The organism is Streptomyces sp. ERV7 (genome assembly GCF_001653515.1).
In the GTDB taxonomy this organism is placed as follows: domain Bacteria; phylum Actinomycetota; class Actinomycetes; order Streptomycetales; family Streptomycetaceae; genus Streptomyces.
In genome coordinates this window covers 226,267-282,935 of sequence record NZ_LYOY01000029.1, presented here as the reverse complement: position 1 = coordinate 282,935, position 56,669 = coordinate 226,267, and the positions used below count along the sequence as shown (strand labels likewise).

Sequence of the window (56,669 nt, the reverse complement as noted above, 5' to 3'; positions counted from 1 at the left end):
TCCGCGACCTCCAGCCCTACGTGGGCAAGGAGCTCGAGGCGAAGATCATCGAGCTGGACAAGAACCGCAACAACGTGGTCCTGTCCCGCCGCGCCTGGCTCGAGCAGACCCAGTCCGAGGTTCGCCAGACGTTCCTCACCACCCTGCAGAAGGGTCAGGTCCGCTCCGGCGTCGTCTCCTCGATCGTCAACTTCGGTGCCTTCGTGGACCTGGGTGGCGTCGACGGTCTCGTCCACGTCTCCGAGCTTTCCTGGAAGCACATCGACCACCCGTCCGAGGTTGTCGAGGTCGGCCAGGAAGTCACCGTCGAGGTTCTCGACGTCGACATGGACCGCGAGCGTGTCTCCCTGTCGCTGAAGGCGACGCAGGAGGACCCGTGGCAGCAGTTCGCCCGTACGCACCAGATCGGTCAGGTCGTCCCGGGTAAGGTCACCAAGCTCGTTCCGTTCGGTGCGTTCGTGCGCGTCGACGAGGGCATCGAGGGCCTGGTCCACATCTCCGAGCTGGCCGAGCGCCACGTGGAGATCCCGGAGCAGGTCGTCCAGGTCAACGACGAGATCTTCGTCAAGGTCATCGACATCGACCTCGAGCGTCGCCGGATCTCGCTGTCCCTGAAGCAGGCCAACGAGTCCTTCGGTGCCGACCCGGCGTCGGTCGAGTTCGACCCGACCCTGTACGGCATGGCCGCGTCCTACGACGACCAGGGCAACTACATCTACCCCGAGGGCTTCGACCCCGAGACCAACGACTGGCTCGAGGGCTACGAGACCCAGCGCGAGGCGTGGGAGGGCCAGTACGCCGAGGCGCAGCAGCGCTTCGAGCAGCACCAGGCCCAGGTCATCAAGTCCCGCGAGGCCGACGAGGCCGCCGCTGCCGAGGGCGCTGCCGCCCCGGCCGCCGGTGGCAACGCCGGTGCCGGTATCTCGGGTGGTTCGTACTCCTCGGAGTCGGACGACAACTCCGGCGCCCTGGCGTCGGACGAGGCCCTGGCTGCCCTGCGCGAGAAGCTGGCGGGCGGCCAGAGCTGACGCTCTGACCCCGGTCGGTAGATAGCCGAATTGTAAGGCCCGCTCCCCAATGGGGGGCGGGCCTTACATCGTTCCCGCCCCGAGTCCCTCTCAGGGGCGGACCGCCGTCACGGGGTGACCGGGATGTTGGTCAGCCCCTTCCCGCCGGTGACGGTGTTGCTTCCGTAGACGGTCGTCGGGCAGCCGCTCGCGTGGAAGTTGGTCACGTTGACGGCCAGGCGCAGTGAGCCGGGGGAGTCGCTCAGGTCCGACTTGTTGGAGCGGAAGACGGTGCCGCAGCCCCAGCCGGACTGCTGGGTGTGCGTCTCGTAGCCGTTGTTGAGGGTATGGACGCCGGTGTTGCCCTCGACCACGACCTTGTTGCCCTTCACGTCGACCCATGAGTCGTCGTAGTTGGCGTTGGTCAGCCCGCTGCCGTCGAAGTGGTTGCCGGCGATCCGGGTGCCCGTGGTGCCCTCCTTGACGTCGACGTTCTCGCCGCCGACCCCCGGGCCGATGGTGTTGTCGAGTATCTGCACCTGGTCGCTCCTGTCGGCCAGGTCGCCCGCGGTGCCGACGTACACGCCCTCGCCCATGCCCGAGCCGTCCCGGCCGGTGTCGTAGACGCGCGAGTTCCTGATGACGCCGTTCTTGCTGGACTTGCGGAAGTGGACGCCCTCCATGGAGAGGCCGTGCACGGTCACGGAGTCGATGACGACGCCGCTCGCCGCGTCCATCATGATCCCCTTCTGGCCGCCGGTGACGGTGAGGCCCTGGACCGTCCAGTACGAGGCGCCGTTGAGGTGCAGGCCGTAGCCGCCACTCGCCTTGAGCACGGCCTTCGACGAGCCCGTGAGCGTGATCCGCGCGGACGAGGTGCCTGCGGAGGTCGTCTTGAAGTTGCCGGTGTACGTGCCGTCCGCGAGCCGGATGGTGTCGCCGGGATGGGCGGCGCCGAGCGCCGACTTCAGCTGGCTGGCCGTAGACACATCGATGACGGCGGCGGACGCGTCGGCGGACGCGGCGGCGAGACCGAGACCTCCGGTGGCGAGGGCGTCGGTGAGCAGGGAGACGAGCAGGGGGCGGTTACGCATGGGGGGTCCTCCGGGTCGAGGTGGGGTAACCGATCTCGTACACGGGAAGTTCTCTTACCTGAACGCTGAACGTGTTTCTGAACAAGGCGTCGTCAGGTGACGGTAGGGACGGCGCGTGGGCATGTCAAGGTCCGGACCAGCGGCCGGAAATCGCGGACGCGGCCCCGTAGCGGCCGTTGTGAGAACAGCATGTGAAACGGACGCGCGCGGGAATGCCGCTGTCTCATGGGGCGTTCTTCCCTACGAACACGAGGAGGAGCGGTAATCGTGCTTGATCCGCAGGGTTTGTACGAATGGGAGCCGAAGGGCCTCGCAGTCGTCGACATGGCGCTCGCGCAGGAGTCGGCAGGCCTGGTCATGCTGTACCACTTCGACGGATACATCGATGCGGGTGAGACCGGCGAGCAGATCGTCGGGAAGCTGCTGGACAGCCTTCCCCACCAGGTGGTGGCCCGCTTCGACCACGACAGACTCGTCGACTACCGCGCCCGCCGTCCGCTGCTGACCTTCAAGCGCGACCGCTGGACGGACTTCGAGACCCCCGCGATCGAGGTGCGCCTGGTGCAGGACGCCACGGGCGCGCCGTTCCTGCTGATGTCCGGCCCGGAGCCGGACGTGGAGTGGGAGCGATTCGCCGTCGCCGTACGGCAGATCGTCGAGCGCCTCGGCGTACGCCTTTCGGTCAACTTCCATGGCATCCCGATGGGTGTTCCGCACACCCGCCCCGTCGGCATCACGCCACACGGCAACCGCACGGACCTGATGCCGGGTCACCGCTCGCCCTTCGACGAGGCGCAAGTGCCAGGCAGCGCCGAGTCGTTGATCGAGTACCGGCTGATGGAAGCCGGACACGACGTCCTCGGCGTCGCCACGCACGTCCCGCACTACGTGGCGCGGTCGGCCTACCCGGACGCCGCGCTGACCGCCCTGGAGGCGATCACGGCGGCCACCGGCCTGGTGCTGCCGAGCGTCGCCCACGGCCTGCGGACCGAGGCGCAGCGCACTCAGACGGAGATCGAGCGTCAGATCGGCGAAGGCGACGAGGAACTCGTCACGCTGGTGCAGGGACTTGAGCACCAGTACGACGCGATCGCGGGCGCCGAGACCCGGGGCAACCTGGTGGCCGAACCGGCGGACCTGCCGTCGGCGGACGAACTGGGCCGGGAGTTCGAGCGGTTCCTCGCGGAGCGCGAGGGCGACCTGTGACGACGACCGGACGACGGCTTCTGTAGGAGGGCGAAGGCTTCCGTGCCGGGTCGACCGGGTCGACGGCTTCCGTAGGAGGTCGACGGGGTCCGGGGACCTGCGAACGGCGGACCTGTCACCGACGGCATGAGCGGCATCCCCTAGGCTGCCGCTCATGCTGAAGGTGGGCCTGACCGGCGGAATCGGCGCCGGCAAGAGCGAAGTGTCGCGCATGCTCGTCTCGTACGGGGCGGTGCTGATCGACGCCGACAAGATCGCCCGAGAGGTGGTCGAGCCCGGGACCGAGGGGCTGGCGGCGGTGGTCGAGGCGTTCGGTGCCGGGATCCTCGCGTCGGACGGCACCCTGGACCGCCCGGCGCTCGGCGCGATCGTCTTCGCCGACCCCGCGAGGCTCGCGGTCCTGAACGGCATCGTGCACCCGCTGGTGGGCGCGCGCTCGGCGGAGCTGGAGGCGGCCGCGGGCCCGGACTCGGTGGTGATCCACGACGTCCCGCTGCTGACCGAGAACGGCTTGGCCCCGCTGTACGACCTGGTGGTGGTCGTGGACGCCGCGCCCGCGACACAGCTGGACCGGCTGACGCGGCTGCGCGGCATGGCGGAGTCCGAGGCCGAGGCCCGGATGGCGGCCCAGGCGACCCGCGAGCAGCGGCTGGCCGTGGCGGACCTGGTCATCGACAACGACGGTCCGCTGGAGGCGCTGGAACCGCAGGTCACAAAGGTGTGGGCCGAGCTCCTGGAGCGGGCGGCCGCGAGCTAGGGCTTCCCGCTGGGGTGTCCGGCGGGAAGTCTGAAATCACCGCACCTTCCCGGGCCTCCCGGGATTACGATCCCGATGTGCTCTTCGTACTGGCGGGTTTCACGGTCTTCGGCGGGCTCGTGGCGCTGCTGGCCGGTGCGTACGGGCTGCGCGAGACCCGGCGCATCGAGGCGGCGGGTGACGCCGTCTGGGCGCTGGTCAAGCCTGCCCCGCCCGGGTCCGGGCGCCCGCTCCTTCAGTACGAGACGGCCGACGGCCGCGTCCTGGAGCTGCCGTCCCCCGTACCGCCCACGCGCCGCGAGCCGCTGACCCCGGGCGCGCGCGTTCACCTCTCCTACGACCCGGCGGATCCGCGCGAGGTCATTCTGCTCGGCCGGGAACGAACGGGCCTTGACCGTACGTTCGTAGCGGCAGGGGCCGCCGTGCTGGCCGTGGGCCTGGTGCTGGCGATGGCCGCGCTGTGAGCGCGCCTCGCACCCCGTGACGGGCGGAATGAATACGGAATACGGGAACTGGGCAGTGCGTTGTCAACGCGCAGCGAGGGAAAGGACTCGACCGTGGCCGAGAGCACCCCGGAAACTCACGTCATCGACTTCCGCGCGGCGGAGCAGCTGCTGGCTGCCCGCGACCCTCGTGGCGCGGTGAAGCTCCTCGACTCGGTCGTCGCGGCTCACCCCGAGAACACCGCTGCCCGCCTCCTGCGCGCCCGCGCGTTCTTCGCCTCGGCCCAACTGCGGGCAGCGGAACTGGAGTTCCAGCTGGTGCTTGAACGCGAACCGGACAACGCCTTCGCCCACTTCGCCCTGGCCCGCACCTACGAACGCACGGCCCGCCCCGACCAGGCGGTCCGCCACTTCCGCCTCGCGGCGGCACTGGACCCGAAGCCGGAGTACGTGGAGGCGGCGCGGTTCGACACGGACAACGCCTAGCGCTGTCGAGGCGGCTCATACGGGGGGATGTTCGGGCCCGGCTGATAGTGGGGGCCCTGGTGGATGTGGTGGATGATCATGGCGAGGTCGATCGTGATCACCAGGGCGAGTGCCGCGCACGCGGCAGTCCAGCCGGGGCGGCCCTCCAGGGCGAAGCCGGCCGTGCCGGCCAGGGCCCAGATCAGCCCCCACACACTCAGCCAGAACCGCATCCGCAGGGGACTGCGCGCAGTCGTGGGTTCACTCCCAGTGCGCATGGCTATCGCCTCTTCGAGGAAGATTTTACCCGCGGGATGGCTGGATCAGGCGGTTCGCTGAGGCCTGGTTGTACGGCAATTCCCGCCTCCCGCGCTCAGGCGCCCATAGGGTGACGCGCATGGTGGACGAGGACGCGCTGTTACCGGTGGGGGACGAGCTGCCCGAGGTGCTGCTGGACCTCGCCGTACCGCACGAGGACGTCAACGAACTGGTCGGGATCGCCCGGAAGGCGGTGGGTGATCCGGAGGTCGCCGGGCTGCTGGGGGAGTCCGTGAGGGCGCTCGTGCGGGATATCGGCAGCGTGGGATTTCAGCCGGAAATGCCCCCGGTTCCGGCGGGGTTGGGAGGATCGGCGGCCCTCCGGCGGCTCTTTCCCTTCCTCGTCCTGCTCGCCGCACTGCCGCATACGCGCGCGTACCACCACGAACACGCCGTGCCCGCCGACATCTCCCGCCGCACCCTCGCCGACCTCGGCCGCCATCTGGCCGTGCACCGCAGGTGCCACGGCAACGCCGGTCTGGTGGATCCGCACTGGTTCTGGCCGCACTTCCGCGGTGAGCTCTACCAGTTGGGACGGTTGCAGTTCCAGCGGGATCGGCTCGGCAGGCGCACCGGTGAGGCGGTACGGGCCGCCGGGCTGCCGCTCGGGCCCGGTGACCCCTGCCTCAGCATCCACATCCCCGACTTCCGCGGACCGCTGACCCCGCAGGCGTGCGACGCCTCGCTCGCGCTGGCCAGGGACTTCTTCGCGCTCCACTACCCCGGGGAGACCTACCGCGTCGCCGTCTGCCACTCATGGCTGCTCGACGCGCAACTGGCGAAGTATCTGCCCGAGGAGTCGAACATCGTCCGCTTCCAGCGACGGTTCCGCACCCCCTATCGGGAGACCGAACCGGCGGACGGGCCTCCGGTCTTCTTCGTCTTCGGGGACCCGGACCTGCCCGTGGAGGCGCTGCTCCAGCGGACCGGCGTGGAGCGCGCCGTCGCGGCCCATCTGCTCGCGGGCGAGCACTGGTACCGCGGTCACGGGTGGTTCGCGCTGTGATCCGGACGCCCGGTAAGTGCCCCGCCCGCTGTCAGTGCACGAACGCGTAGCTGCGCCAGGGCAGGGTGTTGGGTGCGATGTTGTCCCCGAGACGGCTCGGGATGTACGCCATCTCCTTGCCGCGGCAGTCCAGCGTCCGGTACACGCGGACGTCCGCGAGCGTGTTGTTGAGGACCGCCGTGGCCCCCGTCGGCGCCATCCGGTGGCAGCCCTTGATCGGCGGGCTGCTGATCTTGACGATCCGCTCCGCCGCCGTCGCGTACGAGAAGGTGCCGACCGCCGTACGGCCGAGGCCGGAGCAGGCCGCGGTGGCCAGCGTCAGCAGTGCCGCCCCGGCGGCGAACCCGAGCCGCCTCCGGGCGGACGCCGACCGCCCCCAGGGGGACGACGCGGACGGCGACGGCTCGGACGGGCGCGGCGCGAGCTGGGACACAGGCACGGACATGAGCGGTCCTCGTCTGTACGGTGTACGGCGGTGGTACGGCGGTCAGTACCGTCACCCTGCCCGCTGATCGCCACCCGGGCATCCCGTGCGCGGCCGGCCGGGCGACACCACTCCCGCGAGCCCTCAGCCGGTGACTCGCACACGATCGTCCCCACATCCACCAGCGCGCTTATGTGGCGCGCACACATCCCCCACCCGTGCACCGCCTGCCTAGCGTCTTGGTCGCAGCCAGATCAGCCTAGGCAAGGGGGCCCGGACGTGCGTAGCAGACACCGTGGGGGATGGAGAGCGGCGCTGGCCGTGACAGCGGCACTCGGTGCGCTCCTGTCAGCAGGAGGCACGGCCACCGCCCAGAACACCACCACAGAGGGCAGCACCGCCGCCCCGCCCCCGTACCTCACCCAGGAAGCCGCCTACGGCTCCGGCACCGTCACCAACGGCTGGGAGAAGGTCGAGCGCTACCGCGACACCACCCCGGGCTTCCAGGCGGCCGCCGCCGAGGGCTACGCGCCGGACGGGCGGGGCAACCAGGACGGCGTCCGCGTCACCTACTTCGGCGGCGTCGCCCGCCCCACCTCCGACCGCTTCCTGCTCTACTCGGCGCCCGGCTGGAACACCGGCGCCAAGGCCACCCCCGTCCTCCTGGTGCACGGCGCCAACGACACCGCCGACCGGGCCTGGGCCAACCCCGGCGAGTCCGGCGGCTACGGATGCGGCGCCCTTTCCTGTCCCTCGACCGGGATGATGCAGTACCTCGCGTCCCGTGGCCACCGCGTCTTCGCCATCGGCTTCGCCCACAAGCAGGGCGACAACCTGATGCAGGCGCAGGCCGTCGGCGACGCCGTCGCCCTCATCAAGGCGAAGCTGGGCGTCACCCAGGTGGACCTGGTCGGCTGGAGCAAGGGGGAGCTCTCCACGCGCGCGTACGTCTCGTCCCTCAAGCCCTCCTGGGGCCGCGCCTACGCCGGTGACGTGAGAAGGCTGATCACGCTCGGCGGCCCCAACGGCGGCTTCGACTACCCGTACGCCCACGGCTGGGCCCATGACTTCTCGATCTGGCCGGAGTGCGGCGGCAAGATCAACGCGCCCTCCCCGCACTCCCGGATGACCTGCTACGGGACGTACACGGCGCATCCCGAGTTCTCCATGACGCCGTCCGGGGGCTACGACGACTACCCGGGCCAGCGGCAGATGCTGGCTCGCTGGGACGGCGTGTACGGCGTCGACCAGACGGCCCAGGACTGGTACACGACGTACTACGGAGGCCAGGGCTTCTACACGGCCGGTGACGGCATCCAGCCGGCCATCGAGGCGGGTACCACGTACCTGCTGGCGGGCGGCTCGCCGGACGTCGTGGGCATCTTCAACGAGAACCGCGGCCCGAGCGACGGGGTCGTCTTCGTCTCCAGCGCGCTCGACTCGACCGGTGTCGCCACCGTCGGCGGCAAGGCCACCGTGACCGGCGCCAACCACCTCGAAGTCGGCTGGAACAGCGCCTCACAGGCCCAGGTCGCCTCCTGGCTGGCCTGAGCCCGCCGCACCACCTCGGCTCCGCCGACTCCGGCATCCCGGCGGAGCCGAGTCCCCGAAACAGTGCTCCCGAAGCCGAAGGACGGCCCGTATGCCCACGCTCACCGCACGCCGGGTACCGACCGCCCGGCTCACCCAGCACATCCTGGAGGACGCCTCCAGGGACGCGGGCGAACCGGTCGTCTTCGTGCACGGCAACGTCTCCTCCTCCGCCTTCTGGCAGGACGCGATGCTCGCCCTGCCCGAGCGCTACCGGCCGATCGCCGTCGACCTGCGCGGCTTCGGCGGCACCGACCCGCTGCCGGTGGACGCGACTCGTGGACTGCGCGACTACGCCGACGACTTGGCGGCGCTCCTCGATGCCTTGGGTGTGGAGCGCGCACACTTCGTGGGCTGGTCCATGGGCGGCGGTGTGGTGCTGCAACACATGCGGGACCGGCCCACCGTGGTGCGCTCGCTGACCCTGGTCAACCCGGTCTCCCCGTACGGCTTCGGTGGCACCAAGGGCGTGGACGGCCGGCTCAACTCGCCGGACGGAGCGGGCTCGGGGGGCGGCACCGCCAACCCCGACTTCGTACGGCTGCTGGCCGAGGGCGACCGCGGCGAGCGGTCCCCGCTCTCGCCCCGCAGCGTGCTCGCGGGTTGCTACGTGAAGCCGCCACTGCGACTGGAACGGGAGGACGAGTACGTCGAGTCGATGCTCAGCACCCGGCTCGGCGACGACCACTACCCCGGTGACAGCACGCCCTGCGAGGTCTGGCCGGGCACCGCCCCGGGCACGCGCGGGGTGCTCAACTGCCTCGCCCCGACCCACTTCCGCCTCGACGACCTGCACACCGCGGTCGCCGCGCTCCCCGTGAAGCCGCCGGTGACCTGGGTGCGCGGCGAGGACGACGTCATCGTCTCCGACACCTCGCTCTTCGACCTCGCCCACCTGGGCGCGATCGGCGCGGTCCCCGGCTGGGACGGCACCCCGGCGCAGCCGATGGTCGCCCAGACACGGCATGTTCTCGCCCTTTACGCGCGCGTGGGCGGCAGGGTACGAGAGGTGACGGTGCCCGGAGCAGGGCACGCGGTGCACGTCGAACGTCCGAAGGAGTTCGGCGATGCCCTGCTGGAGACGCTGGCCCAAGGAGTCTGAGGCGCAGATGGAACCGATCAAGCCGGTGGGACCGGTCAACCCTGCTGAACCGGGCGAGCGGTCGGAACAGTCCGCGACGCGCGTGTGCACGACCCGGCAGGGCGTGGTGCGCGGCCGTACCGGGAGCGACGCGGTGACGTCCTTCCTCGGCATCCCGTACGCGGCACCGCCGTTCGGCCCGCTGCGGTTTCGGGAACCGGCCCCGGCGGCCTCCTGGGAGGGCGTACGGGACGCCTTCGCGCACGGCCCGTCGGCGCCCCGGGCCCCGTACGCCCCGCCCATGGACGCCCTGATCCCGGACGCCGACGGCGGGCAGGGCGAGGACTGCCTCAACCTCAGCGTCTGGACCCCGCACCCCGGCCCGGGCGGCGGCCTGCCGGTGATGGTCTGGCTGCACGGCGGGGCCTTCTCCAACGGCTCGGGCGTCGGCCCGGCATACGACGGCGCCGCCTTCGCGCGCGACGGTGTCGTCTGCGTGAACGTCAACTACCGCCTCGGTACGGACGGTTACCTGCGGCTGCCGGGCCGGCCGGACAACCGCGGGCTGCTCGACCAGATCGCCGCCCTGGAGTGGGTCCGCGACAACATCGAGGGCTTCGGCGGCGACCCGGACCGGGTGACCGTGTTCGGCGAGTCGGCGGGCGGAATGAGTATCGGCGTCCTGCTCGCGCAGCCACGCGCGCGCGGGCTGTTCCGCCGGGCGATCCTGCAGAGCGGCGCCGCCCACCACTTCCTGCGGCCCGCCACGGCCGACCTGATCACCGCCCGCCTCGCGGCGGAGCTGGGCATCGAGGCGACCGGGACCGCGCTGACCGAGGCGTTCGCCCGCGTCCCGCTCACGGAGCTGCTGCCGGCCCAGGCCGGGCTGCGGGCCGAGATGGGCGCCCGCCCGGACCCGGAGCTGTGGGGTGAGGCGATGCTCAACATGATGCCCTTCGAGCCGGTCCTGGACGCGCTGCCGCTGCCCTCCGCCGACTGCGGGGTGGACCTGCTCGTCGGCAGCAACCGCGAGGAGTACCGCCTCTTCCTGGTCCCCACCGAGCGGCTGCACCTCCTGAGCGAGCGGAAGCTGCGCGGGACGGCCGAGGCGTACGGACTCGACCCCGACAAGGCGCTGCCCGTCTACGCCGGGGGCCGCCCCGGTGCGGCCCCCGGGGAGCTCTTCGACGCCGTCGCGACCGACTGGTTCTACCGGATCCCCGCCGTCCGCGTCGCCGAGTCCGTCCCCGGCACGCACGTGTACGAGTTCGCCTGGCGCTCGCCCCAGTACGGCGGTCTGCTCGGCGCCTGCCACGGCGCGGAGCTCGCCTTCGTCTTCGACAACCTGCGCGACCCCGTGTACGCCCCGATGCTCGGCGACGCTCCGCCGCAGGACCTCGCGGACGCGCTGCACGGCGCGTGGGTGGCCTTCGCGGCGACCGGCGACCCGGGCTGGGACGCCTACGACCGCGAGACCCGGACGACGATGGTCTTCGGCGCCTCCCCGGACGCCCCGACCGAACTGGTCCAGGACCCGCGGGCGGCGGAACGTGCCTTGTGGGAGGGGGTGCGCTGAGGCCGCGATGCCGGATTGTCAGACCCCGCCCGTAAGGTCGTAGGGCAGTCGCGGATCGCGTGCCGATCCGGGGCCCTACGCACACGAGGGGAGGTGACCTGACATGACGCAGGCCGAGCGGACGGCGCTCGCGTCGCTGCCCGGGGTGTCCGCGGCAGCGGTGTTCCTGCCCGCGGGGCTGCCCCGCGAGGGGAAGGTCGCCTTCTGGGACCCGGAGGGCGGCCCGCTGCCCGGCGGGCGGCACCAAGGGGGCGAAGGCGCGGGCGAGGTCACCGAGCTGACCGTGGTGCGGCGCCACGGCAGCGGTGCCGCACGGCGTACCGTCACGGCCCGCCTGCTGCCCGTCACCGAGGCCCTGCCCCTGCTCGTCCGGGCCCGGCAGCACCCCGGCGCACACCCGGCGGCCGCCTGCTGGGGCGCCGCCGCGCTGCACGCCCTGCACCTGGTCGCGCGCGGCAGGCTGCTTCCCGGCCTGACCGGGACCGACCACGACGCCTGGCGGGCCGGCCCGCTGGACGCCGACGACATCGCCCAGCTCCGGGCCATCGCCGCCGCCATGCCGTACGAGGCGTACGGAGTCCCGGTGCCGGGCCGCGGCCCGCTGCGGCTGCCCGACCCCGAGGCGCTGGTGCGGGCCTTCCTCGACGCGGTCGCGGACAGCCTGCCGCGCACCCCGGCGGCCGCCCACGCCGTGGGCCCGGCGTTCGCGGCGGCCGCGCCCCAGCACCTGCCCGGCGCGCGCGTGTGGGCGGCGGAGGCGGCGGCGGGCATGGACGCGGGCGTCCGGGTGTCCCTGCGCCTGGACCTGTCCGGGTACGGGATGTTCGACAGCGACGACGAGGAGGACGCGCGCCGCGCGGGCTCCGCGATCGTCCAGGTCCACAGCCTCGCCGACCCCACCCTGGTCGTCGACGCGGCGGGTCTGTGGGCGGGGGAGCGGTCCGACGCGTTCGGCCCGCGCGCGCGGATCGACGCCCTGCTCGCGCTGCGCCGGGCCGCCCGGGTCTGGCCACCCCTGGGCCTGCTGCTCGAACGGCCGGTGCCGGATGTGCTGGCGCTCACCGAGAGCGAGCTGTACGACCTGCTCGGTTCGGCCGCGACCCGCCTGGACGCGGCGGGGGTCGCGGTGCACTGGCCGCGCGAGCTGGCCCGCACCCTGAGCGCCACCGCCGTCGTTCGGCCGGCGCCGGGCTCGGCGACCGACGGCACGGCGTTCTTCGACGCCGGGGAACTGCTCGCCTTCAACTGGGAGCTGGCGCTCGGCGGCGAACCGCTCAGCCAGTCGGAGATGGACACACTGGCCGAGGCCCACCGCCCGATCGTGCGGCTGCGCGGGCAGTGGGTGGTGGCCGACCCCGAGCTCGTGCGCAAGGCGCGCAAGCGCGACCTGGGGCTGCTCGACCCCGTGGACGCGCTCTCCGTCGCGCTCACCGGCACCGCGGAGGTCGACGGTGAGACCGTCGAGGCGGTCCCCACCGGCGCGCTCGCCGTTCTGCGCGACCGCCTCACCGAGGGCCCGCAGGCCACCGTCCAGCCCCCGGGCCTGGACGCCACCCTCCGCGACTACCAGCTGCGCGGCCTCGGCTGGCTGGATCTGATGACCTCGCTCGGCCTCGGCGGCTGCCTCGCGGACGACATGGGTCTGGGAAAGACGATCACCGTGATCGCCCTCCATCTGCGCCGCGCGCGCCCCGAGCCGACCCTGGTGGTCTGCCCGGCCTCGCTGCTCGGCAACTGGCAGCGCGAGATCGCCCGCTTCGCGCCCGGCGTTCCCGTACGGCGCTTCCACGGCAGCGACCGCAGCCTGGCCGACACGGCGGGCGGCTTCGTCCTCACCACGTACGGCACGATGCGCGGCAGCGCCCCCCAACTGGCCGCGCACACCTGGGGGATGGTGGTCGCGGACGAGGCGCAGCACGTCAAGAACCCCTTCTCGGCGACGGCGAAGGCCCTGCGCACCGTCCCCGCGCCCGCGCGGATCGCGCTCACCGGCACCCCGGTCGAGAACAACCTCTCCGAGCTGTGGGCCCTGCTCGACTGGACGACGCCCGGTCTGCTGGGCCCGCTCAAGTCGTTCCGCGCCCGCCACGCGCGCGCGGTGGAGAACGGCGAGGACGCGCAGGCGGCCGAGCGCCTGGCCCGGCTGGTCCGCCCCTTCCTCCTGCGCAGGAAGAAGTCCGACCCGGGCATCGTGCCCGAGCTGCCGCCGAAGACGGAGACCGACCACCCCGTCCCGCTCACCCGCGAACAGGCCTCGCTCTACGAGGCGGTCGTCCGCGAGGCCATGGCCGGCGTCGAGGCCGCCGAGGGCATCGCCCGCCGCGCCCTGATCATGAAGCTGCTGACGGCCCTGAAGCAGATCTGCAACCACCCGGCGCAGTATCTGAAGGAGACCGCGCCCCGGCTGCACGCCCGCTCCGGCAAGCTCACCCTCCTCGACGAACTGCTCGACACGATCCTCGCCGAGGACGGCTCGGTCCTCGTCTTCACCCAGTACGTGTCGATGGCCCGGCTGCTCTCCGCGCACCTCACCGCGCGCGGGGTCCCCTCCCAACTCCTGCACGGCGGAACGCCGGTGGCGGAGCGGGACCGGCTGGTGGACGCGTTCCAGTCCGGTGAGGTCCCCGTCTCCCTCCTCTCCCTGAAGGCGGCCGGCACCGGTCTCAACCTCACCCGGGCGGGCCATGTCGTGCACTACGACCGCTGGTGGAACCCGGCCGTGGAGGAGCAGGCCACCGACCGCGCCTACCGCATCGGCCAGACCCAGCCGGTGCAGGTCCACCGTCTGATCGCCGAAGGCACCGTGGAGGACCGCATCGCCGAGATGCTCGCCGCCAAGCGCGCCCTGGCCGACGCGATCCTGGGCTCCGGCGAGAGCGCCCTGACCGAACTCACCGACCGCGAGCTGGCCGACCTCATCTCCCTGCGGAGGGGAGCATGAACGCGCCCGGAGGCCGTACGGCCGCGCCCACGACAGACCGTCCCGCCCCCGAGAGGAGGCCCGTATGAGTCCGCTCCCGACGACCCGGTACGACGACCGGCGCCGCACCTACCCGGCCCTGGGCGCCCGTTCGGAGCGGACCGGCACCTGGTGGGGCGGGGCCTGGGTCGAGGCGCTCGAGGACCTGGCCCTGGACCCGGCCCGACTGGCCCGCGGCCGGGCGTACGCACAGGCGGGCCATGTCGACGCGATCACCGTCACGCCCGGCCGGATCACCGCGTACGTCCACGGCTCCCGCCCCCGCCCGTACCGGACGGAACTGCGTCTGCGCACCCTGCCCGACCAGGCGTGGGAGGACTTCCTCGACACGGCGGCCCAGGACCCCTCCCACATCGCGGCGCTGCTCGACAAGGACCTGCCGCACACCCTCGCCGACCAGGTCGACCTGCTGCCCGCCTCCGGCGACCTGGTCCCCGACTGCTCCTGCCCCGACGACGGCTACCCGTGCAAGCACGCGGCGGCGCTCTGCTACCAGACGGCCCGCCTCCTCGACGAGGACCCGTTCGTCCTGCTGCTGATGCGCGGCCGGGGCGCGACGAGGACCCGTTCGTCCTGCTGCTGATGCGCGGCCGGGGCGAGCAGGAGACGCTCGCCGCGCTCACCCGCCGCAACACCGCCCGGATGGCGGTGGAGCGGGAGACGCCCGCGCCCGAACTGCCCACGGTCGCCGCCCGGGAGGCCGTCCGGGAGGCCGTGCGGCCCGAGCTGCCACCTCCGTTCCCGCCCCCGCCGCGCGCGGGCCATCCGCCGGCCTTTCCCACCCTCCAGGGCGCCCCCGACCCGCTGGCGCTCGATCTGCTGGCCACCGAGGCGGCGGCCCGGGCACACGCCCTGCTGGCCACCGGGGAGGACCCCGTCGCGTCCCTGACGACGTGGCAGGACGCGGTCCGCCTGGCGGCGGGGCACCCGGGTTCCGGCATGACCTCCACGACCAGGGCGCTGTACGCGACCCTGTCCCGGGCCACCGGCCGCACCACCACCGATCTGGCCCGCGCGGTGGCCGCCTGGCGCCAGGGCGGGCTCGCCGCGCTCTGCGTCCTGGAAGCCCCCTGGGACCCTCCGGCGGGCCCGTTCGACCGCGCCCGCCCCGCGCGACGGCCGCCGGCCACCCCGGCTTCCGCCCCTGGCGCAACCACCTCTCCACCCCCACCACCCAGCTCCGCTACGGTCGCGACGGCCTCTGGTACGGGTACGAGTCCGACCCGGGCCGGGAGGACTGGTGGCCTCGGGGGATACCGGCGCAGGACCCGGTGGAGGCGGTCACGCGGTGACCGCGCCGACGCGCCGGTGTCACCGTTCCCGCCCCCCGGCCCACACCGCGAGCACCGTCTCGATCCGCGCCGCCACCCGCGCCCGGGCCCGGTTGCGCGGCACCCTGGCCATCAGGAGCTCGTCGTAGGGCGTGTCGAGATGGCGTACGGAGGCGCGGACCGCCGCCGTCACGGCGTCCTCGTCCAGCGCGCGGCCCGCCGCGCTGCGGCCCACCCGCCCGCTGCCCCGCACGGAGGCGTGGACCGCGACCTCATGGGCGCGCTCGGGCGGGCAGCCGGGGAACAGACGCAGGATCTCGGCCTCCAGGGCCGCGGTGAAGCGGACGTCCTCGGCGGCCCGCCGCAGCGCGTCGCGGGCGCGGCGGCGCGCGCGGGCCTCCGCGTCGGCCAGACAGCGCTCCTCGGCGACGGTGAGCGCCGCCTCCTCGACGAGCACGCCTTGGCGTTCGTACCGGCGCCGTCGCCGGCTGAAGCGGATCACGACGGCCGAGAGCGTGCTCTCCTCGCGGGCGCGGCGCGTCAGGGCCGTGTCGCCGCGCGCCAGGAACACCAGGTGCCCGAGGTCGGCACAGTCCAGACAGCGCGGCGCGCCCGTGTCCAGGACCAGCCGGGGGAGCGGGCCCCGGTCGCAGTCGGCGCAGCGGTGCCGTCCTCTGGGCTCTATGACGAGAATGGGGCGCCTCCCTCTTCCGCGGCCTCCGCCCTCTTCCTGCCCTTTTCTCCGCGACCCCTCGGACGGCCCGGTGAGGGGCCGCGCCACTGCCGCGTGCTACTGCCGGTATCCGCTCAGAAAGCGCCCGATGCGGCTGATGGCCGCGTCCAGGTCGTCCGCGTGGGGCAGCGTCAGGATCCGGAAGTGGTCCGGTCGCGGCCAGTTGAAGCCCGTACCCTGCACCACCTGGATCTTCTCCCGTAGCAGCAGGTCAAGGACGAACTTCTCGTCGTCTTCGATCGGGTGAACCTTGGGGTCGATCCGGGGGAACGCGTACAGCGCGCCCTTCGGCTTCACACAGGACACCCCGGGGATCTCGTTCAGCTTCTCCCAGGCCCGGTTGCGCTGCTCGTGCAGCCGCCCGCCCGGCGCGGTCAGCTCCTTGATGGTCTGGCGTCCGCCGAGCGCGGCCTGGATGGCGTACTGGGCGGGCGCGTTGGGGCACAGCCGCATGGAGGCGAGCATGGTCAGCCCCTCCAGATAGCTCCTGGCGTGCTGCTGGGGGCCGCTGACGACCAGCCAGCCGGAGCGGAACCCTGCCACGCGGTACGTCTTCGACAGCCCGCTGAAGGTCAGGACGACCAGGTCGGGGGCGAGCGCGGCGGCGGTGTGGGCGACGGCGTCGTCGTAGACGATCTGGTCGTAGATCTCGTCCGCGAACACCATCAGCTGGTGGCGGCGGGCCAGATCGAGGATGCCCTCGATGACCTCCTTCGGATACACCGCGCCCGTGGGGTTGTTGGGGTTGATGATGACGACGGCCCTGGTGCGGTCGGTGATCTTCGACGCCATGTCGTCGAGGTCGGGGTACCACTCGGCCGACTCGTCGCAGATGTAGTGCACGGCCTTGCCGCCGGCGAGCGTGGTGACGGCCGTCCAGAGCGGGAAGTCGGGCGCGGGGATGAGGACTTCGTCGCCGTCCTCCAGCAGCGCCTGCACGGCCATGGAGACCAGCTCGGAGACGCCGTTGCCGAGGAAGACGTCGTCGACGGAGACGTCCGGAAGCCCCATCGCCTGGTAGCGCTGGGCGACGGCGCGGCGGGCCGAGAGGATGCCGCGCGAGTCCGTGTAGCCGTGCGCCTGCGGAAGCATCCGGATCATGTCCTGGAGGATCTCCTCCGGCGCCTCGAAGCCGAAGAGCGCCGGGTTGCCGGTGTTGAGGCGCAGCACGCTGTGGCCCGCCTCCTCCAGCGCGTTGGCGTGCTCGATGACCGGGCCGCGGATCTCGTAACAGACCTCGCTCAGCTTGCTCGACTGCCGGAACTCCATGCCGTGGCCCTCCCGCGGTGCCCAGATCCCTCTGGTGTGACTCGTCTGTCCTGCGTCACTCGATGTGCTTCACTTGGTTTTACCAAGTTGGAGCTTGGAAAGTCCAACATCTTGTCTAGACTGCGTCGCATGCCACGTCAGCCACGCCGTCGAAGCTACGACCAGTACTGCGCCGCTGCCCGCGCTCTCGATGCGGTCGGGGACCGGTGGACGCTGCTGATCGTCCGGGAACTCCTTGCCGGGCCGCGTCGTTATACAGATCTGCACGCGGATCTCCCGGGTGTCTCCACGGACGTGCTCGCCTCCCGGCTCAAGGACATGGAGCGCGAGGAGCTGGCGACCCGCCGCAAGCTGCCCCCGCCCGCGGCCGCGACGGTGTACGAACTGACCGCGCGCGGACGCGAGTTGCTGCCCGTGCTGACCGCCCTCGCCGCCTGGGGAGCGCCGGACCTCGCCGAGCGGCGGCCCACCGACGCCGTGCGCGCGCACTGGTTCGCGATCCCGCTGATCCCGCTGCTGCGCCGCCTTCCGTACGGCCCGGCGGTCCTCGACGTACGCCTGGACGAGGGCGAGTTCCACGTCCGGACGGGCGACGGACCCGCGGACGACGGCGGCACGGTGTACGGGGACGGGCCCGCGCCGGACGCGGACGCCCGGCTGGTCCTGGACGCCGACACCTGCCGTGCGCTCGCACAGGGCGTGCTGACGGTCGAGGAGGGCGTCAAGGACGGACGGATCGAGGTGGCGGGCGAGGGGCCCGTCGCGGCGGCGCTGCGGGGCGAGTGACGGCCGCCCGCCGCACGGGGCGGAGAGCACCCGGAGAGCGCCCCGCATCATGGAGGCGTGCGACTCGAAGCGATCACATGGGAACGGCTGACCGAGGCTCTGGCGGAACGGGCCCTGGACGAGCGGCCCCGGGGCGGCGGCCCCTGGCTGCGCGTCGGCGTCGACGGGGCGCCCGCGGCCCGGCCCGGTGAGCTGGCGCACTCGCTCGCCGAGGCGCTGCGCCTACGGGGGCGGTCGGTGCTCGTCCTGTCCACGGAGGGCTTCCTGCGGCCCGCCTCGCTGCGCTACGAGTTCGGCCGTGAGGACCCGGACACGTACTTCGACGGCTGGTTCGACACGGCCGCGCTGTGGCGGGAGGTGTTCGATCCCCTGGAGGCCGGGGGCAGCGGGCGGGTGCTGCCCGACCTCTGGGACCCGGTGACCGACCGGGCGACCCGGAGCGCGTACGAGGTGCTTCCCGAAGGGGGAGTGCTGGTGGTGCACGGGCCGCTGCTCCTGGGGCGCTGGTTCCCCTTCGACCTCACCGTCCATGTCCGTCTCTCGCCGGGCGCGCTGCGGCGGCGTACGGAGGAGGGCGCCCGGTGGACGCTCTCCGCGTTCGAGCGGTACGAGGAGGAGGTGCGGCCCGCCGAGGCCGCCGACGTCGTCGTGCGCGCCGACGACCCCAGGCATCCGGCGTGGCAGGGCCCGGCCCGCTAGCCTTCGGCGGATCTGCGGATCAGTCGCCTGCGGGCGGCCGTCCGCCCACCACCGTCACCGCCTCCGCGCCCGCCCGGCAGCCGGCTTCCGCCGCCTCGGCCGGGCCCGCGCCCGCGAGGAGGGCGGCGAGGAAGCCGCCGGTGAAGGCGTCGCCCGCGCCCGTCGAGTCGACGGCGGCCGCGCCCGGCCGCGGGGCCGCCACCCGGGCGACGACCTCGCCGCCCACCGCCACCAGCGCCCCGGCCGCCCCGAGCGTGACCGCGACCAGCGGGAAGCCGCGGCTCAACTGCGCCGCCGCTTCGGCCGGTTCGGCGCGTCCGGTGAGCAGCCGCGCCTCGTCGGCGTTGGGCAGCAGCGCCTGCACGCCCCGGGCCGCCGCCAGGAACCGCTCGACGCCCAGCTCGGCCAGGAACCCCGCCGACGCCGGGTCCAGGCTCACCGGAACCCCGGCGTCCAGTGCCGAACGGCAGGCGGTGAGGGCCAGTTCACGGCTCGCGTCGGCGAAGAACAGATAGCCGGACAGGTGCAGCCGGCCGACGCCGTCCAGGAACGCGGGGTCCCAGTCGGCGGGGGATATGCGCAGCACGGCGCCGCTGTCGGTGAGGAAGGTGCGCTCGGCGGTCGCGGTGTCGACCAGCGAGACCACGGTGGCGGTGGGCGCCGCCGGGTCCGGGACGAGCAGCGGCCGTACGCCCGCCCGCCGCAGCCGCCGCTCGTGCCAGGCCAGCGCATCGCTGCCGACCCGGCCCAGGACGCGCACGTCCGCGCAGCCCGAACGGGCGGCCCAGCAGGCCGCGTTGGCCCCCGCGCCGCCCGGGACCGTACGGATCTCGGCCGCCGTGTCGGTGGCGGGTGCCAGCGGCCCCCGGTGCCGGGCGACCACATCGGTCACCACGTCGCCGACGACCAGGAGGCCGCGGGGCCCGGAGCCGTCGGCCGCGGCCCGCCCGGTGGGGGCGTCCGTCACAGCGCCGCCGCGATCGCCGCCGCCAGCCGTACGTTGCCGCGCACCGCCGCCACGTTCGCCTCCAGGGACGCCCCGCCGGTGTGCCGCACCAGATGGTCGAGCAGGAACGGGGTGACGGCCTGGCCCGTGATCCCCTGCTCCCGGCACGCGGCCAGGGCCTCCGCCAGCACCCGGTCGTGCAGCTCCGGATCGAGCTGTTCGGCCTCCGGTACCGGATTGGCCACGATCAGCGCCGACTCGGGGCCGATCGCGTCGTGGGACCGCAGCACGTCGGCGGCCTCCTGGGGGGTGTGCACCGTCCAGTCGACCGGCTCTCCGGAGTCGGCCAGATAGAAGCCGGGGAAGCGGTCCGTGCCATAGCCGACCACCCCGATGCCCAGCGTCTCCAGCCGCTGCAGCGTCGCCGGTACGTCGAGGATCGACTTCACCCCCGCGCACACCACCGCGACCGGTGTACGGGCGAGGAGCCGCAGGTCCGCCGACTCGTCCTGGGTCTCGGTCCAGCCGCGGTGGACACCGCCGAGCCCGCCGGTGGCGAAGACGCGGATGTCCGCCCAGTGCGCCAGATAGGCGGTCGCGGAGACGGTGGTGGCCCCGCTGGCGCCCGCAGTCAGCGCCATGGGCAGATCGCGGTGGCCCAGCTTGCGCAGCCCGCCGCCCGCGATCCGCTCCAACTGGTCCTTGTCCAGGCCGACATGGGGACGCCCGTCCAGGACCGCGACCGTGGCGGGGACGGCGCCCCCGGCCCATACCAGCTCCTCCAGCTCCGTCGCCACCCGCAGATTGCGTGGGCGCGGCAGTCCGTGCGCGATGATCGTCGACTCCAGAGCGACCACCGGACGCCCCTCGGCCAGGGCCTCCCGCACCTCTTCGGACACCTTGAGTACGTCGTCGTAGGACATGCCCCATCCCTGGCGCGCCCGGGCACCGCGTAAACGTCACTGCGGCGATCACCTGTGCGAACTGCGGCGATCACCTGTGCGAGGCGCGCGGAGGCGGCGGCCGCGAGGCCTACGGGGGCCCGCCCCCGCACCCCACTCACGGGGAGTCTGCTCCCGGCGGGCGGTTCCGGCCAGAGGCGGCGTCGGGGGCGCCGGAGGGCATGGCTAGATTGGCGCGCCATGACGACCAATGATCACATCGAGTCCCCTTCCGTCGACGCGGCCGCACCGGCCTCGTTCGTCGTCCACATCCCGGACGCCGAGCTGGAGCCCGAGCCCCTGGACCCCGGCCAGATCGTCTCGGGCACCCCCGAGGTCACCGGCAAGGTGCTGTGGGAGTCGCCCGACGGCAAGCAGCTGCGCGGCATCTGGCAGATCACTCCCGGCGTGGTGACCGACACCGAGGCCAACGAGCTCTTCGTGGTGGTCAGCGGGCGCGCGACCGTCGAGGTCGAGGGCGGTGACACCCTGGAGCTCGGCCCCGGCGCCGCGTGCGTGCTGCGCGAGGGCGACCGGACGACGTGGACCGTGCACGAGACGCTGCGCAAGGCCTACCACATCAGCCTCTAGCGCCACGGGGCCTGCGCCGGACGGCCCGGGCCCCGAAGCCCGAAGGGCCGGCCCGAACCCCGGCGGCCCGGCCTGGAGCACTCAGAACAGCGGCTGCGGCAGCACCCCTTCCAGGGCGAGCAGCCGCCGCTTGGTCTCCAGGCCGCCGCCGAACCCGCCGAGCCCGCCGTCGCTCTCCACCACCCGGTGGCAGGGCACCACGACCGGCAGCGGGTTGGACCCCATCGCGGCGCCCACCGCCTGCGCCGCCCGGGGCTGGCCGACCCGGTCGGCGAGGTCGCCGTACCCCACCACCGTCCCGTACGGAACGGTCGCCTCCAGTTCGCGGAGCACCTGGCGGTTGAACCCGGAGGACAGCGACCAGTCCAGCGGCAGCTCGAACGCGCGCAGGTCCCCCGCGAAATACGCCTCCAGCTGGCGTATGGGCTCGGCCAGCGGGCCCGTGCCGTCGGCGGGGGCCGGGACCGGCTCGGCGCCCAGCCGGGCCGCCAGGCCGCGCAGCGCCTTGTCCCGGACCGCCTCCCGGGCGTGGAAGACCACGTTCACCAGCCCCTGGTCGGTCGCGGCCAGCAGCAGGGGGCCGATGTCGCTGCCGACGACCGCCCACACCACCCGCTGCGGCGCCCCCGGGGCCCGCTCGAACTGCTCGTCGCTGTTCATGTCGCCACCGTACGACCCGGCACTGACAACGCCCTCCGGCCGGCCCGGGGCGCCGGTCCGTCCGGTCTCCGGAGGGCCGGTCGCCGCCATCGGACGGGCCCCGTTTGCTGCCGGAGAACTACGGGGAAGACACCTCCCGGGTTCGAGGTGTCGACAAATTGGCGTGAAAATGTTTGCCTGTCGCTCGGCGAGCCTTAATGTCGCCCCGAACCAGGGCCTCCGCGACAGCAGTCGGCCTCTTCAGTCGGTAGTCGGTACGGGGTGAAGGGCACACGGATATGCACGGGACGGTCGACGGCTTCACCTATGGCCTCGTGACGCCGGTAGTGGCGTTCCTCATGGCCTGTCTGGGCGGTGCGCTCGGGCTGCGCTGCACCGCCAGGTCGCTACGGGCCGACCGGCCCTTCAGAGCGCTCTGGCTGGCCCTCGGGGCCACCTCCATAGGCTCCGGCATATGGACCATGCACTTCATCGCGATGATGGGCTTCACGGTCCGCCAGGAGGTGCTGAGCTACGACCGCCCGATCACGTTCGCCAGCCTGGGCCTGGCCGTCGTGATGGTCGGCATCGGCATCTTCATCGTCGGCTACCGGGGCGCCACACCCATGGCCCTGGTCACCGGCGGGACCATCACCGGGCTCGGCGTGGCGTCGATGCACTACCTCGGGATGGCCGGAATTCGACTGCACGGCGAGTTCGCGTACAACACCCTCACCGTCAGCCTCTCGGTGGTGATCGCGGTCGTCGCCGCCACCGCCGCCCTGTGGGCGGCCGTCTCGGTCAACGGCTTCCTGGCCAGCCTCGGCGCCAGCGTCGTCATGGGCCTCGCCGTGAGCGGCATGCACTACACGGGCATGGCGGCGCTCACCGTCCATCTGCACGACGGCGCGGGCACCGCCGCAGGGGACTCCTCCGCCACCGTGCTCGCGCCGATGCTCATCGGCCCGGTCGCCTTCCTGGTGCTCGCGGGCGTCGTCGTGATGTTCGACCCGCTCGTGGTGATGGGCAAGCCCGAGTGGGAGAAGCGGCCGCCCCGCCCGGCGCCCGTTCCGCGCCATCTGCCGTCGTTCCCCGAGCGCACCGAGTGGGCGGCCCCGCACCGCCCGGGCGAGGGCTCCTCGTCGCCGCACGACTGGTGAGCCGGGGCCGTCCGCGCCCCCGCCCCGGGCCGATCGCGCCCGACTGTCAGTGGGGGGTCGTACGGTGGTTCCATGCGGCCCGTTTCCAAGATCGAACGTACGGTGGCGCCTTTCGAGGTCGTCAGCCCCTACCAGCCCAGCGGTGACCAGCCGGCGGCCATCGCCGAGCTGGAGCGGCGCATCCGCGCAGGTGAGAAGGATGTCGTCCTGCTGGGCGCGACCGGCACCGGAAAGTCGGCGACGACTGCCTGGATGATCGAGAAGCTCCAGCGCCCCACGCTCGTCATGGCCCCGAACAAGACGCTGGCGGCCCAGCTGGCGAACGAGTTCCGCGAGCTCCTGCCCAACAACGCCGTCGAGTACTTCGTCTCGTACTACGACTACTACCAGCCCGAGGCGTACGTCCCGCAGTCGGACACGTACATCGAGAAGGACTCCTCGATCAACGAGGAGGTCGAGCGACTGCGCCACTCGGCGACGAACTCGCTGCTGACCCGCCGCGACGTGATCGTGGTGGCCTCCGTCTCGTGCATCTACGGCCTGGGCACGCCGCAGGAGTACGTGGACCGGATGGTGCCGCTGAAGGTCGGCGAGGAGATGGACCGCGACCAGCTGCTGCGCCGCTTCGTCGACATCCAGTACACGCGCAACGACGTCGCCTTCGCGCGCGGCACGTTCCGGGTGCGCGGCGACACCATCGAGATCTTCCCGGTCTACGAGGAGCTGGCCGTCCGGATCGAGATGTTCGGCGACGAGATCGAGGCGCTGTCCACCCTCCACCCGCTCACCGGTGAGGTCATCAGCGAGGACAGCGAGCTCTACGTCTTCCCCGCCAGCCACTACGTGGCGGGACCGGAGCGCATGGAGAAGGCGGTCACCGGCATCGAGCAGGAGCTGGAGCAGCGCCTGGCCGAGCTGGAGAAGCAGGGCAAGCTCCTGGAGGCCCAGCGGCTGCGGATGCGCACCACGTACGACATCGAGATGCTGCGCCAGATCGGCAGCTGCTCGGGCGTCGAGAACTACTCGATGCACTTCGACGGCCGCGACCCCGGCACCGCGCCCAACACGCTCCTCGACTACTTCCCGGACGACTTCCTGCTCGTCCTCGACGAGTCCCATGTGACGGTCCCGCAGATCGGCGCGATGTACGAGGGCGACGCCTCCCGCAAGCGCACCCTGGTCGACCACGGCTTCCGGCTGCCCTCCGCGATGGACAACCGGCCGCTGAAGTGGGAGGAGTTCCTGGGCCGCGTCGACCAGACCGTCTACCTCTCGGCGACCCCCGGCAAGTACGAGCTGTCGCGCGGCGACGGCTTCGTGGAGCAGATCATCCGCCCCACCGGCCTGATCGACCCCGAGGTCGTGGTCAAGCCGACCGAGGGGCAGATCGACGACCTGGTGCACGAGATCCGCAAGCGCACCGAGAAGGACGAGCGCGTCCTGGTCACCACCCTCACCAAGAAGATGGCCGAGGACCTGACCGACTACTTCCTGGAGATGGGCATCCAGGTGCGGTACCTGCACAGCGACGTCGACACCCTGCGCCGGGTCGAGCTGCTGCGGGAGCTGCGCGCGGGCGAGTTCGACGTGCTGGTCGGCATCAACCTGCTCCGCGAGGGCCTGGACCTGCCCGAGGTGTCGCTGGTCGCGATCCTCGACGCCGACAAGGAGGGCTTCCTGCGCTCGGGCACCTCGCTGATCCAGACCATCGGCCGCGCGGCGCGCAACGTCTCCGGCCAGGTGCACATGTACGCCGACAAGATCACCCCGGCGATGGAGAAGGCCATCGAGGAGACCAACCGCCGCCGGGAGAAGCAGGTCGCGTACAACAAGGAGCACGGGATCGACCCGCAGCCGCTGCGGAAGAAGATCAACGACATCGTCGCGACCATCGCGCGCGAGGAGGTCGACACCGAGCAGCTGCTCGGCTCCGGCTACCGCAAGTCCAAGGACGGCAAGGGCGCCAAGGCGCCGGTCCCCGCGCTGGGCGGCAAGGCGAAGTCGAAGGCCAAGGCGGGCAAGGGAGGCGAGGTCCTCACCGACCGCCCGGCCGCCGAACTCGCCGAGCAGATCGAGGAGATGACCGACCGGATGCGGGCCGCGGCCGCCGAGCTGCAGTTCGAGATCGCCGCCAGGTTGCGCGACGAAGTCGGGGAGCTGAAGAAGGAGTTGCGGCAGATGCGGGAGGCGGGCCAGGCCTGACGGCCCGGCACCCGCTGTGTTGCAAGACCGACACAAATCCGCCCTGCGCGGTGGCGCACATCGCGCCACTGCGTAGGGTCGGGGCCGAGAACGTAAGAAATGCGGAGAGGGGACAGCGCGTGACGGTCAATCTGACCAAGGGCCAGGCCATCAGCCTGGAGAAGCAGGGTGGCGGCACCCTGACCGCGGTGCGGATGGGGCTCGGCTGGCAGGCGGCGCCGCGGCGCGGCCTGTTCGGCTCGCGCACCCGGGAGATCGACCTGGACGCCTCGGCGGTGCTCTTCGCCGACAAGCAGCCGGTGGACGTGGTGTTCTTCCGCCACCTCGTCAGTGACGACGGCTCGGTCCGGCACACCGGCGACAACCTGGTGGGCGGCGCGGGCCAGGGCGGCGACGACGAGTCGATCCTCGTCGACCTCCAGCGCGTCCCGGTCCACATCGACCAGATCGTCTTCACGGTGAACTCGTTCACCGGCCAGACGTTCCAGGAAGTGCAGAACGCGTTCTGCCGCATCGTGGACGAGAGCAACGGCCAGGAGCTGGCGCGCTACACGCTGGACGGCGGCGGCCAGTACACGGCGCAGATCATGGCGAAGGTGCACCGCGCGGGCACGGGCTGGCAGATGACGGCCATCGGCAACCCGTCCAACGGCCGCACCTTCCAGGACCTGATGCCGGCGATCCTGCCGCACCTGTAGGCGATCCGGCCGCACTCGTGGGACGCGGCCGTACGCAGGCACCACCGGCCACCACGGCCGAAACCGCAGCTCCCGGAGGCCAGGCCGCCGGGAGCTGCCCCGCACCACCGTGCACCACCGGCAACTCGACGAGGGGACAGAGCGATGACGGCCGAGCTGGTAAGGGGACAGAACCACCCCCTGCCCCAGACCCGACTGGAGATCCGGGTGTCGGCCGGGGCACCGATCGTCGCCGGCGCCACCCTGGGCGACGAGAGCGGCACGGTGCGCGGGACCGAATGGGTGGCCCACCCCGGCACACCCACGCTGCCGGGCCTGGAGGTCTCCCGGCAGGCCGCCGCCGACCACCGCCTCGCCGTGGACCTGGAGGCGCTGCCGCAGGGCGTGCACCGGGTGAGCGTGCTGCTCGCTCTGCCGCCGACGACGGCGGGCCCGGGCCGGTTCGCCGCCGTCGCCGCGCCCTTCGTGGCCGTCACCGGCCTCGACGGAACCGAGGTCGCCAGCTACACGATCACCGGCCTCGACGCGGAGTCGGCGGTCGTGGCCCTGGAGCTCTATCTGCGCGGCGGCGTCTGGAAGGTCCGCGCGATCGGCCAGGGCTACGCGGGCGGTCTCGCCGACATGCTGGTCGACCAGGGACTGCCGCAGGCCCGTGAGCTCGCCGCGGGCATCCTGGACGCGGTCGCCCTGGGCGCCTCCCGCTCGGTCGCGGCGCCCCCGCCCCGTACGTCCGACGAGGCGCGGGTGCGGCCCCAGAACGGGATCCGCCACCCCCACGCCCGGAACTCGGCGTCCGTCAGCCCCGCCGACAGTGCCAGCATCACGCCGTTGGCCAGCAGGAACCCCAGGGACGGGCCCATCTGGGGAAAGGACGACCACAGGACCCGGCGGCGCGCGGGCGCGTGCTCCACGGTGAGCAGCACGGCCCCGCCCCACTCGCCGCCGAGGCCCAGCCCCTGCAGGAAGCGAACGGGATCCGCCACCCCCACGCCCGGAACTCGGCGTCCGTCAGCCCCGCCGACAGTGCCAGCATCACGCCGTTGGCCAGCAGGAACCCCAGGGACGGGCCCATCTGGGGAAAGGACGACCACAGGACCCGGCGGCGCGCGGGCGCGTGCTCCACGGTGAGCAGCACGGCCCCGCCCCACTCGCCGCCGAGGCCCAGCCCCTGCAGGAAGCGCAACACGAGCAGCAGGACGGGGGCGGCGGCTCCGATCGACGCGTACGAGGGCACACAGCCGACCGCGACAGTGGCGAACCCGGTCAGGAACAGCGAGAGGAACAGCACCGGCCGTCGTCCGTACCGGTCACCGATATGACCGAAGACGACAGAACCGAGCGGACGGGCGATGAACCCGATCCCGAAGGTGCCGAAAGCGGCCAGGCTGCCGGCCAGCGGGGAGAAGGTCGGAAAGAAGAGCGGACCCAGGACGAGCGCGGCCGCCGTCCCGTAGACGAAGAAGTCGTAGAACTCGACCGCCGTCCCGGCGAGCGAGGCGGCGGCGAGTCTGGTCATCGACGGTGGTGCGGGTGTGGGGGGAGGGGTGGGGGAGGAACTCATGCCGCGCCAACTACCCGTGCTTACAGGCGGTTACGGGGGCGCGCGGAGGCGCGCCCGCGCCGTGAACGAGCTCTTCGCGCCCGATGCGGCTACCAGCCGCGCGCGTGCCACTCCGGCAGCTTGGGGCGCTCCTCGCCGAGCGTGGTGTCGTTGCCGTGGCCCGGATACACCCAGGTCTCGTCCGGCAGGACCGCGAAGAGCTTGGTCTCCACGTCGTGGATGAGGCTGGCGAAGGCCTGCGGGTCCTTCCTGGTGTTGCCCACCCCGCCCGGGAAGAGGCAGTCGCCGGTGAACAGGTGCGGGTGGCCGTGCGGGTCGTCGTAGACCAGGGCGATCGAGCCCGGGGTGTGGCCGACCAGATGGCGGGCGGTCAGTTCGACCCGGCCGACCAGGATCGTGTCCCCGTCCTCGACGGGCACATCGGTCGGCACGGGGATGCCCTCGGCGTCGTGGCGGCCCGCGTACGTCGTCGCGCCGGTGGCGGCGACGATCTCGGCGAGCGCCTGCCAGTGGTCGCCGTGGCGGTGGGTGGTGACGACGGACTTGATGCCGTCGTCACCGATCAGCGTCAGCAGGGTCGACGGCTCGGCCGCCGCGTCGATCAGCAGCTGCTCGCCGGTGGCCCGGCAGCGCAGCAGATACGCGTTGTTGTCCATCGGGCCCACCGCGACCTTGGAGATCATCAGATCGCCGAGCTCGTGGACATCCGCAGGACCGCCGACCTTGACCGTTCCGCTGTACGTCATGGGCTCAGCGTAGCCCCGGCCCTACAGGGGCGGCAGGGCGGGCAGCGGGCCGCCGGTGGCCTGGAGGGCGGCGCCGTCCCTGCGGCCCGCGAGCCAGCCCAGCAGGTCCCACGCGGGGCCGCCCACGGTCACGGGGGAGCCCTCCGTGCCGCCGGTGCGCAGGGTGTGGCCGTTGCTGCCGGTGAGGGTGACCGGCGGGACCGAGGCGCTGCCGGCGAAGCGGTCGGCCAGGAACTGGATCTCGCGCCGCACGAACGCGTCCGGCAGGTCTTCGAGCTCGTAGCCGACGCCCAGGTCGACGTGGTGCAGCTCGACCTCGATCAGCCGCCGGAAGGGGATGCGGGCGGCCTCGTCGAGGACGCCGTTGCGGAGCTCGACCGTACGGGCCCAGTCGGCGGGGCGGGCGCCCTCCGCCTGGAAGCGGTCGGCGCTTTCGCGCAGGTCGGCGAGGTGGACGTCGAGCGGGCGGGCGGCGTCGCGCGCGATGTCGGCGTCCCGGGCCTCGCCGCTCTCGTACATGGGCCGCCCGGCGAGCACGTTGACGAGCGCGTCCGCGTTGCGGGCTACATGGGCGAGCACATGGCCGCGGCTCCAGCCCGGCAGCCGTGACGGCTCGGCGACCGCCGCGTTGTCCAGCTTGGCGGCTGCGGTGAGCAGCCGGTCGGTGGCTTCCCGTACAGATGCCAGGTCCTGCGCATGATCAATCATGGGGCCGACGATAGTCCCGCCACTCATTCGGGTGAAGCCGCTTGGACGAGTCCGTAAATCGAATGCGCGTGCTATAGGCTCGTCAGTGGCATCAGGCATCCTTGGCTGTAAAACGATCCATCGCCCTGGCGACCCCCCATAGTCTGAGACGGGGGCTCCGCCCCCCTGCTTCTCTTCAAGAAAGGTGCGGACCGGCGTGGCCGACCGTCTCATCGTCCGTGGCGCGCGCGAGCACAATCTCAAGAACGTCTCGCTCGACCTCCCGCGCGACTCCCTCATCGTCTTCACCGGGCTCTCGGGGTCGGGCAAGTCGTCCCTCGCGTTCGACACGATCTTCGCCGAGGGGCAGCGCCGCTACGTCGAGTCGCTCTCCTCGTACGCCCGCCAGTTCCTCGGCCAGATGGACAAGCCGGACGTCGACTTCATCGAAGGTCTGTCGCCCGCGGTCTCCATCGACCAGAAGTCGACCTCGCGCAACCCGCGCTCGACGGTCGGCACCATCACCGAGGTCTACGACTACCTGCGTCTGCTCTTCGCGCGCATCGGCAAGCCGCACTGCCCCGAGTGCCGCCGGCCGATCACCCGCCAGTCGCCGCAGGCCATCGTCGACAAGGTGCTCGAACTGCCGGAGGGCAGCCGCTTCCAGGTGCTCTCGCCGCTGGTGCGCGAGCGCAAGGGCGAGTTCGTCGACCTCTTCTCCGACCTCCAGACCAAGGGCTACAGCCGCGCGCGCGTGGACGGGGAGACGATCCAGCTCTCCGAGCCGCCCAAGCTCAAGAAGCAGGAGAAGCACACCATCGAGGTGGTCATCGACCGCCTCACCGTGAAGGACTCCGCCAAGCGCCGCCTCACCGACTCGGTGGAGACCGCGCTCGGCCTGTCCGGCGGCATGGTGGTGCTCGACTTCGTCGACCTGGCGGCCGACGACCCCGAGCGCGAGCGGATGTACTCGGAGCATCTGTACTGCCCGTACGACGACCTGTCCTTCGAGGAGCTGGAGCCGCGCTCCTTCTCCTTCAACTCGCCCTTCGGCGCCTGCCCCGACTGCACCGGCATCGGCACGCGCATGGAGGTCGACCCCGAGCTGATCATCCCGGACGAGGACAAGTCCCTCGACGAGGGCGCGGTCTCCCCGTGGTCGCTCGGCCACACCAAGGACTACTTCGCCCGGCTGGTCGGCGCGCTCGCCGAGGAGCTCGGCTTCCGTACGGACATCCCCTGGGCGGGCCTGCCGCAGCGCGCCAAGAAGGCGCTGCTGTACGGCCACAAGACCCAGATCGAGGTGCGCTACCGCAACCGGTACGGCAGGGAGCGCGCGTACACCACCGCCTTCGAGGGCGCGGTGCCCTTCGTCAAGCGGCGCCACTCGGAGGCGGAGTCCGACGGGGCGCGCGAGCGCTTCGAGGGCTATATGCGCGAGGTCCACTGCCCCACCTGCGAGGGCTCGCGACTGAAGCCGCTGGTCCTCGCGGTCACCGTGATGGACCGCTCCATCGCCGAGGTCTCCGCGATGTCGATCAGCGACTGCGCCGACTTCCTGGGCGAGCTCAAGCTCAACGCGCGCGACAAGAAGATCGCCGAGCGGGTCCTCAAGGAGGTCAACGAGCGGCTGCGCTTCCTCGTCGACGTCGGCCTCGACTACCTCTCGCTCAACCGCGCCGCCGGGACGCTGTCCGGCGGCGAGGCCCAGCGCATCCGCCTCGCCACCCAGATCGGCTCCGGCCTGGTCGGTGTGCTGTACGTGCTGGACGAGCCGTCGATCGGTCTGCACCAGCGGGACAACCACCGTCTGATCGAAACCCTCGTCCGCCTGCGGGACATGGGCAACACACTGATCGTCGTCGAGCACGACGAGGACACCATCAAGGTGGCCGACTGGGTCGTCGACATCGGCCCCGGCGCCGGTGAGCACGGCGGCAAGGTCGTCCACAGCGGCCCGTTGAAGCAGCTCCTCGCCAACAAGGAGTCGATGACGGGTCAGTATCTGGCGGGCAAGAAGTCCATCCCGCTGCCGGACGTACGGCGCCCCGCCGACCCCTCGCGCAAGCTCACCGTGCACGGCGCCAAGGAGAACAACCTCCGGGACATCGACGTCTCGTTCCCGCTGGGCGTGCTGACCGCGGTCACCGGTGTCTCCGGCTCCGGCAAGTCGACCCTGGTCAACGACATCCTCTACACACACCTGGCGCGCGAGCTGAACGGCGCGCGGGCGGTGCCCGGGCGGCACACGCGCGTGGAGGGCGACGACCTGGTCGACAAGGTCGTCCACGTCGACCAGTCGCCCATCGGCCGTACGCCCCGGTCGAACCCGGCGACGTACACGGGTGTCTTCGACAACGTGCGCAAGCTGTTCGCCGAGACGATGGAGGCGAAGGTGCGGGGCTACCTCCCCGGCCGGTTCTCCTTCAACGTCAAGGGCGGCCGCTGCGAGAACTGCTCGGGCGACGGCACGATCAAGATCGAGATGAACTTCCTGCCGGACGTGTACGTGCCGTGCGAGGTCTGCCACGGGGCGCGCTACAACCGGGAGACGCTGGAGGTCCACTACAAGGGCAAGTCCATCGCCGAGGTCCTCGACATGCCGATCGAGGAGGCGCTGGAGTTCTTCGAGGCGGTGCCGACGATCGCCCGCCATCTGCGCACCCTGAACGAGGTCGGGCTCGGTTACGTCCGGCTCGGCCAGTCGGCGCCGACGCTGTCGGGCGGTGAGGCGCAGCGCGTGAAGCTGGCGTCGGAGCTGCAGAAGCGGTCGACGGGTCGGACGGTGTACGTGCTCGACGAGCCGACGACCGGCCTCCACTTCGAGGACATCTCGAAGCTGATCAAGGTGCTGTCCGGGCTGGTCGACAAGGGGAACTCGGTGATCGTCATCGAGCACAACCTCGATGTGATCAAGACGGCGGACTGGGTCGTGGACATGGGCCCCGAGGGCGGCAGCGGCGGTGGTCTGGTGATCGCCGAGGGCACGCCGGAGCAGGTCGCATCGGTGGCCGCGAGCCACACGGGGAAGTTCCTGCGCGACATTCTGGGGGCGGACCGGATCAGCGACGCGGAGCCGGCTGCGCCGGTGGTTCGGCGGGTGGCGAAGCGGGCGGCGGCGAAGAAGACGGCGACGTCTCCGGACCCGGCCAAGAAGACGGCGTCCCGCGCCCGAAAGGCCTGAGCCGCCCGGTCCCGGGGGCTTGGCCCCCGGGACCCCGGTTCTGCCCGGCCGCGGCCGGGCCCGACTCCGGGGCTGCGCCCCGGACGCCCTTGGTTGCGCCCCTTCAGGGCCCGGTGTTTGTGCCCCCCACAGCCCCCGCCGGTATCGTCGGATACGTCACCAACCCCCCATGACCTGTGGAGACCCCATGTCCGGCCAGCCCGCCGCCCGTCGTACCGTGCTGAAGGGCGCGGCCCTCGTCGGGGCCGCCGGGGTGGGAGTGGCCGCCTGCTCAACCGACTCCAAGCTCGGTCACGCCGGGACGCCGACCCCGACCGAGCCGGTCGCCCTGGGTGCGCCCGAGGAGATCCCGGTCGGCGGGGCCAAGCTCTACCGCGAGCAGCGCGTGATGGTGTCCTGCCCGGCCAAGGGCGAGTACAAGGCGTTCAGCGCCCAGTGCACCCACGCCGGCTGTGTCCTCGACAAGATCGAGGACGGGCACGGGAACTGCCCCTGCCACGGCAGCCGCTTCAATGTGATGACGGGCAAGCCGGTGCAGGGCCCGGCGACCGTCCCGCTGCCGTCCGTCCCGGTGAAGGTGAAGGACGGCAAGCTGGTGGCCGGCCCCGACGCCTAGGACCTGGCCGACCTGTCTGATATGTCCGACCTGGCCCAGTGGATCTTGCCTGGTGGCCGCCGAAAGACCGCGGCCCGCGCCGGAGGCGGCCGGATCCACCGGACGGGCCCTGGCGGCGGCGTCGGGCGCGCCGCCTACGCCCAGTCCCAGTCGATCCCCAGGATCCCCGGCCGCACCCCCTGCTCGACCAGGTGTACCGTCCGGTGCTGCCCGCTCAGCGTGAGATCGCCCCGGGCCGAGCGGGCCGCGCCCGCCGACGTGCGGGAGAAGCGGCGGCACCGTACCGGCAGCGCCTGCTCGTCGAAGCGGACCTGGAGCACGTACTGCCCGCCCGCGAAGCTGAAGCCGCGGACGTACTCGCTGCTCGGACCCGCCGTGCCGTCCTCGAAGCCGTAGCCGAAGAGGTACGTCTCACCGGCCCGCAGCCGGGCGTCGAAGAGCAGCTCGGCGACCAGGACGCCGGTCTCGGCGTCCCACCGCACCCGCCCGGTGCGGCAGTTCTCGGCGGCGCGCACCCGGACCCGGGACGGATCGCAGCCGGGGTCGCCGTGGTGGATGGCGAGATAGCGGTCGACGCCGTCCCGGTGGGCCCGCACCACCTGCTGGGAGTCGCGGCCGACCAGCTCCCGCCGCGCCCCGACGCGTACCCGCTCGTGGTGGCCGACGGTGTGCAGCCCCCCGTCCACCGGTGACTCCAGGCCCGTGATCAGCCGCTCGACGGCCCCGGAGGCCTCCACCAGCGAGCGGTAGGAGCGGCCCGCCGGGCGCTCCGCCCCCTCGCGCGCCTCGCCGTCGTCGAGCAGCCGCAGCAGCGAGCGCTCGGGCAGCCCGAGGACCTCCTCCAGGGCGCGCACCGCCCGCAGCGACTCGGCGCGCTGCGGCCGCCGGGCGCCCTGCTGCCAGTAACTCAGGCTGGTCACACCGACCTTGACGCCGCGCCCCGCGAGATGGTGCTGGACGCGCTGGAGCGGCAGTCCGCGGACGGCGAGCGCGGCGCGCAGCGCCAGATGGAACGGACCGGTGTGCAGCACCTGTGCCAGATCGGCATCGGTGTGGAGCATGGGGGACTCCCTCGGGACTGCTTCGGATCTGGTGGGGGGTGGCCGTAGAGGCCGGGCCCGACCGCGCTGCCGGTCGGGCGGCCGTACGGGCCTGCTTCAACTGCGCCGCCGGTCAGGGGACTTCGGGCCGCACAGTGAACGTTCACGGCGGGGGGTGGTCACGGGTGGCCGCGGGACCCGGGCTGCCTGGTGGGCCCGGAAGGCCTGTTCACATGGCGGCCACCCCGTTCACACCCGTGTCTCACCCCGCATTGAAGCGCGTTGACCAGCCCACGACAACGTTCGATGCTCACCGAAAGCGTCCGGACGCGCTCCTCCAATCCCCACACCCCCCGCTTCGGGAGGAACGCGATGCACAACCGCAAGAGACGGCTTACGGCCCTCGCCCTCGTGGTGACGGCCCTGCTCGCCGCCCCCACGGCGAGCGCCGTCGCATCCCCGCACGAGCACGGCACCGCAGCCGCCACGTCCACCGCCGCCGCCGACACCCGCGCATCCGACACCCGTACCGCCGCCGACCCGCCGTCCGCCACGGCAGCGGCGTCGAAGCGTCTCAACATCACCATGCAGGCCCAGCAGAAGGACAACTGGTGCTGGGCCGCCAGCGGCAACACCATCGCCACCTGGTTCGGGCGCACCTACAGCCAGAACCAGTTCTGCAACGCCGCCTTCGGGCGCCAGCAGGGCTACGACTGCCCCAACTGGCAGGCGGACCTGGGCAATGTGCAGAACGCCCTGGGCTGGGCCGGGATCAGCTCCGGCTCGTACGTCAGCGGCTGGCTGCGCTACTCGACCGTACAGACCGAGATCAACGCCAACCGGCCGATGGAGAGCCGTATCCAGTGGTCGAGCGGCGGCGGTCACATGCATGTGATCTACGGGTACGACACCGCCGGCAGCTGGGTCTACTGGGGCGACCCATGGCCCTCCAGCAACCGCTACAACTGGGCCTCGCACGCCTGGTACGTCGACAACGACTCGTTCTCCTGGACCCACTCGCTCTACCGGATCGGGGCGTGACGGCGATGACCGTGCGACGTCTGTCCTCCCGCGCCGCCGTCGTGGCGCTGCTCACCGGCCTCGCCGGCCTGGCCGCCCCGTACGCCTCGGCCGCCGAGAACCCCACCGCGACCGCCGGCTCCAAGGCGGCCGCCCACCAGGCGGCCGCGGACCCCGCGACCCTCGGCACGCTCTCCCGCTTCTTCGCCAGGGACGGCAAGGTGTCCCTGGCCGCCGCCGCCCCGCGCGTCCAGGGCGACCCGGTGCCCGTCTACACGCTCTCCCCGGAGTTCGTCGCCGGGCGGGCGGGGGCGCCGGTGGCGAAGCTGGAGTACCTCGCCTCCACGGCCGTCTCCTCGGACGGCCAGAAGGCCTCCCTGTGGACCGTTCCGCAGGGCACCACCTGGAAGGTGGTGAACATAGCCACCGGTGACGACGAGGCCCGCTACGCCGCGGCGGGCGCCGGGCGGCTGCCGGGCGGCACCGTCTTCCAGGAGCCGCAGATCAACGCCTGGTACGTCCAGAAGGGCGCCACCGTGCTCCCCCTGGACGAGGACGCGGTGCGCGCGGTCGGGGCCGGGGGCACGACCCTGGCCGCCTACCGGCAGCGCGTCCAGCGGGCCTACGGCGACAAACTGCCCGGCTCCGCGTACGCGCAGTCCGGCAAGGCAGGGGGGTACGGGCAGACGCCCGAGGAGGCGCGGGCCCAGGCCGCAGCCGCCTCCGCCGGCCACGGCGGCGGCACGGCCGCGACCGCCTCGGTGACCGCCGGTGCGGGCGCGCTCGCGGCGGCCGGCCTGGGCGCGGTGGCCCTGCGTCGCCGCAGGCGAGGGGCGAAGCCGGCGTAGGCCGTCGGACGGACCGCGTGACCGGCTGCGGCTCGTGCGTGGCTGGTCGCGCGGTTCCCTGCGCCCCTGAAAGGCGGCACCTCCCCGAGTCCCCTCAGGGGCCGCGCCCCTTGAAGCCGCGTTGTCGGTCCCCGCCAGTAGGGTGGTGGCCATGGCAGACCCCTCCACCTACCGCCCCAAGCCGGGACAGATCCCCGACTCGCCGGGGGTCTACAAGTTCCGGGACGAGCACCGCCGGGTGATCTACGTCGGCAAGGCGAAGTCCCTGCGCCAGCGGCTGGCGAACTACTTCCAGCCGCTCACCAGCCTGCACCCGCGCACGGCCACGATGGTCACCACGGCCGCGTCCGTGGAGTGGACGGTCGTCTCCACCGAGGTCGAGGCGCTCCAGCTGGAGTATTCCTGGATCAAGGAGTTCGACCCCCGCTTCAACGTCAAGTACCGCGACGACAAGAGCTATCCGTATCTGGCGGTCACCCTCAACGAGGAGTTCCCCAGGGTCCAGGTGATGCGCGGCGCCAAGAAGAAGGGCGTGCGCTACTTCGGGCCGTACGGACACGCGTGGGCGATCCGCGAGACCGTCGACCTGATGCTCCGCGTCTTTCCCGTACGGACGTGCTCCGCCGGGGTGTTCAAGCGCTCCGCCCAGATCGGCCGGCCCTGTCTGCTCGGCTACATCGGCAAGTGCGCGGCCCCGTGCGTCGGCCGGGTCACGCCCGAGGAGCACCGCGAACTCGCCGAGGACTTCTGCGACTTCATGGCCGGGCGCACCGGCACGTACATCCGCCGGCTGGAGAAGGACATGGCGGCGGCGGCCGAGGAGATGGAGTACGAGCGGGCGGCGCGGCTGCGCGACGACATCGGGGCGCTGCGCCGCGCCCTGGAGAAGAACGCGGTGGTCTTCACCGACGCCACCGACGCGGACCTGATCGCGGTCGCCGAGGACGAGCTGGAGGCGGCCGTGCAGATCTTCCATGTGCGCGGCGGCCGGGTGCGCGGCCAGCGCGGCTGGGTCACCGACAAGGTCGAGGCCGTCGACACGGCGGGCCTGGTCGAGCACGCCCTCCAGCAGCTGTACGGGGAGGAGACCGGCGACTCCGTACCGAAGGAGGTGCTGGTCCCGGCGCTGCCGGAGGACGCCGATTCGGTCGGCGCCTGGCTCGCCGGGCGGCGCGGGTCGCTGGTGTCGCTGCGGATCCCGCAGCGCGGCGACAAGAAGGACCTGATGGCGACGGTCGCGCGCAACGCGCAGCAGGCGCTCGCGCTGCACAAGACCAAGCGCGCCTCCGACCTGACCACCCGCTCCCGGGCCCTGGAGGAGATCGCGCAGGCCCTGGAGCTGGACAGCGCGCCCCTGCGGATCGAGTGCTTCGACATCTCGCACCTCCAGGGCGAGGACGTGGTGGCCTCCATGGTCGTCTTCGAGGACGGCCTGGCCAGGAAGAGCGAGTACCGGCGCTTCCAGATCAAGGGCTTCGAGGGCCAGGACGACGTCCGGTCGATGCACGAGGTGATCACCCGCCGCTTCAAGCGGTATCTGGCCGAGAGCGCCCGGCTGGGGGAGTGGGCGGACGGCGAGGAGGGCGAGGGCGCCGAGGCGGGTCCGGCCCCCTCCGGCGAGGTCCCGGCGCCCGGCGAGGCCCCCGTGGAGACCGGGCCCCGCACCGAGGACGGGCGCCCCAAGCGGTTCGCCTACCCGCCGCAGCTCGTGGTGGTCGACGGCGGACAGCCGCAGGTGGCGGCCGCCAAGCGGGCCCTGGACGAGCTGGGCATGGACGACGTGGCCGTGTGCGGCCTGGCCAAGCGCCTGGAGGAGGTCTGGCTGCCGGACGACGACGACCCGGTCGTCCTGCCCCGCTCCAGCGAGGGGCTGTATCTGCTCCAGCGCGTGCGTGACGAGGCTCACCGGTTCGCCATCACCTACCAGCGGGCCAAGCGGACCAAGCGGTTCAAGGCGAGCCCCCTGGATGCGGTGCCGGGCCTGGGCGAGTCCCGCAAACAGGCTCTGGTCAAGCATTTCGGCTCGGTGAAGCGGCTCCGGTCGGCGACAATCGAGGAGATCTGCGAAGTCCCCGGGATAGGCCGCAAGACGGCCGAGACCGTGGCAGCGGCCCTGGCGCAGGCAGCTCCGGCCGCACCCGCCGTGAACACGGCGACAGGAGAGATCATTGAAGAGGACGACGGGGGATCCACGAAATGACTGAGCACGACCGAACAGACGCAGAAGCTGGAGCCGCACACGTGAGTACGGGCACGACGAACGACGCCGCAGAGGCGGCCATCCCCGAGCTGGTGATCATCTCCGGGATGTCCGGCGCCGGCCGCAGCACCGCCGCCAAGTGCCTGGAGGACCTCGGCTGGTTCGTCGTCGACAACCTGCCGCCCGCGCTGATCCCCACCATGGTGGAGCTCGGCGCCCGGTCCCAGGGCAATGTGGCCCGTATCGCCGTCGTCGTCGACGTGCGCGGCCGCCGTTTCTTCGACAACCTCCGCGAGTCGCTGGCGGACCTGGACTCCAAGCAGGTCACCCGGCGGATCGTCTTCCTGGAGTCGTCCGACGACGCCCTGGTGCGCCGCTTCGAGTCGGTCCGCCGCCCGCACCCGCTGCAGGGCGACGGCCGGATCGTCGACGGCATCGCGGCCGAGCGCGACCTGCTGCGCGAGCTGCGCGGCGACGCCGACCTGGTGATCGACACCTCCAGCCTCAACGTCCACGAGCTGCGCGCCAAGATGGACGCCCAGTTCGCCGGGGACGAGGAGCCGGAGCTGCGCGCCACGGTGATGTCGTTCGGCTACAAGTACGGCCTGCCGGTCGACGCCGATCTGGTGGTGGACTGCCGCTTCCTGCCGAACCCGCACTGGGTGCCGGAGCTGCGCCCCTTCACGGGCCTGAACGAGGAGGTGTCCGGTTACGTCTTCAACCAGCCGGGCGCCAAGGAGTTCCTCAACCAGTACAGCGAGCTGCTCCAGCTGATCGCGACCGGCTACCGCCGCGAGGGCAAGCGGTACGTGACGATCGCCGTGGGCTGCACCGGCGGCAAGCACCGCTCGGTGGCGATGTCCGAGAAGCTGGCCGCCCGTCTCGCCTCCGAGGGGATCGAGACCGTCGTCGTCCACCGGGACATGGGGCGCGAGTGAAGGTGTACCGACGGCGCTCGCGCGGGCCGGTGCTGCGCACCGGCCGGGGGCGTGGCGCCCAGCCCAAGGTCGTCGCCCTCGGCGGCGGCATGGGTCTCTCCGCGTCGCTCGCGGCGCTGCGCCGGATCACCGGCGACCTGACCGCCGTCGTCACCGTGGCCGACGACGGCGGCTCCAGCGGCCGGCTCCGGGAGGAGCTGGGCGTGCTGCCCCCGGGCGATCTGCGCAAGGCGCTGGCGGCGCTCTGCGGCGACGACGACTGGGGCCAGACCTGGGCCCGGGTCATCCAGCACCGCTTCCAGTCCCAGGGCGAGCTGCACGAGCACGCGGTCGGCAATCTGCTGATCGTCGCCCTGTGGGAGCAGCTGGGCGACCACGTCCAGGCGCTCGACCTGGTCGGCAAGCTCCTCGGGGCGCACGGCAGGGTGCTGCCGATGTCCGCCGTCCCGCTGGAGCTGGAGGCGCTGGTCCGGGGCCACGACCCGGCCCGCCCCACCGATGTGGACACGGTCCGCGGCCAGGCCACGGTGGCGCTCACCCCGGGCGAGGTGCAGTCCGTCAACCTGGTCCCGGTCGACCCGCCGGCGGTCCCGGAGGCGGTGGAGGCCGTCCTGGACGCCGACTGGGTGGTGCTGGGCCCCGGCTCCTGGTTCTCCTCGGTGATCCCGCATCTGCTGGTGCCCGAGCTGCTCGACGCGCTCACGGTGACCAAGGCCCGCAAGGTGCTCTCACTGAACCTGGCGCCCCAGCCCGGCGAAACCGATGGCTTCTCTCCGCAGCGTCATTTGGAGGTTTTGGGACGACACGCCCCTAAACTCGCCCTGGACGTGGTGCTGGCCGACGAGGCCGCCGTGCCCGACCGCGAGTCCCTCGCCGACGCCGCCAAGCAGCTCGGCGCCGTGGTCGAGCTGGCGGCGGTCGCCGCGCCGGACGGGTCCCCGAAGCATGACCGGGAGCTGCTGGCCGCCGCGTACGACCGTATTTTTCGGATGCATGGAAGGATCGGCCCATGGCGATGACGGCAGCGGTGAAGGATGAGATCTCCCGGCTCCCCGTCACCCGGACCTGCTGCAGAAAGGCGGAGGTCTCGTCGATCCTGCGGTTCGCGGGCGGCCTCCACCTGGTCAGCGGCCGCATCGTGATCGAGGCGGAGCTGGACACCGCGATGGCGGCGCGCCGCCTCAAGCGGGACATCCTGGAGATCTTCGGCCACAGCTCCGAGCTGATCGTGATGGCTCCGGGCGGGCTGCGCCGCGGCTCGCGCTTCGTCGTACGGGTGGTGGCGGGCGGCGACCAGCTGGCGCGCCAGACCGGTCTCGTCGACGGCCGGGGCCGCCCCATCCGGGGCCTCCCGCCCCAGGTGGTCTCGGGGGCCACCTGTGACGCCGAGGCGGCCTGGCGCGGGGCCTTCCTCGCCCATGGCTCGCTCACCGAGCCGGGCCGCTCCTCCTCCCTGGAGGTGACCTGCCCGGGTCCGGAGGCCGCGCTCGCGCTGGTCGGCGCGGCCCGCCGGCTCCAGATCGCCGCCAAGGCCCGCGAGGTGCGCGGCGTGGACCGCGTCGTCGTCCGCGACGGCGACGCGATCGGCGCCCTGCTGACCCGCCTCGGCGCGCACGAGTCGGTGCTCGCCTGGGAGGAGCGGCGGATGCGCCGCGAGGTCCGGGCCACCGCCAACCGCCTGGCCAACTTCGACGACGCCAATCTGCGCCGCTCGGCGCGGGCCGCCGTCGCCGCCGGGGCCCGGGTGCAGCGCGCCCTGGAGATCCTGGCCGAGGAGGTGCCGGAGCACCTCGCGGCCGCCGGGCGGCTGCGCATGGAGCACAAGCAGGCCTCCCTGGAGGAGCTGGGCGCGCTCGCCGACCCGCCGCTGACCAAGGACGCGGTCGCGGGCCGGATCCGCCGGCTGCTCGCCATGGCGGACAAGCGGGCGCAGGATCTGGGCATCCCCGGCACCGAGTCCAATCTGACCGAGGAGATGGCGGACGGCCTGGTCGGCTGATCGGGGGAGGGCCCCCTCCGTTTCGCGTCGGTGCCCTTCTCGTACCGCTGTCAGACCCTGGGCTTCAACCAGCCGTGACCGGCGCCCACTTGGTGGGCGCCGGTTCCGGTTTCAGCACCCTCGCACGGTATTGACATGATCATGAAGTGTCATGAGCCTGGCGTCTGTCCACTTTCGTGGCACACAACAGCAAGGGGGGCCAATGAGACGCAGAGCGAGAGCGATCCTCGCCGCGGCTTCACTGCTCACGGCCGGTCTGGCGGCGGTACCAGCCGCCCACGCCAGTCCGGGCGGCCAGGGCGAAGGACTGTCCGTCTGGTACGCCGACGTCACCAAGGCGCAGCTGCCGCTGCTGCTGGCACAGGGCGCCGACAGCCAGGAACTGACCGCGCGGGTACCCGCCTCGGGGACCGCCAAGGTCGAGCTCTATCTCACGAAGAAGCAGGCCGGCACGCTGAAGAAGCAGGGCGTCGAGCTCGCCGAGCACACGCTCTCGACGGCGACCGAGAAGCGCCTCAAGGCCCAGGGAGACGGCGTCTTCCGCCCCTACAGCGGGTCGGGCGGCCTGCAGAAGGAGATCGTCGACACCCAGCTCGCCCACCCGGACCTCACCAAGGTCGAGTCCATCGGCAAGACCGTCAAGGGCCAGGACATCCTCGCCCTCAAGCTCACCAAGGGCGCGAACAGGGCCAAGGACGGCTCCAAGCCCTCCGTGCTGTACATGTCGAACCAGCACGCGCGTGAGTGGATCACCCCGGAGATGACCCGGCGGCTGATGCACCACTACCTCGACAACTACGGCAAGGACCCGCGGATCACCAAGATCGTGGACTCCACCGAGCTGTGGTTCGTGCTCTCCGCCAACCCCGACGGGTACGACTACACCTTCACCGGCACCCAGCAGCGGCTGTGGCGCAAGAACCTGCGCGACAACAACGGCGACGGGAAGACCGCCCCGGGCGACGGCGTCGACCCCAACCGCAACTTCCCGTACAAGTGGGGCTACGACAACGAGGGTTCGTCCCCCGACCCGGCCGACGAGACCTACCGCGGCCCCTCCGCCGGCTCCGAACCGGAGACCCGCGCACTGGACGCCTTCGAGAAGCGGCTCGGCTTCACCTACGCCATCAACTACCACTCCGCGGCCGAACTGCTGCTGTACGGCGTGGGCTGGCAGGTCGCCACCCCGACCCCGGACGACGTCCTCTACAAGTCGCTGGCCGGCACGCCGGAGAACTCCGCGATCCCCGGCTACCACCCCCAGCTCTCCTCCGAGCTGTACACGACCAACGGCGAGGCCGACGGCCACGCGGGCAACGTCAACGGGATCCATATGTTCACCCCGGAGATGTCGACCTGCCAGACCGCCTCCCGGATCGACCCCAATGACCAGTGGAAGCCCGGCGACTGCCAGTCGGTCTTCAACTTCCCCGACGACGAGAAGCTGATCCAGCAGGAGTTCGCCAAGAACATCCCGTTCGCGCTGGCCGTCGCCGACACCGCGCGCCACGCCGACCAGCCGGTCTCCCCGGTCGGCATCGAGGCCCCCGACTTCACCCCGGACGCCTTCACCACCTCGTACGCGCGCGGCGGGGACCAGGAGGTCGCCGTCACCGTCCGCAAGTCGGTACGCGACAAGACGCTCAACTACCGCGTCGACGGCGGCCGTACGCACACCGAGGACCTCAGGGCCTGGAAGGGCGGTGACGTCTACGGCGGCGAGGACAACATCCACTTCGACCAGTACCGGGCCACCGTCGAGGGCGCGGAGGCCGGCTCCAAGGTGGAGGTCTGGTTCACCGGCCGCACCCGGGCCGGCAAGGCGACCTCCAGCACGCCCTTCACCTACACCGTGGCCGACCGGCCCAAGGGCGACACCCTGGTGATCGCGGAGGAGGGCGGCACCGCGCCCGCCCAGCATGCCGCCGCGTACACCAGGGCGCTCGCCGACAACGGCCGGAAGTCCGCGGTCTGGGACGTGGCCACCCAGGGCGCCCCGAGCGCGCTCGGCGTGCTCAGCCACTTCAGGACGGCCGTCTGGTACACGGGCGCCGAGCGGCCCACCGCCGCCGTCACCCGGGCCGTGCGCGACTTCCTCAACGAGGGCGGCGAGCTCGTCAACGCCGGTGAGAAGGCGGGCGGCACGGTCGACCTCGGCGGCGCCGACTCCGACGACTTCGCCCAGTACTACCTCGGCGCCTACAACCGCGTCGGCCTGAAGTCCCCGCCCGGCTTCGAGGGCACCGGCGGCCTGGCGGGCGCCAAGGCGTCGCTCGGCAACGCGAGCGACAACCCGCTGGACCTGGCCGGGGCGTACACGATCACCTCGGACACCCTCAAGCCCGACCAGTTCCCGCAGTTCAAGAGCGCGGCCGCGGGCAGCTACCCGGGCATCCGCACCCCGTTCGAGCCGGCTGTCGGCGACTGGTTCGCGGCGGCCAAGCACCAGGACGGCGCCTATATGCGGCTGTCCAGGACCGCCGACCTGAGCGGTACGACGGCGTCCCAGCAGCCGAGCCTGCAGTTCCAGCTCAGCTATGACACCGAGCCCGGCTTCGACAACGTGATCGTCGAGGCGCACACGGTCGGGCAGGACGACTGGACGACCCTGCCGGACACCAACGGCGGCACCAGCCAGGCGGTGCCCGCCCAGTGCGAGCAGGGCTACTACGTCCAGGGCCACCCGTTCCTCGCGCACTATCTGACCGTCGGCTCCGGCGCCTGCACGGCGTCCGGCACCTCGGGCGCGTGGAACCGCTTCACCGGCTCCTCCAACGGCTGGCAGCCGGTCTCGGTCGACCTCAGCCCGTACGCGGGCAAGCAGGTCGAGCTCTCCGTCTCCTATGTGTCGGACCCCGGCTCCGGAGGGGTGGGCGCCTTCGTCGACGACACCAAGCTGGTCATCGGCGGCACCGCACAGGGCGCGGAGGGCTTCGAGACGGCGCTCGGCCCGTGGAGCGTGCCGGGACCGCCCGCCGGCAGCCCCGGCAACGCCGGCGACTGGGCCCGCTCCCAGGCGCTCTTCCACTCCCAGGCGGCCGTCACCACCCACGACACCGTGCTGCTCGGCTTCGGCCTGGAGCACGTGCCGTCGGCCGCCGACCGCAAGAACGTGATCGGCAAGGCGCTCCGAGCGCTCCGGGACTGATCCGGAGCGGGGTGCCCCCGCGCTGAGCGCCGGGGGCGCCCCCCCTGCCTCGACATCACGCTCCGTAGTCGGGACCAAGGTCCCTCCGGCGGCCCTTACCCGTTGGTAGGTATGGGCCGTCGGCCATGTCCGGGCTGTTCCGGCCGCTCATGGGAGTGCGCTCGATGTCACTCCACGGCTCCGGGAGAGGTAGGGTCATAAGCGGTCGGGGACATCCCATACAACTCGCCGGCGTCGAAAACCGGCGTACCTAACGAGGAGATCGGTTCGTGACGATCCGCGTAGGCATCAACGGCTTTGGCCGCATCGGGCGCAACTACTTCCGCGCGCTGCTGGAGCAGGGTGCTGACATCGAGATCGTGGCTGTCAACGACCTGGGTGACACCGCGACCACTGCTCACCTTCTGAAGTACGACACGATTCTGGGTCGTCTCAAGGCCGAGGTCACGCACACCGCCGACACCATCAGCGTCGACGGCCACACCATCAAGGTGCTCTCCGAGCGCAACCCGGCCGACATCCCCTGGGGTCAGCTGGGCGTCGACATCGTCATCGAGTCGACCGGCATCTTCACCAAGAAGGCCGACGCCGAGAAGCACATCGCCGGTGGCGCCAAGAAGGTCCTGATCTCGGCTCCGGCCAAGGACGAGGACATCACCATCGTGATGGGCGTCAACCAGGACAAGTACGACGCGGCCAACCACCACGTCATCTCCAACGCCTCCTGCACCACCAACTGTGTGGCGCCGATGGCCAAGGTCCTCGACGAGAACTTCGGCATCGTCAAGGGTCTGATGACGACGGTCCACGCGTACACGAACGACCAGCGCATCCTGGACTTCCCGCACTCGGACCTGCGCCGCGCCCGCGCCGCCGCCGAGAACATCATCCCCACCACCACCGGTGCCGCCAAGGCCACCGCGCTGGTGCTGCCCAAGCTCAAGGGCAAGCTCGACGGCATCGCGATGCGCGTCCCGGTCCCGACGGGCTCGGCCACCGACCTCGTCGTGGAGCTGGAGCGCGAGGTGACCAAGGACGAGGTCAACGCCGCGTTCAAGAAGGCCGCCGAGGGCGAGCTCCAGGGCATCCTGGCGTACACCGAGGACCCGATCGTGTCCTCCGACATCGTCAGCGACCCGGCCTCCTGCACCTTCGACTCCTCCCTGACCATGGTCCAGGAGGGCAAGTCGGTGAAGATCCTCGGCTGGTACGACAATGAGTGGGGCTACTCGAACCGCCTCGTCGACCTCACCGTCTTCGTCGGCGGCCAGCTCTAGGTCTGATAAGTCTCAGGGCAGGCATCTCGATGTGAGCACAGGGCTCGGGCAGCGCAACGATGCGCCGCACGAGCCCTGTCGCTTGCCTCGTCCTTCTCCAAGGAGTCGCAGAAACACATGAAGACGATCGACGAACTTCTCGCCGAGGGCGTCTCCGGCAAGCGGGTATTCGTCCGCGCCGACCTCAACGTGCCGCTCGACGGCACCGCCATCACCGACGACGGCCGCATCCGCGCCGTCCAGCCGACGATCGCCAAGCTCGCCGAGGCCGGCGCGCGCGTGGTCGTCGCCTCGCACCTGGGCCGCCCCAAGGGCGCCCCGGACCCGGCCTTCTCGCTCGCCCCGGCGGCCGCGCGGCTCGGTGAACTGCTGGGCGCGGACGTCGCGTTCGCCACCGACACCGTCGGCGCCTCCGCCAAGGAGACCGTCGCGGCGCTGGCCGACGGCCAGGTCGCCGTCCTGGAGAACCTGCGCTTCAACGCCGGTGAGACGAGCAAGGACGACGCCGAGCGCGGCGCCTTCGCCGCCGAGCTCGCCGAGCTCGCCGACGTCTACGTGGGCGACGGCTTCGGCGCGGTGCACCGCAAGCACGCCTCGGTCTTCGACCTGCCCGCGCGCCTCCCGCACGCGGCCGGCTTCCTCATCGCCACCGAGGTGGGCGTCCTGAAGAAGCTCACCGCCGACGTCAAGCGCCCGTACGTGGTGGTGCTCGGCGGCGCCAAGGTCTCCGACAAGCTCGCCGTCATCGACCAGCTGCTCGGCAAGGCCGACCGCATCCTCATCGGCGGCGGCATGGCGTACACCTTCCTCAAGGCCCAGGGCCACGAGGTCGGCATCTCGCTGCTCCAGGAGGACCAGATCCCGGTCGTCACGGAGTACATGGAGCGCGCCGAGAAGAGCGGTGTCGAGCTGGTCCTGCCGGTCGACATCCTGGCCTCGGGCGACTTCCCGGACCTGAAGACCAAGGCCCCGGCCGACTTCGTCACCGTCGACGCGGACAAGATCCCCGCCGACAAGGAGGGTCTGGACATCGGTCCGAAGACCCGTGAGCTGTACGCGGAGAAGATCGCCGACGCCGAGACGGTGTTCTGGAACGGCCCGGTCGGTGTCTTCGAGCACCCCGACTACGCTGACGGCACCCGGGCGATCGCGCGGGCGCTCCTCAACTGCGACGGCTTCACCGTCGTGGGCGGCGGCGACTCGGCCGCCGCCGTACGCACGCTCGGCTTCGACGAGAACGCCTTCGGTCACATCTCGACCGGCGGCGGCGCGAGCCTCGAATACCTTGAGGGCAAGACGCTTCCCGGCCTTGCCGCACTGGAGGACTGAACACCGTGACCACGCGTACCCCGCTGATGGCCGGCAACTGGAAGATGAACCTCAACCACCTTGAGGCCATCGCGCACGTCCAGAAGCTCGCCTTCGCCCTGGCCGACAAGGACTACGACGCAGTCGAGGTCGCGGTCCTGCCGCCCTTCGTGGACCTGCGCTCGGTGCAGACCCTGGTCGACGGCGACAAGCTCAAGATCAAGTACGGCGCCCAGGACATCTCGGCGCAGGACTCCGGTGCCTACACCGGCGAGATCTCGGGCCCGATGCTCTCCAAGCTGAAGTGCACGTACGTGGCCGTCGGCCACTCCGAGCGCCGTCAGTACCACAACGAGAGCGACGAGCTCTGCAACGCCAAGGTGAAGGCCGCGTTCAAGCACGGTCTGACCCCGATCCTCTGCGTCGGCGAGGGCCTGGACGTCCGCAAGGCCGGTGACCAGGTCTCCTACACGCTGGCCCAGCTGGACGGCGGCCTCAAGGACGTCCCGGCCGAGCAGGCCGAGTCGGTCGTGATCGCGTACGAGCCGGTGTGGGCCATCGGCACCGGCGAGGTCGCCACCCCCGAGGACGCCCAGGAGGTGTGCGGAGCGATCCGCGGCCGCCTCGCGGAGCTCTACTCGCAGGAGCTGGCCGACAAGGTCCGCATCCAGTACGGCGGCTCGGTCAAGGCCTCGAACGTGGCCGCGATCATGGCGCAGCCGGACGTCGACGGCGCCCTGGTGGGCGGTGCGGCACTGGACGCCGACGAGTTCGTCAAGATCGTCCGCTTCCGCGACCAGTGAGTATGCGGTAGCGCGGATCCGTCGTACCCTTGCGGGGGTCGGGCTCGGGATTATGGAATACGTCCCCCCGGCCCCCGTCGCCATATCAGTCCTAGGAAGTTGGTCCAGCCGTGATTGTCGGGTTCTCGATTGCCCTGATCGTCTTCAGCCTGCTGCTGATGCTGCTGGTGCTGATGCACAAGGGAAAGGGCGGCGGCCTCTCCGACATGTTCGGTGGCGGAATGCAGTCGTCCGTCGGCGGTTCCTCGGTCGCCGAGCGCAACCTCGACCGCATCACCGTCGTGATCGGTCTGCTGTGGTTCGCGAGCATTGTCGTACTTGGTCTGCTGATGAAGCTGGACAGCTGATCTGTCGTCTCCGCGTTCAGGGGTGGGTGTAACTACAATCACTGGACGCGCGTTGGGCCTTACGTAGACTGGGGCATCTTCGAGCACCATCACGCAGGGAGTTACGACCGTGGCAAGTGGCAACGCGATCCGGGGAAGCCGGGTCGGAGCGGGGCCGATGGGTGAGGCCGAGCGCGGCGAGTCCGCGCCGCGTCTCCGCATCTCCTTCTGGTGCTCGAACGGGCACGAGACGCAGCCGAGCTTCGCCAGTGACGCACAGGTTCCGGAGACGTGGGACTGCCCGCGCTGCGGTTTCCCGGCCGGTCAGGACCGGGACAACCCGCCGGACCCGCCGCGCACGGAACCGTACAAGACCCACCTCGCCTATGTGCGGGAGCGGCGCAGCGACGCGGACGGCGAGGCGATCCTCGCGGAGGCGCTCGCCAAGCTCCGCGGCGAGATCTGACAGCGAAGGGCCCGGCAGACGAACTCGGTTCGTCTGCCGGGCCCTTCGGTTTCGGCGCCGTCCACCGTCGCCGGGCCGTTGTCAGTGGCTCCCCCTACCGTGTGAATCAGTCGATCACATGGGGGAGTTGTGGCAACGCTGGAGAGCGCCGCCGGGGCGGTGGCCGAGGTGCCCGGGTGGCGCGGGGGGTTCGGGCGGCTGTGGACGGCCGCGGTGGTGTCCCGGTTCGGGGACTCGCTGCGGGCTGCCGCGCTGCCGCTGCTCGCGGCCTCGCTGACCGGTGACCCGATGCTGGTCGCGCTCGTCACGGCGTGCGGCTTCCTGCCGTGGCTGCTCTTCGGGCTGCTCGGCGGCGCCATTGCCGACCGGGTGGACCAGCGCCGGGCGATGTGGGCGGTCGACCTGGTGCGCGGCGCGCTCATGGCCGCCTTCGCCGCCGCCGTGGCCCTGGGGCACGCCTCCATAGCCCTGCTCATCGCGCTCGCCTTCGCGCTCACCACGCTCCAGACGCTCTTCGACAACGCGGCGACGGCCCTGCTGCCCGCGCTGGTGCCCCAGCCCGCGCTCGGCCGGGCCAACGCCCGGCTGATGACCGGCCAGCAGATAGCCGGCGGCTTCCTCGCCGCGCCGCTGGTGCCACTGCTCCTGACGGCGGGCGACAGCGTGCCGTACGTGGCGGATGCGGTGAGCTTCGCCCTGGCGGCGGCGCTGGTGGCCTCGCTGCGCACGGCGGGCCCCGAGCGGCCCGCCCGCAAGCCCGGCTCCACCCTGCGCGGCGAGACGGCCGAGGGGCTGCGCGCGCTGTGGGGCGAGCGGAGTCTGCGCGCGCTCTGTGTGGCCACGACGCTCTGCAACATCGGCGTGGGCGCGCTCATCGCCACCCTGGTCCTGCACATCACCGGCTGGCTCCACGCGGGCCACGGCGGTTACGCGGCGGCGATCACCGCGTACGGGGCGGGCAGCGTCGTGGGCGGCCTGCTCACCCACCGGCTGGCCCTCCGGCTGGGCCGGATGGGAAGCGTGCTCCTGGCGGGCGCGGTCCAGACGGTGTGCCTGGCGGCGATGGGGTCCGTCCGGGAACTGTGGGTGTCGATCGCGGCCATGGCGGTGTTCGGGCTGATGGGGATGGTGTGGAACGTCAACCAGGTGACCCTGATGCAGGAGCGCACCCCGCAGGCCATGCTGGGACGCACCAGCGCGGCCTTCCGCACGCTCGCCGTGGCGGGGACGCCGCTGGGCGCGCTGGCGGGCGGTGCGGCGGCCTCCTCCTGGGGGCTCAACACACCCGCCCTGGTGGCGTCCGGATTGTTCCTGGCCGCCGTGGCCGCTCTGATTCCTGCCCTTACGTCCTGATCAACTAGGTTGGAGGCGCAGCGGGGCAGGTACGTACGCGAGTACGAGGAAGTGGGCTGATGTCAGAGATGAACGCAGAAGGCCGTACCAGGCTCAACCAGATGCCCGAGTGGACCGCACTGGGCAAGCACCGCGAGCAGTTGGGCGACACCCATCTGCGTGAGCTGTTCGCCGCCGACCCCGGCCGCGGCACCGGATACACCCTGACGGTCGGCGATCTGCATCTCGACTACTCGAAGCACCTCGTCACCGACGACACCCTGGGACTGCTGCGCGAGCTGGCCTCGGCCGCCGACGTGGCGGGCCTGCGGGACGCCATGTTCCGCGGCGAGAAGATCAACACGACCGAGGACCGCGCGGTGCTGCACACCGCGCTGCGCGCACCGCGCGGCGCGGTCGTCGAGGTCGACGGTGAGAACGTGGTGCCGGGCGTGCACGCCGTTCTGGACAAGATGGCGGCGTTCTCCGAGCGCGTCCGCTCCGGCGAGTGGACCGGGCACACCGGCCGGCGGATCAGGAACGTCGTCAACATCGGCATCGGCGGATCCGACCTCGGTCCGGCGATGGCTTACGAGGCGCTGCGCTCCTTCACCGACCGGGGCCTGACGGTCCGTTTCGTCTCCAACGTCGACGGCGCCGACCTCCACGAGGCGGTCCGCGACCTGGACCCGGCCGAGACGCTGTTCGTCATCGCGTCCAAGACCTTCACCACCATCGAGACGATCACCAACGCCACCTCCGCGCGCGACTGGCTGCTCACCGGACTGAGTGCCGGTCAGGACGCGGTCGCCAAGCACTTCGTGGCCCTGTCCACCAACGCCGACAAGGTCGCGGACTTCGGCATCGACACGGCCAACATGTTCGAGTTCTGGGACTGGGTCGGCGGGCGCTACTCGTTCGACTCCGCGATCGGCCTCTCGCTGATGATCGCCATCGGCCCGGACCGCTTCCGCGAGATGCTGGACGGCTTCCACCTCGTCGACGAGCACTTCCGTACCGCCCCCGCCGAGGCCAACGCGCCGCTCCTGCTCGGTCTGCTCGGCGTCTGGTACGGGGCGTTCTTCGACGCCCAGTCGCACGCCGTGCTGCCCTACAGCCACTATCTGTCGAAGTTCACCGCCTATCTCCAGCAGCTCGACATGGAGTCCAACGGCAAGTCCGTGGACCGTGACGGCAACCCGGTCGACTGGCAGACCGGCCCGGTCGTCTGGGGCACCCCGGGCACCAACGGCCAGCACGCCTACTACCAGTTGATCCACCAGGGCACCAAGGTCATCCCGGCCGACTTCATCGGCTTCGCCGAGCCGGTCGCCGACCTCCAGCCCGGCCTGGTCGCTCAGCACGACCTGCTGATGGCCAACTTCTTCGCCCAGACGCAGGCCCTGGCCTTCGGCAAGACGCCCGAGGAGGTACGGGCGGAGGGCGTGGCCGAGGAGCTGGTGCCGCACAAGACGTTCCGCGGCAACCACCCCACCACCACCGTTCTGGCACGTGAGCTGACGCCGTCCGTCCTCGGCCAGCTGATCGCGCTCTACGAGCACAAGGTGTTCGTCCAGGGCGCGATCTGGAACATCGACTCCTTCGACCAGTGGGGCGTGGAGCTGGGGAAGGTGCTGGCCAAGCGGGTCGAGCCCGCGCTGACCGACGGGGCGGACGTGCCGGGGCTCGACGAGTCGAGCAGGGCCCTGGTCGCCAAGTACCGGGCGCTGCGGGGCCGTTGAGGCCATGACGGGGGAGGGGGCGGTGCTGAGACCGCCGAAGAACGAGCTGGACCCGGCGGTCGTCGGCTGGTGGCGCGCTCAGGTGCTGGCGCTGACCGCGGCGCCGGTGGTGGTCCTCGCCGTCCTCGGCGTGCTCATCGCCCCCGCCCGGCCGTGGCTGCTCGCGGCGGCGGCCGGGCTCGCCGTGCCGGGGGCGCTCTGCGCCGCCCTGCTGCCCCCGTGGTGGTTCCGGGTGCACCGCTGGGAGGTCACCGACGACGCGGTGTACGTACGGACCGGCTACTTCTGGCAGGAGTCGCGGATCGCGCCGATGTCCCGGATCCAGACCGTGGACACCGTGCGCGGCCCGCTGGAGCGGTCGTTCGCGCTGGCCACGGTCACCGTCACCACCGCCTCCGCCAAGGGCGCCCTCAAGATCGAGGGCCTGCACCACGAGGTGGCGGCCGAACTGGCCGAGCGGCTGACCAGGATCACGGGGGCGACCCCGGGGGACGCCACATGAGCGGCGACCACCCGGGCGCCCCCGCCGACGCCTCCGTCCCGGCCGGGCCTCCCGCTCCCGGAGCCCCCGCTCCCGAGGCACCCGCCGACGCCTGGCTGCGGCTCGACCGGCGGCGGGTGCTCGTCTCCACCGCGCTCGGCGCCGGACTCGCCGTGGGTGCCGGACTGCCCACGGCGCTCGCCATGCTGGGCAGGGTGTCGGGCGCCTGGGTGTTCGCCGTGCTCTTCGGCTGGCTCGTGCTCCCGCTCGGCGGCGGCGCCCTCGCCGGATACGTGGGCTGGCGCCGCACCCGGTACCGGATCGGACCCGAGCGGGCCGAACTGCACACCGGACTGCTCCTGGTGAAGCGCCGCTCGCTGGCCCGCGAGCGGATCCGCAGCGTCGACCTCACCGCCAACCCGCTGCTGCGGATCCTCGGCCTGGTCAAGGTCAGGATCGGCACCGGCGAGCACAGCGGCGGCGAGTCCACGCTCGAACTCGACCCGGTCTCCCGCGCCGAGGGCGAACGGCTGCGCCGGGTGCTGCTCGCCCGCGAGGCGGCCGGGCCCGAGGGCGCCCACCGCACGGGCGAGCTGGCGGCGCTCGACCGCGGCTGGATCCGGTACGCCCCGGTGTCGTTCGTGGCCCCGGCACTCGCCGGGGCCGCGTTCGGCTCACTGATGCAGATCAGCGACTGGTTCGGCGTCCAGAGCGAGGTGGTGCACTGGGCCGGGGACCGCTTCCAGGACACCCCGCTCGGCTGGATCGTCCTCACCCTGGTCGCCCTGGCGCTGGTCGTGGGCGTGGGCGGCGCGCTCGGCCTTTGGGTCGAGATGTGGTGGAACTACCGCCTGGAGCGGGAGCCGGGCGGCACCCTGCGGGTGCGCCGGGGGCTGCTCACCTCCCGCTCGATCTCCATCGAGGAGCGCAGGCTGCGCGGCGTCGAGCTGGTCGAGCCGCTGGGCGTCCGGCTCTGCGGCGCCGCCCGGCTCGACGCGATCGCCACGGGGCTGGCCAGGAGCGAGGACGACGAGCACGCCGACCACAAGACCCTGCTGCCGCCCGCGCCCCGGGCGGTCGCCGCCGAGGTCGCCGCCCGGGTGCTGCGCGAGCCGGCCGCCCCGACCGACGCGGCCCTGACCGCGCACCCCCGTGCGGCCCGGGCCCGGCGGCTGCGGTGGGCGCTGCTCGCCGTCCTCGTCCCGGTGGCGGTCCTGGCCCTGCTCGGGGCGCTGCTGACCCCCGTCCTGCTCGCTGTGGCGGCGGGGTGCGCGGCGGTGGGGGTGCCGCTCGCGGTGGCCCTCGCCCTCGACGCCTACCGGAACCTGGGGCACGGCGTCGACGGGGCCTATCTGGTGGCCCGCTCCGGCACGGTCCGCCGGGCCACGGTGGCCCTTCAGCGCGGGGGAGTCATCGGCTGGACGGTGAAGCAGTCCGTCTTCCAGCGCCGCGCGGGGCTCCTCACCCTGACCGCCACGACAGCCGCCGGAGCCGGTGCGTACTCGGTCCGCGACGCCGCCGGGGCCGAGGGCCTGGCCTTCGCGGCGGAGGCGGTCCCGGGACTCCTGGAGCCGTTCCTGATACGGGAGCCGGGGCCCGGCGGGGCGGCCGAAGTGCGCTGATCCGGCCGGAACTCGACCCCGGCGCAGCACACCCGTACGGCATGGGGATCATTACGGCCATGACCACAACCAGCCGTCGCACGGTTCTCACCGCCCTGGCCACCGCCACCGTCGCAGGTCCCCTGCTGGGCGGGCTCGGCGCCGGTGCCGCGCACGCCACGAGCGCCAACGACCTCTACTCGTCCAACACCGACCTCTACACCAAGCTCGCCGGCAAGGAGGGCACCGACTTCGCCAGACGCTACAAGCGGCACGAGCAGGTCGACAGCGACCAGAAGACGGCCGTCGCGTACGGCCGTACCGCGATCCTCGCGCTGCACGGCGGCGGCATCGAGGGCGGCACCTCCGAGCTCTGCCTCGGCATCGCCGGATACGACCCGGCCACGCTCGCGGCCAAGGGCGGCCCGGCGTACGACTACTGGATGTTCGAGGCGATCCGCAGCAGCAACAACAGCGAGCTGCACGTCACTTCGAGGAACTGCGACGACAAGGTGGCCCTGTCCGTGGCTGCCGCCAACCTCAACGTGGTCAGCCTGCACGGCTGCACCGCCGCGCAGGCCGGGGCGCCCGTCTCGCGCCCCGAGGCCGTGGTCGTCGGCGGTCTCAACAACACCTTCAAGACGTATCTGCACGACGCGCTGCGCGCCGCCGGGTTCCAGACCATCGACGGCTCCACCGAGCCGGACCTGGCGGGCGTCGAGCCGACCAACATCTGCAACCGGACGCTGCTCGCCAAGGGCGTCCAGCTGGAGATCACGACCGAGCTGCGCAAGTCCATGTTCGCCGTGAACACCATCGCGGGCCGCGCGACCAGCACCACCGCCGTCTACGACACCTTCGTGGCGGCGGTCCGTACCGCCATCGCGCGCCTGGAGGCGTCCGGCGGCGAGCAGATCATCCTCTGACGCCCGCCACCGCCGCGGGAGAGAAACAGCGGGCCCGGTCCACCAGGAGGTGGACCGGGCCCGTCCGCGTCGGCGGCGCCGATGTCAGGGCGACGCCGGCGGATACAGCGCGCGCGGCAGCCGGGACGCGGCCGCCGAGTCGAGCAGCCACAGCGTGCGGCCACGGCCGTAGGCACCGGCGGCCGGCGCCTGCACCTCGCCCGCGCCGGACAGGGCGATGGCCGCGGCCTGCGCCTTGTCCTCGCCCGCCGCGAGCAGCCATACCTCACGGGCCGCCCGGATCGCGGGCAGTGTCATCGAGACCCGCACCGGCGGCGGCTTGGGCGCGCCGTGCACCCCGACCACCGTCCGCTCGGTCTCGCGCACCGCGGGCAGCTCCGGGAAGAGCGAGGCCACATGGGTGTCGGGGCCGACCCCCAGCATCAGCACGTCGAACGTCGGCACGTCACCGTGGTCCTCGGGGCCGGCCGCGGCGGCCAGCTCCTCGGCGTAGGCGGCCGCGGCGGCGTCGACGTCCTTGCCGTGCGGGCCGTCCGAGGCGGGCATCGCGTGCACCCGCTTCGGGTCGACCGGCACCGCGTCGAGCAGCGCCGCCCTGGCCTGGGTGACATTGCGCTCCGGGTCGCCCTCGGGCAGGAACCGCTCGTCACCCCACCACAGGTCGAGCCGCGACCAGTCGATCGCGTCCCGGGCCGGGGAGGAGGCGAGGGCGGCGAGCAGCCCGTTGCCGTTGCGGCCGCCGGTGAGGACCACGGACGCCGAGCCGCGTGCGGCCTGGGAGTCCACGATCTTCGTGATCAGCCGGGCCGCCGCGGCCTGCGCCATCAGCTCCTTGTCGCGGTGGACGACGAGCTGAGGGGTACTCACTTGGCCGCCGCCTTCTTGGCCGGAGCCTTCTTCGCGGCGGGCTTGGCGTCCGAAGCGCCCGAAACATCCGAAGCGTCCGAGCCGTCGGCGCTGTCCGCGCCCTTGGACGCGGCGCCGGCGGTCGCGGAGGCGGCCGGGGCCTTCTCCTGGGCCGGCTCGCCGAGCCGGTCCACGCCGTACCGCAGCGCGGAGGCGTAGGTGTCGTCCGGGTCGAGGCGCCGCAGCTCCTCGGCGATCAGCTCGGCCGTCTCGCGCCGCTTGAGCGCCACCGCGCGGTCCGGCTGGCCCTGGATCGAGAGCGTGGCCAGCGAGCCGTCGGCGCGGTCCAGGACGATCGGACCGCAGTCCGTCTCCATCCGTACGGCGGTCAGGCCGGGGCCCGAGGACTGCGAGCGCTTCACCGGCACGTCCAGCCGGTCCGCGAGCCACATGGCGAGCAGCTCGCAGCTCGGGTTGAACTCCTCGCCCTCCACCTCGACCGAGGTCACCTTGCACGACACCTGGTCGAGCGCCGCGGCCAGCATCGAGCGCCAGGGCGTGATGCGGGTCCACGACAGGTCGGTGTCGCCCGGGGTGTAGGTGTCGGCGCGGCCGGTCAGCTCCTCTATGGGCTGCTCGGCGGCGTAGGTGTCGGTGACCCGGCGCTGGGCGAGGGCGCCCAGCGGGTCGTTGGCCGGGTCGATCGGCGAGTTCACCGGCCACCAGACGACGACCGGAGCGTCCGGCAGCAGCAGCGGCAGCACCACCGACTGGGCGTGGTTGACCACCTCGCCGTACAGCCGCAGGACGACCGTCTCACCGGTGCCCGCGTCCGCGCCGACCCGCACCTCGGCGTCCAGGCGCGACTGGGTGCGGTCGCGCGGCGAGCGCGAGACCCGCTTGATGACCACCAGGGTGCGCGAGGGGTGCTCGCGCGAGGCGTCGCTCGCGGCGCGGAGCGCGTCGTACGCGTTCTCCTCGTCGGTGACGATGACCAGGGTCAGGACCATGCCGACGGCGGGGGTGCCGACGGCGCGGCGGCCCTGGACGAGCGCCTTGTTGATCTTGCTGGCCGTGGTGTCCGTAAGGTCGATCTTCATGGCCGGCGCCAGCTCCGTCCGTCTCGTGCGAGCATTTCGTCCGCCTCGACCGGGCCCCAGGTGCCCGACGCGTACTGCGCGGGCTTGCCGTGGGCGTCCCAGTACTGCTCGATCGGGTCGAGGATCCGCCAGGACAGCTCGACCTCCTCCAAGCGGGGGAAGAGGTTGGAGTCGCCGAGCAGGACGTCGAGGATGAGCCGCTCGTACGCCTCGGGGCTGGACTCGGTGAAGGACTCGCCGTAGGCGAAGTCCATCGACACGTCCCGGACCTCCATGGAGGTGCCCGGCACCTTGGAGCCGAACCGCACGGTCACGCCCTCGTCCGGCTGGACCCGGATGACCAGCGCGTTCTGCCCCAGCTCCTCGGTCGCCGTGTGGTCGAACGGGGAGTGCGGGGCGCGCTGGAAGACCACCGCGATCTCGGTGACCCGGCGGCCCAGGCGCTTGCCGGTGCGCAGATAGAAGGGGACGCCCGCCCAGCGGCGGTTGTCGATCTCCAGCTTCACGGCGGCGTAGGTGTCGGTCTTCGACTTGGGGTCGATCCCGTCCTCCTGGAGGTAGCCGACGGCCTTCTCGCCGCCCTGCCACCCGG

General features: G+C 72.0%; 49 protein-coding genes and 4 pseudogenes (2 of these 53 only partly in view). 37 read left to right on the top strand and 16 right to left on the bottom strand.

Features of this window, described 5'->3' with window-relative positions; genetic code table 11:
* Positions 1-1,028: the 3' portion of a 30S ribosomal protein S1 gene (rpsA, locus tag A8W25_RS07600; protein WP_067157914.1), read on the top strand. 481 nt of this gene lie to the left of the window's left edge; the window shows 1,028 of its 1,509 coding nt (coding positions 482-1,509); its start codon lies off the left edge, out of view; the stop codon is at positions 1,026-1,028.
* A gap of 107 nt (positions 1,029-1,135) precedes the next feature.
* Here the strand turns inward: rpsA and A8W25_RS07595 are convergent, their stop codons facing one another.
* The gene (locus A8W25_RS07595; protein WP_067157911.1) at positions 1,136-2,101 is read right to left on the bottom strand and encodes a right-handed parallel beta-helix repeat-containing protein; all 966 of its coding nucleotides are present in this window, start codon (positions 2,099-2,101) and stop codon (positions 1,136-1,138) included.
* A gap of 324 nt (positions 2,102-2,425) precedes the next feature.
* Here A8W25_RS07595 and A8W25_RS07590 point away from each other — a divergent pair, with 324 nt between their 5' ends.
* The 4 genes from A8W25_RS07590 to A8W25_RS07575 all read left to right on the top strand — a co-directional run bounded on the left by A8W25_RS07590 (position 2,426) and on the right by A8W25_RS07575 (position 4,993).
* A complete protein-coding gene (locus A8W25_RS07590; RefSeq protein WP_420708454.1) occupies positions 2,426-3,307 on the top strand; it encodes a PAC2 family protein in 882 nt (293 codons plus the stop codon).
* A 154-nt stretch (positions 3,308-3,461) separates the two neighbouring features.
* Positions 3,462-4,064: a dephospho-CoA kinase gene (gene coaE, locus A8W25_RS07585; protein WP_067157904.1), complete on the top strand. Its 603-nt coding sequence runs from the start codon at positions 3,462-3,464 to the stop codon at positions 4,062-4,064.
* A gap of 77 nt (positions 4,065-4,141) precedes the next feature.
* Positions 4,142-4,528 carry a DUF3592 domain-containing protein gene (locus A8W25_RS07580; RefSeq protein ID WP_067157900.1) on the top strand — a complete coding sequence of 129 codons (387 nt, stop codon included), beginning with the start codon at positions 4,142-4,144 and terminating at the stop codon, positions 4,526-4,528.
* Positions 4,529-4,621: 93 nt separating this feature from the next.
* On the top strand, positions 4,622-4,993 hold the full coding sequence (locus A8W25_RS07575) for a tetratricopeptide repeat protein (protein ID WP_067157897.1): 372 nt from the start codon (positions 4,622-4,624) through the stop codon (positions 4,991-4,993).
* Here A8W25_RS07575 and A8W25_RS07570 read toward each other — a convergent pair.
* Entirely contained in the window at positions 4,990-5,250 is a 261-nt protein-coding gene (locus A8W25_RS07570) for a DUF6343 family protein (protein WP_067157894.1), read from the bottom strand. The genes A8W25_RS07575 and A8W25_RS07570 overlap by 4 nt on opposite strands.
* A gap of 119 nt (positions 5,251-5,369) precedes the next feature.
* Between A8W25_RS07570 and A8W25_RS07565 the strand changes: the two genes are divergently transcribed.
* Complete coding sequence (locus A8W25_RS07565; protein WP_199831695.1) at positions 5,370-6,296, top strand: acyltransferase domain-containing protein; 927 nt, start codon at positions 5,370-5,372, stop codon at positions 6,294-6,296.
* Positions 6,297-6,327: 31 nt separating this feature from the next.
* Here A8W25_RS07565 and A8W25_RS07560 read toward each other — a convergent pair whose 3' ends face one another.
* Positions 6,328-6,741, bottom strand: coding sequence for a hypothetical protein (locus tag A8W25_RS07560; RefSeq protein ID WP_234386317.1), 414 nt, complete (start codon positions 6,739-6,741; stop codon positions 6,328-6,330).
* Between the two features lie 300 nt (positions 6,742-7,041).
* Here A8W25_RS07560 and A8W25_RS07555 point away from each other — a divergent pair, with 300 nt between their 5' ends.
* The 5 genes and pseudogenes from A8W25_RS07555 to A8W25_RS07535 all read left to right on the top strand — a co-directional run bounded on the left by A8W25_RS07555 (position 7,042) and on the right by A8W25_RS07535 (position 15,239).
* On the top strand, positions 7,042-8,271 hold the full coding sequence (locus tag A8W25_RS07555) for an esterase/lipase family protein (protein WP_199831694.1): 1,230 nt from the start codon (positions 7,042-7,044) through the stop codon (positions 8,269-8,271).
* A gap of 91 nt (positions 8,272-8,362) precedes the next feature.
* Positions 8,363-9,412 carry an alpha/beta fold hydrolase gene (locus A8W25_RS07550; RefSeq protein ID WP_067157891.1) on the top strand — a complete coding sequence of 350 codons (1,050 nt, stop codon included), beginning with the start codon at positions 8,363-8,365 and terminating at the stop codon, positions 9,410-9,412.
* 7 nt (positions 9,413-9,419) lie between these two features.
* Positions 9,420-10,967: a carboxylesterase/lipase family protein gene (locus tag A8W25_RS07545; protein WP_079125882.1), complete on the top strand. Its 1,548-nt coding sequence runs from the start codon at positions 9,420-9,422 to the stop codon at positions 10,965-10,967.
* A gap of 103 nt (positions 10,968-11,070) precedes the next feature.
* On the top strand, positions 11,071-13,908 hold the full coding sequence (locus tag A8W25_RS07540) for a DEAD/DEAH box helicase (protein WP_067157888.1): 2,838 nt from the start codon (positions 11,071-11,073) through the stop codon (positions 13,906-13,908).
* Between the two features lie 64 nt (positions 13,909-13,972).
* Positions 13,973-15,239, top strand: a pseudogene (locus A8W25_RS07535) (SWIM zinc finger family protein).
* Positions 15,240-15,258: 19 nt separating this feature from the next.
* Here A8W25_RS07535 and A8W25_RS07530 read toward each other — a convergent pair.
* Entirely contained in the window at positions 15,259-15,903 is a 645-nt protein-coding gene (locus tag A8W25_RS07530; protein ID WP_067160766.1) for a DUF2293 domain-containing protein, read from the bottom strand.
* A 105-nt stretch (positions 15,904-16,008) separates the two neighbouring features.
* Positions 16,009-17,220, bottom strand: a complete 1,212-nt coding sequence (locus A8W25_RS07525; protein WP_067157884.1) for a pyridoxal phosphate-dependent aminotransferase — start codon at positions 17,218-17,220, stop codon at positions 16,009-16,011.
* A 129-nt stretch (positions 17,221-17,349) separates the two neighbouring features.
* Between A8W25_RS07525 and A8W25_RS07520 the strand changes: the two genes are divergently transcribed.
* Positions 17,350-18,006 carry a winged helix-turn-helix transcriptional regulator gene (locus A8W25_RS07520; RefSeq protein ID WP_067157881.1) on the top strand — a complete coding sequence of 219 codons (657 nt, stop codon included), beginning with the start codon at positions 17,350-17,352 and terminating at the stop codon, positions 18,004-18,006.
* 57 nt (positions 18,007-18,063) lie between these two features.
* On the top strand, positions 18,064-18,705 hold the full coding sequence (locus A8W25_RS07515) for a uridine kinase (protein WP_067157877.1): 642 nt from the start codon (positions 18,064-18,066) through the stop codon (positions 18,703-18,705).
* Positions 18,706-18,724: 19 nt separating this feature from the next.
* On the opposite strand, the gene A8W25_RS07510 is transcribed toward A8W25_RS07515, so the two are convergent.
* Positions 18,725-19,672, bottom strand: coding sequence for a carbohydrate kinase family protein (locus tag A8W25_RS07510; protein ID WP_067157874.1), 948 nt, complete (start codon positions 19,670-19,672; stop codon positions 18,725-18,727).
* Complete coding sequence (locus A8W25_RS07505) at positions 19,669-20,574, bottom strand: pseudouridine-5'-phosphate glycosidase (protein ID WP_067157871.1); 906 nt, start codon at positions 20,572-20,574, stop codon at positions 19,669-19,671. Before A8W25_RS07505 ends, A8W25_RS07510 begins: the two co-directional genes overlap by 4 nt.
* 219 nt (positions 20,575-20,793) lie before the next feature.
* Between A8W25_RS07505 and A8W25_RS07500 the strand changes: the two genes are divergently transcribed.
* Complete coding sequence (locus A8W25_RS07500) at positions 20,794-21,183, top strand: cupin domain-containing protein (RefSeq protein ID WP_067157869.1); 390 nt, start codon at positions 20,794-20,796, stop codon at positions 21,181-21,183.
* An 81-nt stretch (positions 21,184-21,264) separates the two neighbouring features.
* Here the strand turns inward: A8W25_RS07500 and A8W25_RS07495 are convergent, their stop codons facing one another.
* A complete protein-coding gene (locus A8W25_RS07495; protein ID WP_067157866.1) occupies positions 21,265-21,843 on the bottom strand; it encodes a methylated-DNA--[protein]-cysteine S-methyltransferase in 579 nt (192 codons plus the stop codon).
* Between the two features lie 278 nt (positions 21,844-22,121).
* Here A8W25_RS07495 and A8W25_RS07490 point away from each other — a divergent pair, with 278 nt between their 5' ends.
* The 4 genes and pseudogenes from A8W25_RS07490 to A8W25_RS32050 all read left to right on the top strand — a co-directional run.
* On the top strand, positions 22,122-22,982 hold the full coding sequence (locus A8W25_RS07490; protein ID WP_067157863.1) for an MHYT domain-containing protein: 861 nt from the start codon (positions 22,122-22,124) through the stop codon (positions 22,980-22,982).
* Between the two features lie 72 nt (positions 22,983-23,054).
* Entirely contained in the window at positions 23,055-25,184 is a 2,130-nt protein-coding gene (uvrB, locus tag A8W25_RS07485; RefSeq protein WP_067157859.1) for an excinuclease ABC subunit UvrB, read from the top strand.
* Positions 25,185-25,303: 119 nt separating this feature from the next.
* Positions 25,304-25,882, top strand: coding sequence for a TerD family protein (locus tag A8W25_RS07480; protein ID WP_067157856.1), 579 nt, complete (start codon positions 25,304-25,306; stop codon positions 25,880-25,882).
* A gap of 144 nt (positions 25,883-26,026) precedes the next feature.
* Positions 26,027-26,449 (top strand): annotated as a pseudogene (locus A8W25_RS32050) (export associated protein); the annotation flags it as partial.
* Between the two features lie 185 nt (positions 26,450-26,634).
* Here A8W25_RS32050 and A8W25_RS35675 read toward each other — a convergent pair.
* From A8W25_RS35675 to A8W25_RS07460, 4 genes and pseudogenes are all read right to left on the bottom strand, one after another.
* A pseudogene (locus A8W25_RS35675) lies at positions 26,635-26,850 on the bottom strand (MFS transporter); the annotation flags it as partial.
* Positions 26,850-27,398 (bottom strand): annotated as a pseudogene (locus tag A8W25_RS07470) (MFS transporter); the annotation flags it as partial. The pseudogenes A8W25_RS35675 and A8W25_RS07470, both read right to left, overlap by 1 nt.
* Positions 27,399-27,532: 134 nt before the next feature.
* Complete coding sequence (locus A8W25_RS07465) at positions 27,533-28,189, bottom strand: MBL fold metallo-hydrolase (RefSeq protein WP_067157848.1); 657 nt, start codon at positions 28,187-28,189, stop codon at positions 27,533-27,535.
* 21 nt (positions 28,190-28,210) lie between these two features.
* Entirely contained in the window at positions 28,211-28,897 is a 687-nt protein-coding gene (locus tag A8W25_RS07460; RefSeq protein ID WP_067157843.1) for a maleylpyruvate isomerase family mycothiol-dependent enzyme, read from the bottom strand.
* 196 nt (positions 28,898-29,093) lie between these two features.
* Here A8W25_RS07460 and uvrA point away from each other — a divergent pair, with 196 nt between their 5' ends.
* Together uvrA and A8W25_RS07450 are read left to right on the top strand one after the other, a co-directional pair.
* Positions 29,094-32,060 (top strand): excinuclease ABC subunit UvrA, encoded by a 2,967-nt coding sequence (uvrA, locus tag A8W25_RS07455; protein WP_067160763.1) that lies wholly within the window; start codon positions 29,094-29,096, stop codon positions 32,058-32,060.
* A gap of 187 nt (positions 32,061-32,247) precedes the next feature.
* Entirely contained in the window at positions 32,248-32,676 is a 429-nt protein-coding gene (locus tag A8W25_RS07450; protein WP_067157840.1) for a Rieske (2Fe-2S) protein, read from the top strand.
* A gap of 134 nt (positions 32,677-32,810) precedes the next feature.
* Here the strand turns inward: A8W25_RS07450 and A8W25_RS07445 are convergent, their stop codons facing one another.
* Positions 32,811-33,737 (bottom strand): hypothetical protein, encoded by a 927-nt coding sequence (locus tag A8W25_RS07445; protein WP_067157837.1) that lies wholly within the window; start codon positions 33,735-33,737, stop codon positions 32,811-32,813.
* 351 nt (positions 33,738-34,088) lie between these two features.
* On the opposite strand from A8W25_RS07445, the gene A8W25_RS07440 reads away from it, so the two are divergent.
* The 17 genes from A8W25_RS07440 to A8W25_RS07360 all read left to right on the top strand — a co-directional run bounded on the left by A8W25_RS07440 (position 34,089) and on the right by A8W25_RS07360 (position 54,131).
* The gene (locus A8W25_RS07440) at positions 34,089-34,757 is read left to right on the top strand and encodes a papain-like cysteine protease family protein (protein WP_067157835.1); all 669 of its coding nucleotides are present in this window, start codon (positions 34,089-34,091) and stop codon (positions 34,755-34,757) included.
* A 5-nt stretch (positions 34,758-34,762) separates the two neighbouring features.
* Positions 34,763-35,584 carry a hypothetical protein gene (locus tag A8W25_RS07435; protein ID WP_067160760.1) on the top strand — a complete coding sequence of 274 codons (822 nt, stop codon included), beginning with the start codon at positions 34,763-34,765 and terminating at the stop codon, positions 35,582-35,584.
* A gap of 151 nt (positions 35,585-35,735) precedes the next feature.
* Complete coding sequence (gene uvrC, locus A8W25_RS07430) at positions 35,736-37,784, top strand: excinuclease ABC subunit UvrC (RefSeq protein WP_067160757.1); 2,049 nt, start codon at positions 35,736-35,738, stop codon at positions 37,782-37,784.
* Positions 37,781-38,722, top strand: coding sequence for an RNase adapter RapZ (gene rapZ / locus A8W25_RS07425; RefSeq protein ID WP_067157832.1), 942 nt, complete (start codon positions 37,781-37,783; stop codon positions 38,720-38,722). Before uvrC ends, rapZ begins: the two co-directional genes overlap by 4 nt.
* Positions 38,719-39,741 (top strand): gluconeogenesis factor YvcK family protein, encoded by a 1,023-nt coding sequence (locus A8W25_RS07420; RefSeq protein WP_067157829.1) that lies wholly within the window; start codon positions 38,719-38,721, stop codon positions 39,739-39,741. The genes rapZ and A8W25_RS07420 overlap by 4 nt, the downstream gene beginning before the upstream one ends.
* Entirely contained in the window at positions 39,732-40,721 is a 990-nt protein-coding gene (gene whiA, locus A8W25_RS07415) for a DNA-binding protein WhiA (RefSeq protein ID WP_067157826.1), read from the top strand. The genes A8W25_RS07420 and whiA overlap by 10 nt, the downstream gene beginning before the upstream one ends.
* A gap of 202 nt (positions 40,722-40,923) precedes the next feature.
* A complete protein-coding gene (locus A8W25_RS07410; protein ID WP_067157824.1) occupies positions 40,924-43,869 on the top strand; it encodes a M14 family metallopeptidase in 2,946 nt (981 codons plus the stop codon).
* 269 nt (positions 43,870-44,138) lie between these two features.
* Complete coding sequence (gene gap, locus A8W25_RS07405) at positions 44,139-45,146, top strand: type I glyceraldehyde-3-phosphate dehydrogenase (RefSeq protein ID WP_067157822.1); 1,008 nt, start codon at positions 44,139-44,141, stop codon at positions 45,144-45,146.
* 117 nt (positions 45,147-45,263) lie between these two features.
* A complete protein-coding gene (locus A8W25_RS07400) occupies positions 45,264-46,475 on the top strand; it encodes a phosphoglycerate kinase (RefSeq protein WP_067157819.1) in 1,212 nt (403 codons plus the stop codon).
* A 5-nt stretch (positions 46,476-46,480) separates the two neighbouring features.
* Complete coding sequence (gene tpiA, locus A8W25_RS07395) at positions 46,481-47,257, top strand: triose-phosphate isomerase (RefSeq protein WP_067157816.1); 777 nt, start codon at positions 46,481-46,483, stop codon at positions 47,255-47,257.
* 110 nt (positions 47,258-47,367) lie between these two features.
* Positions 47,368-47,604: a preprotein translocase subunit SecG gene (gene secG, locus A8W25_RS07390; protein WP_067157814.1), complete on the top strand. Its 237-nt coding sequence runs from the start codon at positions 47,368-47,370 to the stop codon at positions 47,602-47,604.
* A gap of 109 nt (positions 47,605-47,713) precedes the next feature.
* Positions 47,714-48,049, top strand: a complete 336-nt coding sequence (locus A8W25_RS07385; protein WP_003976875.1) for an RNA polymerase-binding protein RbpA — start codon at positions 47,714-47,716, stop codon at positions 48,047-48,049.
* 129 nt (positions 48,050-48,178) lie between these two features.
* Entirely contained in the window at positions 48,179-49,402 is a 1,224-nt protein-coding gene (locus tag A8W25_RS07380; RefSeq protein WP_067157812.1) for an MFS transporter, read from the top strand.
* Between the two features lie 68 nt (positions 49,403-49,470).
* Positions 49,471-51,123: a glucose-6-phosphate isomerase gene (gene pgi / locus A8W25_RS07375; RefSeq protein WP_067157810.1), complete on the top strand. Its 1,653-nt coding sequence runs from the start codon at positions 49,471-49,473 to the stop codon at positions 51,121-51,123.
* Between the two features lie 4 nt (positions 51,124-51,127).
* On the top strand, positions 51,128-51,625 hold the full coding sequence (locus A8W25_RS07370) for a PH domain-containing protein (protein ID WP_067157808.1): 498 nt from the start codon (positions 51,128-51,130) through the stop codon (positions 51,623-51,625).
* The gene (locus tag A8W25_RS07365) at positions 51,622-53,226 is read left to right on the top strand and encodes a PH domain-containing protein (protein ID WP_079125880.1); all 1,605 of its coding nucleotides are present in this window, start codon (positions 51,622-51,624) and stop codon (positions 53,224-53,226) included. The genes A8W25_RS07370 and A8W25_RS07365 overlap by 4 nt, the downstream gene beginning before the upstream one ends.
* A gap of 59 nt (positions 53,227-53,285) precedes the next feature.
* Positions 53,286-54,131, top strand: a complete 846-nt coding sequence (locus A8W25_RS07360; protein WP_067157806.1) for a poly-gamma-glutamate hydrolase family protein — start codon at positions 53,286-53,288, stop codon at positions 54,129-54,131.
* A gap of 84 nt (positions 54,132-54,215) precedes the next feature.
* Here A8W25_RS07360 and pgl read toward each other — a convergent pair whose 3' ends face one another.
* The 3 genes in view from pgl to zwf are tightly spaced (each overlapping or abutting the next) and all read right to left on the bottom strand, a layout consistent with a single transcriptional unit that may run on beyond the window.
* On the bottom strand, positions 54,216-54,998 hold the full coding sequence (gene pgl / locus A8W25_RS07355) for a 6-phosphogluconolactonase (RefSeq protein WP_067157803.1): 783 nt from the start codon (positions 54,996-54,998) through the stop codon (positions 54,216-54,218).
* Positions 54,995-56,077, bottom strand: coding sequence for a glucose-6-phosphate dehydrogenase assembly protein OpcA (gene opcA / locus A8W25_RS07350; protein ID WP_067157800.1), 1,083 nt, complete (start codon positions 56,075-56,077; stop codon positions 54,995-54,997). Before opcA ends, pgl begins: the two co-directional genes overlap by 4 nt.
* Positions 56,074-56,669 carry the 3' portion of a glucose-6-phosphate dehydrogenase gene (gene zwf / locus A8W25_RS07345; RefSeq protein WP_067157799.1) on the bottom strand. It continues 928 nt past the right edge of the window, so 596 of the gene's 1,524 nt are visible here — the last part of the coding sequence; the start codon falls outside the window, past its right edge; its stop codon occupies positions 56,074-56,076. The genes opcA and zwf overlap by 4 nt, the downstream gene beginning before the upstream one ends.

What these genes read in the sequence shown, in the direction of transcription:
- A8W25_RS07410 (WP_067157824.1), top strand. Translation starts at nt 40,924, where the DNA reads ATGAGACGCAGAGCGAGAGCGATCCTCGCCGCGGCTTCACTGCTCACG.
- uvrC (WP_067160757.1), top strand. Translation starts at nt 35,736, where the DNA reads ATGGCAGACCCCTCCACCTACCGCCCCAAGCCGGGACAGATCCCCGAC.
- A8W25_RS07440 (WP_067157835.1), top strand. Translation starts at nt 34,089, where the DNA reads ATGCACAACCGCAAGAGACGGCTTACGGCCCTCGCCCTCGTGGTGACG.
- A8W25_RS07500 (WP_067157869.1), top strand. Translation starts at nt 20,794, where the DNA reads ATGACGACCAATGATCACATCGAGTCCCCTTCCGTCGACGCGGCCGCA.
- rapZ (WP_067157832.1), top strand. Translation starts at nt 37,781, where the DNA reads ATGACTGAGCACGACCGAACAGACGCAGAAGCTGGAGCCGCACACGTG.
- A8W25_RS07505 (WP_067157871.1), bottom strand. Translation starts at nt 20,574, where the DNA reads ATGTCCTACGACGACGTACTCAAGGTGTCCGAAGAGGTGCGGGAGGCC.
- A8W25_RS07540 (WP_067157888.1), top strand. Translation starts at nt 11,071, where the DNA reads ATGACGCAGGCCGAGCGGACGGCGCTCGCGTCGCTGCCCGGGGTGTCC.
- A8W25_RS07370 (WP_067157808.1), top strand. Translation starts at nt 51,128, where the DNA reads ATGACGGGGGAGGGGGCGGTGCTGAGACCGCCGAAGAACGAGCTGGAC.
- A8W25_RS07400 (WP_067157819.1), top strand. Translation starts at nt 45,264, where the DNA reads ATGAAGACGATCGACGAACTTCTCGCCGAGGGCGTCTCCGGCAAGCGG.
- coaE (WP_067157904.1), top strand. Translation starts at nt 3,462, where the DNA reads ATGCTGAAGGTGGGCCTGACCGGCGGAATCGGCGCCGGCAAGAGCGAA.
- A8W25_RS07450 (WP_067157840.1), top strand. Translation starts at nt 32,248, where the DNA reads ATGTCCGGCCAGCCCGCCGCCCGTCGTACCGTGCTGAAGGGCGCGGCC.
- A8W25_RS07490 (WP_067157863.1), top strand. Translation starts at nt 22,122, where the DNA reads ATGCACGGGACGGTCGACGGCTTCACCTATGGCCTCGTGACGCCGGTA.
- A8W25_RS07590 (WP_420708454.1), top strand. Translation starts at nt 2,426, where the DNA reads ATGGCGCTCGCGCAGGAGTCGGCAGGCCTGGTCATGCTGTACCACTTC.
- A8W25_RS07360 (WP_067157806.1), top strand. Translation starts at nt 53,286, where the DNA reads ATGACCACAACCAGCCGTCGCACGGTTCTCACCGCCCTGGCCACCGCC.
- A8W25_RS07520 (WP_067157881.1), top strand. Translation starts at nt 17,350, where the DNA reads ATGCCACGTCAGCCACGCCGTCGAAGCTACGACCAGTACTGCGCCGCT.
- A8W25_RS07565 (WP_199831695.1), top strand. Translation starts at nt 5,370, where the DNA reads ATGGTGGACGAGGACGCGCTGTTACCGGTGGGGGACGAGCTGCCCGAG.
- A8W25_RS07445 (WP_067157837.1), bottom strand. Translation starts at nt 33,737, where the DNA reads ATGCTCCACACCGATGCCGATCTGGCACAGGTGCTGCACACCGGTCCG.
- A8W25_RS07365 (WP_079125880.1), top strand. Translation starts at nt 51,622, where the DNA reads ATGAGCGGCGACCACCCGGGCGCCCCCGCCGACGCCTCCGTCCCGGCC.
- A8W25_RS07465 (WP_067157848.1), bottom strand. Translation starts at nt 28,189, where the DNA reads ATGACGTACAGCGGAACGGTCAAGGTCGGCGGTCCTGCGGATGTCCAC.
- A8W25_RS07550 (WP_067157891.1), top strand. Translation starts at nt 8,363, where the DNA reads ATGCCCACGCTCACCGCACGCCGGGTACCGACCGCCCGGCTCACCCAG.
- A8W25_RS07525 (WP_067157884.1), bottom strand. Translation starts at nt 17,220, where the DNA reads ATGGAGTTCCGGCAGTCGAGCAAGCTGAGCGAGGTCTGTTACGAGATC.
- A8W25_RS07460 (WP_067157843.1), bottom strand. Translation starts at nt 28,897, where the DNA reads ATGATTGATCATGCGCAGGACCTGGCATCTGTACGGGAAGCCACCGAC.
- A8W25_RS07570 (WP_067157894.1), bottom strand. Translation starts at nt 5,250, where the DNA reads ATGCGCACTGGGAGTGAACCCACGACTGCGCGCAGTCCCCTGCGGATG.
- uvrB (WP_067157859.1), top strand. Translation starts at nt 23,055, where the DNA reads ATGCGGCCCGTTTCCAAGATCGAACGTACGGTGGCGCCTTTCGAGGTC.
- pgi (WP_067157810.1), top strand. Translation starts at nt 49,471, where the DNA reads ATGAACGCAGAAGGCCGTACCAGGCTCAACCAGATGCCCGAGTGGACC.
- A8W25_RS07560 (WP_234386317.1), bottom strand. Translation starts at nt 6,741, where the DNA reads ATGTCCGTGCCTGTGTCCCAGCTCGCGCCGCGCCCGTCCGAGCCGTCG.
- A8W25_RS07595 (WP_067157911.1), bottom strand. Translation starts at nt 2,101, where the DNA reads ATGCGTAACCGCCCCCTGCTCGTCTCCCTGCTCACCGACGCCCTCGCC.
- opcA (WP_067157800.1), bottom strand. Translation starts at nt 56,077, where the DNA reads ATGAAGATCGACCTTACGGACACCACGGCCAGCAAGATCAACAAGGCG.
- A8W25_RS07495 (WP_067157866.1), bottom strand. Translation starts at nt 21,843, where the DNA reads ATGAACAGCGACGAGCAGTTCGAGCGGGCCCCGGGGGCGCCGCAGCGG.
- A8W25_RS07545 (WP_079125882.1), top strand. Translation starts at nt 9,420, where the DNA reads ATGGAACCGATCAAGCCGGTGGGACCGGTCAACCCTGCTGAACCGGGC.
- A8W25_RS07435 (WP_067160760.1), top strand. Translation starts at nt 34,763, where the DNA reads ATGACCGTGCGACGTCTGTCCTCCCGCGCCGCCGTCGTGGCGCTGCTC.
- whiA (WP_067157826.1), top strand. Translation starts at nt 39,732, where the DNA reads ATGGCGATGACGGCAGCGGTGAAGGATGAGATCTCCCGGCTCCCCGTC.